This is a genomic window from Paenibacillus sp. NPDC058071 (genome assembly GCF_042885235.1).
Taxonomy (GTDB): domain Bacteria; phylum Bacillota; class Bacilli; order Paenibacillales; family Paenibacillaceae; genus Pristimantibacillus.
On the sequence record NZ_JBHVSK010000002.1, the window covers coordinates 125764 to 183434 of the forward strand.

40 protein-coding genes (2 of these 40 only partly in view) are annotated in these 57671 nt (G+C 45.9%); 8 read left to right on the forward strand and 32 right to left on the reverse strand.

Going from position 1 to position 57671, the window contains the following annotated elements; all coding sequences use genetic code 11:
• Positions 1-908, reverse strand: the 5' portion of a protein-coding gene (locus ACFVTB_RS03495; RefSeq protein ID WP_387745240.1) for an MFS transporter. 370 nt of this gene lie to the left of the window's left edge; only the first 908 of its 1278 coding nucleotides appear in the window; the start codon lies at positions 906-908; the stop codon falls past the left edge of the window.
• A gap of 254 nt (positions 909-1162) precedes the next feature.
• On the reverse strand, positions 1163-1789 hold the full coding sequence (locus tag ACFVTB_RS03500) for a type 1 glutamine amidotransferase family protein (protein ID WP_387745242.1): 627 nt from the start codon (positions 1787-1789) through the stop codon (positions 1163-1165).
• A 305-nt stretch (positions 1790-2094) separates the two neighbouring features.
• Between ACFVTB_RS03500 and ACFVTB_RS03505 the strand changes: the two genes are divergently transcribed.
• Positions 2095-2457, forward strand: coding sequence for a cupin domain-containing protein (locus ACFVTB_RS03505; protein WP_387745245.1), 363 nt, complete (start codon positions 2095-2097; stop codon positions 2455-2457).
• A 97-nt stretch (positions 2458-2554) separates the two neighbouring features.
• On the opposite strand, the gene ACFVTB_RS03510 is transcribed toward ACFVTB_RS03505, so the two are convergent.
• Both ACFVTB_RS03510 and ACFVTB_RS03515 read right to left on the reverse strand, forming a co-directional pair.
• Positions 2555-3343 carry a nucleotidyltransferase domain-containing protein gene (locus tag ACFVTB_RS03510; protein WP_387745247.1) on the reverse strand — a complete coding sequence of 263 codons (789 nt, stop codon included), beginning with the start codon at positions 3341-3343 and terminating at the stop codon, positions 2555-2557.
• 14 nt (positions 3344-3357) lie between these two features.
• On the reverse strand, positions 3358-4479 hold the full coding sequence (locus tag ACFVTB_RS03515; protein WP_387745250.1) for a slipin family protein: 1122 nt from the start codon (positions 4477-4479) through the stop codon (positions 3358-3360).
• Between the two features lie 625 nt (positions 4480-5104).
• Between ACFVTB_RS03515 and ACFVTB_RS03520 the strand changes: the two genes are divergently transcribed.
• The 3 genes from ACFVTB_RS03520 to ACFVTB_RS03530 are packed head-to-tail and all read left to right on the forward strand — an operon-like array spanning position 5105 to position 7698.
• A complete protein-coding gene (locus tag ACFVTB_RS03520) occupies positions 5105-6415 on the forward strand; it encodes a helix-turn-helix transcriptional regulator (protein WP_387745253.1) in 1311 nt (436 codons plus the stop codon).
• A complete protein-coding gene (locus ACFVTB_RS03525; RefSeq protein WP_387745256.1) occupies positions 6402-7214 on the forward strand; it encodes a WYL domain-containing protein in 813 nt (270 codons plus the stop codon). Before ACFVTB_RS03520 ends, ACFVTB_RS03525 begins: the two co-directional genes overlap by 14 nt.
• A 28-nt stretch (positions 7215-7242) precedes the next feature.
• A complete protein-coding gene (locus tag ACFVTB_RS03530) occupies positions 7243-7698 on the forward strand; it encodes a CDI toxin immunity protein (RefSeq protein WP_387745259.1) in 456 nt (151 codons plus the stop codon).
• A 97-nt stretch (positions 7699-7795) separates the two neighbouring features.
• On the opposite strand, the gene ACFVTB_RS03535 is transcribed toward ACFVTB_RS03530, so the two are convergent.
• The 7 genes from ACFVTB_RS03535 to ACFVTB_RS03565 all read right to left on the reverse strand — a co-directional run bounded on the left by ACFVTB_RS03535 (position 7796) and on the right by ACFVTB_RS03565 (position 18445).
• The gene (locus tag ACFVTB_RS03535; RefSeq protein ID WP_387745262.1) at positions 7796-8356 is read right to left on the reverse strand and encodes an RNA 2'-phosphotransferase; all 561 of its coding nucleotides are present in this window, start codon (positions 8354-8356) and stop codon (positions 7796-7798) included.
• A 33-nt stretch (positions 8357-8389) separates the two neighbouring features.
• Positions 8390-10975, reverse strand: a complete 2586-nt coding sequence (locus ACFVTB_RS03540) for a metallophosphoesterase (protein WP_387745265.1) — start codon at positions 10973-10975, stop codon at positions 8390-8392.
• A gap of 3 nt (positions 10976-10978) precedes the next feature.
• On the reverse strand, positions 10979-12244 hold the full coding sequence (locus ACFVTB_RS03545) for a class I SAM-dependent methyltransferase (protein ID WP_387745268.1): 1266 nt from the start codon (positions 12242-12244) through the stop codon (positions 10979-10981).
• A gap of 383 nt (positions 12245-12627) precedes the next feature.
• Positions 12628-14682, reverse strand: coding sequence for an alpha-galactosidase (locus ACFVTB_RS03550; protein ID WP_387745271.1), 2055 nt, complete (start codon positions 14680-14682; stop codon positions 12628-12630).
• A gap of 121 nt (positions 14683-14803) precedes the next feature.
• Complete coding sequence (locus ACFVTB_RS03555; RefSeq protein ID WP_387745274.1) at positions 14804-16435, reverse strand: ABC transporter substrate-binding protein; 1632 nt, start codon at positions 16433-16435, stop codon at positions 14804-14806.
• Positions 16436-16547: 112 nt separating this feature from the next.
• Positions 16548-17435, reverse strand: a complete 888-nt coding sequence (locus ACFVTB_RS03560) for a carbohydrate ABC transporter permease (protein WP_387745277.1) — start codon at positions 17433-17435, stop codon at positions 16548-16550.
• Between the two features lie 26 nt (positions 17436-17461).
• Positions 17462-18445, reverse strand: coding sequence for an ABC transporter permease (locus tag ACFVTB_RS03565; RefSeq protein ID WP_387746175.1), 984 nt, complete (start codon positions 18443-18445; stop codon positions 17462-17464).
• A 211-nt stretch (positions 18446-18656) separates the two neighbouring features.
• Here ACFVTB_RS03565 and ACFVTB_RS03570 point away from each other — a divergent pair, with 211 nt between their 5' ends.
• On the forward strand, positions 18657-20249 hold the full coding sequence (locus ACFVTB_RS03570) for a response regulator (protein WP_387745280.1): 1593 nt from the start codon (positions 18657-18659) through the stop codon (positions 20247-20249).
• 17 nt (positions 20250-20266) lie between these two features.
• Positions 20267-22012 carry a sensor histidine kinase gene (locus tag ACFVTB_RS03575; protein ID WP_387745283.1) on the forward strand — a complete coding sequence of 582 codons (1746 nt, stop codon included), beginning with the start codon at positions 20267-20269 and terminating at the stop codon, positions 22010-22012.
• A gap of 139 nt (positions 22013-22151) precedes the next feature.
• Here ACFVTB_RS03575 and ACFVTB_RS03580 read toward each other — a convergent pair whose 3' ends face one another.
• A complete protein-coding gene (locus ACFVTB_RS03580; RefSeq protein ID WP_387745286.1) occupies positions 22152-25217 on the reverse strand; it encodes a carbohydrate-binding protein in 3066 nt (1021 codons plus the stop codon).
• Positions 25218-25400: 183 nt separating this feature from the next.
• Complete coding sequence (locus ACFVTB_RS03585) at positions 25401-27719, reverse strand: glycoside hydrolase family 95 protein (protein WP_387745289.1); 2319 nt, start codon at positions 27717-27719, stop codon at positions 25401-25403.
• Between the two features lie 195 nt (positions 27720-27914).
• On the opposite strand from ACFVTB_RS03585, the gene ACFVTB_RS03590 reads away from it, so the two are divergent.
• Entirely contained in the window at positions 27915-28781 is an 867-nt protein-coding gene (locus ACFVTB_RS03590) for a helix-turn-helix domain-containing protein (RefSeq protein ID WP_387745292.1), read from the forward strand.
• A 140-nt stretch (positions 28782-28921) separates the two neighbouring features.
• Here the strand turns inward: ACFVTB_RS03590 and ACFVTB_RS03595 are convergent, their stop codons facing one another.
• The 9 genes from ACFVTB_RS03595 to ACFVTB_RS03635 all read right to left on the reverse strand — a co-directional run bounded on the left by ACFVTB_RS03595 (position 28922) and on the right by ACFVTB_RS03635 (position 38310).
• Positions 28922-31738 carry an S-layer homology domain-containing protein gene (locus ACFVTB_RS03595; RefSeq protein ID WP_387745295.1) on the reverse strand — a complete coding sequence of 939 codons (2817 nt, stop codon included), beginning with the start codon at positions 31736-31738 and terminating at the stop codon, positions 28922-28924.
• A 384-nt stretch (positions 31739-32122) separates the two neighbouring features.
• Positions 32123-32389, reverse strand: a complete 267-nt coding sequence (locus ACFVTB_RS03600) for a hypothetical protein (protein ID WP_387745298.1) — start codon at positions 32387-32389, stop codon at positions 32123-32125.
• Between the two features lie 35 nt (positions 32390-32424).
• On the reverse strand, positions 32425-32994 hold the full coding sequence (locus ACFVTB_RS03605; protein ID WP_387745301.1) for an SF0329 family protein: 570 nt from the start codon (positions 32992-32994) through the stop codon (positions 32425-32427).
• A 198-nt stretch (positions 32995-33192) separates the two neighbouring features.
• A complete protein-coding gene (locus ACFVTB_RS03610; RefSeq protein WP_387745303.1) occupies positions 33193-34386 on the reverse strand; it encodes a glycosyltransferase in 1194 nt (397 codons plus the stop codon).
• 7 nt (positions 34387-34393) lie between these two features.
• A complete protein-coding gene (locus ACFVTB_RS03615; RefSeq protein ID WP_387745306.1) occupies positions 34394-34990 on the reverse strand; it encodes an SIS domain-containing protein in 597 nt (198 codons plus the stop codon).
• Positions 34974-35546 (reverse strand): D-glycero-beta-D-manno-heptose 1,7-bisphosphate 7-phosphatase, encoded by a 573-nt coding sequence (gmhB, locus tag ACFVTB_RS03620; RefSeq protein WP_387745309.1) that lies wholly within the window; start codon positions 35544-35546, stop codon positions 34974-34976. The genes ACFVTB_RS03615 and gmhB overlap by 17 nt, the downstream gene beginning before the upstream one ends.
• Before the next feature lie 9 nt (positions 35547-35555).
• Positions 35556-36527 (reverse strand): GHMP family kinase ATP-binding protein, encoded by a 972-nt coding sequence (locus tag ACFVTB_RS03625; protein ID WP_387745312.1) that lies wholly within the window; start codon positions 36525-36527, stop codon positions 35556-35558.
• Positions 36496-37215 (reverse strand): nucleotidyltransferase family protein, encoded by a 720-nt coding sequence (locus tag ACFVTB_RS03630; RefSeq protein ID WP_387745315.1) that lies wholly within the window; start codon positions 37213-37215, stop codon positions 36496-36498. Before ACFVTB_RS03630 ends, ACFVTB_RS03625 begins: the two co-directional genes overlap by 32 nt.
• An 18-nt stretch (positions 37216-37233) precedes the next feature.
• Positions 37234-38310, reverse strand: coding sequence for a hypothetical protein (locus tag ACFVTB_RS03635; protein WP_387745318.1), 1077 nt, complete (start codon positions 38308-38310; stop codon positions 37234-37236).
• A gap of 365 nt (positions 38311-38675) precedes the next feature.
• Between ACFVTB_RS03635 and ACFVTB_RS03640 the strand changes: the two genes are divergently transcribed.
• Positions 38676-40028 (forward strand): DUF6138 family protein, encoded by a 1353-nt coding sequence (locus ACFVTB_RS03640; RefSeq protein ID WP_387745321.1) that lies wholly within the window; start codon positions 38676-38678, stop codon positions 40026-40028.
• Between the two features lie 843 nt (positions 40029-40871).
• Here the strand turns inward: ACFVTB_RS03640 and ACFVTB_RS03645 are convergent.
• The 10 genes from ACFVTB_RS03645 to ACFVTB_RS03690 form a co-directional block, all read right to left on the reverse strand.
• Complete coding sequence (locus ACFVTB_RS03645; RefSeq protein WP_387745324.1) at positions 40872-42155, reverse strand: McrC family protein; 1284 nt, start codon at positions 42153-42155, stop codon at positions 40872-40874.
• Complete coding sequence (locus tag ACFVTB_RS03650; protein WP_387745327.1) at positions 42152-42526, reverse strand: hypothetical protein; 375 nt, start codon at positions 42524-42526, stop codon at positions 42152-42154. The genes ACFVTB_RS03645 and ACFVTB_RS03650 overlap by 4 nt, the downstream gene beginning before the upstream one ends.
• Positions 42527-42585: 59 nt before the next feature.
• On the reverse strand, positions 42586-43458 hold the full coding sequence (locus ACFVTB_RS03655; RefSeq protein WP_387745330.1) for a hypothetical protein: 873 nt from the start codon (positions 43456-43458) through the stop codon (positions 42586-42588).
• Positions 43445-44506: a hypothetical protein gene (locus ACFVTB_RS03660; RefSeq protein ID WP_387745333.1), complete on the reverse strand. Its 1062-nt coding sequence runs from the start codon at positions 44504-44506 to the stop codon at positions 43445-43447. Before ACFVTB_RS03660 ends, ACFVTB_RS03655 begins: the two co-directional genes overlap by 14 nt.
• Before the next feature lie 170 nt (positions 44507-44676).
• Positions 44677-48987, reverse strand: a complete 4311-nt coding sequence (locus tag ACFVTB_RS03665; RefSeq protein WP_387745336.1) for a sigma-70 family RNA polymerase sigma factor — start codon at positions 48985-48987, stop codon at positions 44677-44679.
• 40 nt (positions 48988-49027) lie between these two features.
• Entirely contained in the window at positions 49028-52249 is a 3222-nt protein-coding gene (locus ACFVTB_RS03670) for a type I restriction enzyme subunit R domain-containing protein (RefSeq protein ID WP_387745339.1), read from the reverse strand.
• Positions 52246-53613: a restriction endonuclease subunit S gene (locus tag ACFVTB_RS03675; RefSeq protein WP_387745342.1), complete on the reverse strand. Its 1368-nt coding sequence runs from the start codon at positions 53611-53613 to the stop codon at positions 52246-52248. Before ACFVTB_RS03675 ends, ACFVTB_RS03670 begins: the two co-directional genes overlap by 4 nt.
• Positions 53610-55652, reverse strand: coding sequence for an HsdM family class I SAM-dependent methyltransferase (locus ACFVTB_RS03680; protein WP_387745345.1), 2043 nt, complete (start codon positions 55650-55652; stop codon positions 53610-53612). The genes ACFVTB_RS03675 and ACFVTB_RS03680 overlap by 4 nt, the downstream gene beginning before the upstream one ends.
• Positions 55653-55836: 184 nt before the next feature.
• On the reverse strand, positions 55837-57621 hold the full coding sequence (locus ACFVTB_RS03685) for a restriction endonuclease subunit S (protein ID WP_387745348.1): 1785 nt from the start codon (positions 57619-57621) through the stop codon (positions 55837-55839).
• Positions 57618-57671, reverse strand: partial view of an HsdM family class I SAM-dependent methyltransferase gene (locus tag ACFVTB_RS03690; protein WP_387745351.1) — the 3' end only. 1368 nt of this gene lie beyond the right edge of the window; only the last 54 of its 1422 coding nucleotides appear in the window; its start codon lies off the right edge, out of view — the gene reads right to left on this strand; it ends in the stop codon at positions 57618-57620. The genes ACFVTB_RS03685 and ACFVTB_RS03690 overlap by 4 nt, the downstream gene beginning before the upstream one ends.

Below are 57671 nucleotides of genomic sequence, written 5' to 3' on the forward strand. Positions count from 1 at the left end.
CCGACGCTAATAATGATCGCTGCTGCGCGCTTGCGGCCGATTCGATCCATCAGCTTGCCGTTCATTGCAATGACCAGCATTCCGGTTACCGTTTGAGTTAGCAGCCCGATGCTCACCATCGTAGGCGTCCAGTTCAATTCATCGACGGCTCGCAGCGTAAAGAAATTCAACGTACCTTTAATGCCAAAATAGAGAAACACCCAAACAAGGGACATGATAACGGTGTATAGAAGAAATGGTTTTTTCCATGGTGCGAAGAACGCTTCTTTCGGAAGCTGCTGTTTGCCGAGCTTTCGCTCCTCCTGCAGCCGAAGAAAAGCTTCTGTTTCTGGGAGTCTGTTACGTAATAGAAATACGGGGATAAGCGGAAAGGCGCCGACGACATAAAGCACTCTCCAGCTAAGGCCGAGTTTTGTAATAACCGGGAGCAGGATGCCGATCAACAACGCGCCGAACACCGCAGTGAGCTGAAACCGTCCGACGGCGCTGCCTCGATGTTCGGGATCAAATTCCTCGCAGAGGATGATATACCCGACAGACCAACTGCTGATCAAGAAAATTCGTGCGGCAAATTGCAGAAAAATAAAAACATCAATGTTGGGGGCGAAAGCAGTAAGCAAGCTGAGCACCGAATACGAATAGACGCTTGCCAGATAGACGTTGCGGCGTCCGACCTTGTCCGCCATTCGGGATACGAAGAAGGCAACCATTGTTCCAATGGCGACGATGGACAGCGCATATCCCGACATCTGGGTTGAGATATTATAGTCGTCAACAATATAAGGCAACGCTATACTCAGAACCGCGTCGTCGAAGCCTTCGAAAAAAGCTCCCAAAATGAGAATAGGCCAAAGCATTTTTTGGCGTGAATTCATCGTAAACTTCGTTTTAATAGACCATCCCTCCAAGGTTTGAGAGGCCTCCAATGGCATGGTCGGTCCTTCGGTATTCAGCTCAATCGAAACATACAATCATTTCATTTAAATGAACTAAAAGGATCATATCATACCCCTTTTTTTAAAAGCAATGATTTTTTCCTCCTTTACCTACCTGTTTAATAAGAATTTTATAAGTAAAAAATACTCCCTCATTTCTGGTGTAGAAATGAAGGAGCGCGAGCGAAACAGGCACATGACTAGAAGTGCTATTTATACTTTTATTTTCACTGTATAGAGTGCATCAGTTCATAGAAATATCGGGGCTCCTGCGTCTTATTTAAATGATACCAGGCATCTAATGTTTCCGGATTGAATACATCCAGAGCCTCCAAAACGTGGACCGTAAAATCTAACGGAGCTACCCCGGATGCTGTGATCAGCTTCCCGTCGGTTACAGCAGGCTCTTGTTGGTAATCCGCTTCTCCCGTATAGGCGGGACAGGTCATTTTAAGATAACCCAGATCATTGCTTGTATGTTTGTATGCATTCAGCAATCCTCGCTGCGCAAGTCCTATTGTAGCTCCGCAAATCGCTGCTACCCACACTTCTTCCTTCAAACACCTTTCTGCGACGTCTAGAATGGGCTGATGAACGGACTCCGTCCATGTCTCGCCGCCAGGCAAAATCAATAGATCTCCGCTTTTCATGCTGCACTCGTCCAGTGTGATCTCCGGCAATATTTTTAATCCGCCCATTGTCGTTACAGGAGACTTTTCTCTTGCTACAGTGACTACTTTCGATGGGGCAGACCCCTTTTTATAAAATCTTCCCGAGTTCAGTTCGGCAGTTATGTACCCTATTTCCCAGTCAGCCATCGTGTCGAATACGTAAAGATATGCTGTATGATTCACTTTCAATCTCTCCTTGTTTTGCAATTCATCAAGCGATACCAACCCTAACGATCGACTGGCTATCCGTGATTATCCTCATTATAAAAAAACTTCACTGACATCTTGCTGTCAGTGAAGTTTTTGCATTGCAAAAAAATTTCATTAACTGTTCTTCAAGCACGGATTTCGGTTTTGAGCCGAAATATAGCAACTCTTTTATGACAGCAATATGATATAATGAATAGACTTTTATACCTCAGTATAAACATCGGTATAGTAAGATAAAACATTAATATAAATATTTACGGAAGGAGGTGAAATAACATATGGCAAAGGAAGTCATGCAGAAGAAAAATCTAGACACACCTGATAGGGTCGATGTCTTTGGTTTGATCAAGAAAGAAAATGTGTTTCTTGACGGCCTCGAGGTTCACCGCGTCACCTTCGAGAAAGGTGCAAAATGGTCCAACGATCTGAAGCCGCACGCTGGCACGAATAGCTGCACACTCCCTCACGTTGCTTACGTGCAATCGGGTCGTCTGAAGGTCGTCATGGACGACGGCGCTGAGGAGGAGTTCGGCCCTGGCGACATCATGATGTTGCCGGCTGGTCACGATGCGTGGGCGGTTGGCGACGAGGCTTGCGTATTCATCGAGTTCTCCGTTGGCACGAACTACTACACAGACTAACCCTATAGCCCGACTCACAAAATACGGGTAATGGGACTTCCACTTCGGCATGGAGAAGGCAATGTCTTGATCTAAGACGGCTTCTCCGGCGGAGTGGTCACTTCTTCCCCCATACAGCCTTCAACACAGACCGGAATAAATCATCAAGCTGCTGATCCTGGTCCCCGCTGGACTTTTGCATAACTGCTGCCATCCGCTCGTAATACTCGATTCTTTCCTCCAAAAACGCGTTGATCGGATTGATCCTCGGCTCGTAATCCAATTCTTCGCCCGCTTTCTTACGAACAAGCAAATCGCCGATAACCGCTTTAAGCTCACTTTCTCTCGGCACGACAGCATCAACCAGTCTTTCAAATTCGATAGGCGGCATCGTATTGTACTTTTCGATCCATTCGCATGCTAGAATCGGACGGAGAACATAAAAGTACTTTTTGATTCTCACATGCTCGCCTTGCAGGTATTCCCGGTAGTTCCCCCTCGCCATATGCAAATAGTGATGCACGCAGGATCTTGGGGAGAACGTTAATGGAGAAAGCCGGCGAATCTCCTCCGCTATCGGATGATTTTCCATATATACAATCGGCGATTGAAGCCACTCGAGCAGCGGCGGGTTCGACTTGCGGAACAAATTCAACGCTTTTCGCAAATCCCAGCCGTTGATGTCCAGCATGTCGCTGATCGGACGCTCGATCACATCCCGCTTTTCAAAAATCGATAGGTACCATTCTTCCGGTCTCACATAAAGAAATCTGACGTCGTAGTCGCTGTCTTTTGATGGAAATCCCCATGCACGGCTGCCGGATTCGCAAGCGTACAAGATTCGGATGTTCTCCTCGCGCTCGATATGCTCAAGCGCGGATAAGATGGGTTTATGGTAACCGCTCATTTTTCAATCCTCCCTTAGCGTTCCTTGCCTGCCGCTCTGTTCTCGCCAAGCAAAGAGCTCAAACGTTCCAGTAAATCGCCTCCGCCCGTTAAAGAGATGGACCCGACTTTCTCACATATTTTTTCGAGAAATTCCAGCTCTTTCAGACGGAACAGCGTTTGGTTCTCATCCATCAGCTTAGCGGTATTGAGCAGACTGCGGGTAGAGGCTGTTTCTTCACGACGCGTGATTAGATTCGCCTGTGCCTTTTTCTCCGCAAGCAGAACGGTATTTAAAATATCTCTCATTTCTCCCGGCAATATAACATCCTTCACGCCTGCGTGCAGGAATTGGACGCCGAACTCTTCTCCTTGCTCGCGCAAACGGGAGAGTACGAACGTCGCCGCGTCCTCTTTCCGTTTCAACAGATCGTCCAGCCTAAGCGTTCCAACATACTCCCTAAGCGCGAGCTGGAGCTGAATATGAATCTGCTCGTCGAATGATTTCATTTCCAAGGCGCGCAACGGGTTTACGATCTTGTATTGGCACACGAAGTTCAATCGCAGCGTAACTTTGTCTTCCGTCATCATTTCTTGACCGATAAGATCCATTTGCTGCTGTCTTAAATCGACCGTCTTGATCATCGTTGAAACTGGACCCTTCCAGTACGTGTACTTCCCTGGAGCAAGCTCTCGTTGGAAAACGTGGTCGTAGAACAAAAATCCCGTTTCGTGATTCGCGATTTCGCAGGATTGCGTGTAAGCGGTCAGCTTCGACAAAATCGAACGGTCTATCTCGGCAGACAGCTCGGGCTGTCTGCTGTCGGCGTGCAGGAACGCATGTTTTTTCAGCACGTTCCAATACGCATAGACGCCTGGTTTAAGCAGTTGCATGAACTGACCGTCCTCGTAACGCAGAACATATTCATGATCTTGTACCCGTACGACATCGAGCTCTCCCACAAGGGCATCGTCATGAAGGAACAACTGCAGGTCTTTGCCTTCTACAACGAATGGTTTCGCAACATTCAATACGACTACTTCGGCTTGCGACCACAGCAAATAGCGATAAGTTCCCGGATTGAGCTTCTTCACATAGCTTCCTTTATGAAAGAGCAGACCGCGCTGGTCGGCTTGAATTGTCACTTTTTTAAACATGTTAGTTCCTCCTTAATAGTTCGACCATCGGATGAGAATCCCGCTGCGGTTCCGGCGGAATTTCGTTTGAGATGGAGAGTCTGACGCCGATGAATGTTCAGGGAGTGTTGGGTTAAGGAAGCGGCAATTGCTTCAGCCTCCGCCTTTTCTCATCCTCCTATGAAAAATCTCTCGAAGCCGGTCTCCATCGGTATCCACGAATTACAAGGCCTTCCGCAGCGCGCTCAAACTAGCCGCTAGGGATTCTCTGTCCTTGGTCTTTTGCACATTTTTCGCTCGATTGAAAGTCGAGTATTCTACCAGAATCGCACCCTAAGCGATTGGGGAATTGAACCCCAAATAATTAGTGGTTTCCTTACCGGTCCGGTCGTACAGGATACCGAAGCCCATCGGGCACGGCACTGCGGGATAAACGTATATCCTCGCCTCGTTACGCCTTGCGAATAAGAAACAATGATAAGAAGAAACGCAGTGCGCGTTGCCGTCTTACAGGTTCTATAATCGCTCATTTCTCCGTAGAGGAACATGGCGAAAGTATTACGACCGGCCATAAAGTTTTCCATATCACCCCAATCCCTCCCCTGCTACAATAGAAGAAGATGCTTTGTTCGAACGGAGGGTACCTTTGGCTAAGGAAAGCTTTGATAAAGAAATTCAATTCCTGCGCATGCTGGCGCTCACTAGCGGGGCGTTCAGCAGGCAGCAGTTTGCAGAAAGATTGGGCATTTCCGTCCATACCTTTGACAAGACCATTCGGCGGCTCAAAGATGTCGCAGGCTCCATGCAGCCGCATTTGCCGCAGGAGCAGGTGAAGGAGCTGGCTGATGCCGTTCGCTTCAGCTACTATGACTCCGCCGATCCACTGCTCTTATTTCTCTTTCGCGCAAAATCCGTCAAAGAGTCGGAAAGCCAACGGATTTCGCTTCTGTTAGCTTCGATGAACGGTCAGGCGCTGACTGCGATGGAGCTGCTGGATATGTGCTGCAACAGTATGCCTGCCCATCTTTCGCTCCCTGACGAGAAAACCATCCGGTCGGATCTTAAGTATTTAGAGGAGGTCGGCGTCATCAAACGGGAAGCGGGGCCACGCCCCTACCGGTATCGCATCCAAGACGACATGGTTCGGAGCTTATCGGATGAAGAGCTTCTCGATTTGTATGATTTTGTAGATGTCATGGCGAACACGCAGGTTCCATCCGTACAAGGCTACCTGCTGCGAGATGGACTCAAGAAGCAGCTGTCTGGCAATGCGTTGGGGCAAAATGCTTTAGAACCCTTTTTATATAAATATCACTATTACTCGCGTATTTTGGACGAGGCGCATCTGTTCACGCTCCTTCATGCCATACGCCATCGCCGAAAGGTTCGTTTTCTGTACTTCTCGCCAAAGTCTGAGAAAAGCTACGCCTCGAAAAATACGAATCCTTTGTTTGCACGGGACTCCGAGGGACAAACCGAAAAGACGCTCCCGCTTAAAATTGTCTATGATCATCAATACGGCAGGTGGTATCTGCTTTCCCACGGACGAGAAGGGATTCGAAAATATCGGATGGAAGGCATGACGCAAATCGAAGAAGATGAAGCCGTCGACGAGGTCTGGCATGAGGAAAAGCGGAATCAGCTCGCCGAAAAGCTGCAATACAGCTGGCTCATTGATACGGGCCGGCCTGTCACGGTGCGCGCCAGATTTTACAATCCCGAAGGTCTTGAACCGAATTTTATTAAAGAACGCGTACGGTCTCAGGGACAATGGGGACAGATTACGTTCGAAGATGAGCATTCGTTTATCTATGAAATAACGGTAAACGGTACGACCGAAATTAGGCCGTGGCTGCGCAGCTTTGGTTCCAGCTGCGAGGTTCTTGAGCCCGCTTCGCTGCGCCGTGAAATGATTGCCGAATGGAAGGAGATTCAGTCCTGCTATGAATCTGTTTGAGAAAATATTCAATCATCAGATCATGTCCCGCCTGGAGGACTCCGGCACTTTCATGGCGACCTCGCATGAGCGGGCATGGCTGAAAACGATGCTTGCGCATCCCGCCGCAGCCGATGCTTTCACGGCTGACACGTTGGACAAGCTGCGGTCCGCTCTTGAAACCGATCCGGTTATGGATACATCTGACCACTTGATTGAAAAAGCCCAGACGACGGAAAAGCATGTCTACCACCCGCTTCTGCGCCCTCTTCGTCGGTATATTATGAATAAAACGGGGATTCGCATGACTTATGAGATTAAAAGAGGCCGGGTGAATACTGACCATTCAGGGGTTCCATATAAACTGGAATACTCGATGGTCAAACGAGAATGGTATTTGCTCTGGTATAACAACCGGCATCACGCCTTCATGAGCACCCGGGTGAAGAAGATTCATGCTCTCGACCCTGAGTCTATCGAACCTCTGACAGCAGATCGCATTCTTCATAAAATTGAAAAAACGATCGAAGCCCGTAAGAGTGAAGTCGTCATTGAAATTATTCCTATATATAACGCGGAATTGTCCCGTATTCTGTATGCCTTCTCCAGCTTTGAAAAAAAGGTGGAGTACGATGCGGAGAACGATACCTATCGAGTTGCCGTTTCTCTGCTCAAGGATGAGATGGAGTATTTGCTATCCAAGCTCCGCTTTCTCGGCAAGCGGGTGCGGGTGGTCGAAGGCGATTATTTGAAGAGGCGCATGCTTGAGGCTTCGACGAAGGCTTTGGAGCGGTATGGGGTTGCGAGGGATGGGGAGTGAATCTCTTAAGTAGCATGGAGAATGATTGATGGAAGACAGGAACGCTCGTAGATTTAGAATGGAGCAGCTTAAGAGAAATATTATAAGAGACATATCCTATGGTGAATTATTTAACGAGTGTATCGCCGTTTTAGATCCGTCCGCCCGTGTATATAGTCAAGAAAGATCACAAGAAATCGCGGACAAATTGACGAGTGAATTTCCATTTACCAACTGGGGGAGAGTAGATTGGGATTCACTGCCCAATATAATTAAGCTAAAAGATGCCTTCGATTTAAAAAGGTATACCACTGATTCTAACCAGAATTTTTATATTATCTGGGATGAGTATAACCTGCCGGTAGTAGAAACAACACTCGGCGATGTTATTAATCATTTTAAAGAAATTACTGCTGTAGGCTTTGATACCTGGTTTGTTAATTTTGATGAAAGTATATTGATTGAAAATCATCACGAAGGAGAAATAACGGTAGTTAGGAAGTAAACGGATTAATGACTCTGGAAGAAAATAAGCTTAAGCGCCAGTCAGTGAAGCCCGGTGCTTAAGCTTTTTGTCATTTCATTAAATTTACTCCGGTAAGTCACTCGAGGGTCTCTTTTATCGAAAAGCTTTCAAACGGCACAAAATCAGCTAACCACACCTCATTACCGGCATAATAAAAATTGGTTCCGAGTCGCTTTGCGTTTAATGTATCAATTTCAAGAATGACTAACTCTCCTCTGCGGCTTCCAGCGAGCGTCGCAAAATGAGTGCCTTCCGACAAATGAACATACTGCCTGCCCATTGGCTTTAAACCTTCTTTCAAGATCAATGGGAGAGCCTTGCTATTCGTACCGTGATAGACAGTAGCTGGCGGATCGCCCGGAACATATTGAATCCTATCATGACTGTGACCGTACCTTGCTCTTATGCAGCCGCCTTCAATTTCAAAACGCTGCTTATCCGAATTGCGGACCACCTGTTCGATATCCTCTTGCTCCACCCACGCCCATTGGGGTTGAGCCTGAATGACCTGCAAAAAAGCACTTAGCGGGCACGAACCGTCCGTAGAATCCAAGGTAACGCCAAAATCATCAGGCGTGTGCCGAAGGATTTTTGTCATCAATTTACTTAAGCTTTTTTCCATTGCATGATTTATCATATTGCTTTCACTTCCTATTAGCTCTATTTGCTCTTATAGCCGCGGATCAATCTCCCGTTCCTGAGCCACCTCAAATAGCAGATTAGCCGCAATTTCTTTGTATGCTGTATTCTCCGGCTCTATCTCATTAAATGGTATCGCCAACATCCGCATGCCAAGCTGGTACTCATTTAGCGAGGTACGAAGCTTTTTACCTACATTCTTTTGCTTAAGCAGCTTGCGGTATTTATGTGGGAACTTGTAGTCATATCCGTAAATGATGGATAAATATTCGGGATTCCGCACCTTCATATAAGGCACCGTTTTTTCACTCCATCTCTCCGGCTTAATGACAATGCCCTCCATATGCTTATCCGTCGTAAGCTCAGAGAAATAACTCTCCGCTTTTTCCAAGAAGCCAGGCTCAGACAAATCCAGCGTAATCGCTTCATCCTCCGATAGAAAACCGTACATCTCGGACGTCCCCCACTCCGGAATTTGTTCCTTCCCATCTTCATAAACGAATTTCAGAATAGCAAAAGGCTTATATTCCATCGTTTCGTCTTCAGCATACAGCTCCAACTGTTTTTTGTACGTTTGATAAGCTTCCATATGTTCAGACAAAGGAACATATACATCCCGAATCTCACTAATGTACTTATAGCTTTGATATACACTCGAACCATACTTATCGCTTAAAGCTGATTTCGCCGTATGATGCTGATCTTTCTCAAAACCGCTCGTCTCAAATTCAGCAATGAGCTTATTGTAAGCTTCTTCAAAACCGTTTTGCTGCAAAAATGCAAGCTCTGTCTCCAGTGCCTTTTCAATAGGCTTGAACTGCCTTTCAATTAATCCTACGCCAAGCGCCTTCCACGGGAGAAGCTCACCATCCAAGATCAGCATAGCCATTTTCTGCTCTTCCATGTAGCCACCAAACTTCTGAAGCAGCTTGCCGTAAATCTCTGTTAATTCCACTTGCTTGATCTTGTAGCCGTTGCGGCTGACTGCAAAACATTGCTCCAGATCCTTGTGCAAATAAACGTTGCATCTCGAACCCATGTATTTGGGCTGCAGTACAACTTTCTGAATACCTCGCTCATTAAAATACGCTAGACCGCGCTGAAGAGACTCGAGCTCATTCGTCTCCTCGTTTTTATCGGCCGGCGACATCGTACCGGAGATGAAGTTGATTTTATTTCGCGAGCAATAGCGGAGTCTGCGAATGTCATCCTCTCCAAGGTCTTTGATGGACACCGTTCTTTCTGCCTTGAATAAGGTCTGCAGTTCCTCGGCAATCACTGCTTCGCGAGACTTTCTGGACTTTATAAAAGGCTTATACGAGATGCTGACGGAGGTCAACATGTTGCCATGCACGCTTCCCGTGTCGATATGGATTTTATTTCCGATTCGGAAGGACTGCTTAGCGGCAACGTGTCCGAATACATGAAACGGATGATTTTTAACCGATTCCTCTTGTAGAAAACCAAGTTGTTCTTCAAGCTGCGCTTCACGGTCGATTCGGAAATTCCTCTGATGCCGGACAGAATTCGTATCGAGTTTTCCAATATATCTATTCCGGCAAGGAGCATGAGTAACATAGAAGGACGCCCCCTTAGTTCCGATATATCGATAAAATGGTTTCGAAGTCGCGACCAACTGTTGAAACTTCTCCAGCAGCTCCGGGTCGTTCAATAATAGCTGCGTCGAGTCAAAATACGTATGGAGCAGTTCCTGCTCTACACCTTTAATTTCGCCCTTAATATACTTGTCGACGAAATTTTCATGATTGCCAAGAACGAAGTAGAAGTACTCCCGATTATCATAAAGAAACTGAACAATTTCTTTCGTTTGCTTTCCCTTATCGATCCAGTCGCCAACCAATATCACCTTGGTTTGCTTCAACTTATCTGTCGCAATCAGCTTATCTGCTTCAATCTTAAAACCGTAATCCTTCAATAGCCCTTTTAAATCCTCTACACATTCGTGTACGTCCCCGATAATGATATACTGATGATCCTGCGGGAGAACGGTCGCCAAGTAAACTTCCAGATCGTCTATGATCATTTTGTACGCAGGATTCGCTTTCTGCTGGTCGACCATATAAAAGTCTTTTGCACGCACTTTATGGATTTTCCCGTAGTCTTCACGCGGCAGAGCGCCGAGAACATCTCTTTTCAATCGATTGATATGATTTGTGATCAGCTTCTTTGAACGGTCCGATGCATAGTAATCTTCCCGCTTCCGATAATCAAAAACAATGACTTCAAGGTTATAGTTGTTCTGATACGCAACTTCCTTCACCTTTGCCCGAAAGTCCTCCGATAACCCGGTAGTATCTACAACCACAAACTCCGCATTAATCGGAAAAGACGTTGCCATCTTCAATCTTTCAAACAGCAAGTGAAACGCTTGTTCACTAGATTCGAGCATCACCTGATCATATTTGTCGTATTCATAGCCAAGAACCTCTTGGCGAATCTGATCGGACGATAAATATTGGACATTTGCTCTCACATTCCGGTTGGCATCTTCAAAGCGAAGCCCAGGAATCAGCACTTCCTTGGCAAAAGTCGTTTTGCCGCATTCGGTAGACCCGACCAGCATAAAAATGGTGTGAACTCTCGATTGAATATGCACTCGTTAGGCCTCCTTTTTCTTAAGAATGACGCCCTGCGTCGTTTTGATATTATTCACACCGTCTCCGATAGCGACAAATTCGGCGTTCAAGTTCATGTCTTTAATGACATCGGTCAGCCACTCTTGAAAGGATTTCTCTCCCATTTCCCATTTGTGCTCTTCATGCCGGAAATCGCTCAACTCGTAGTACCGGTTGAAGTCGGCGTTTGGCGTCGTCAGAATGAAGTTGTCGAAATCGACATGCGCACAAATTTGATGGATCAGCTGCTTAGCTTCGTCCTGACTCATATGTTCAATAACCTCGGTCAAAATCACATCAACCTGCTCTCCGTTGTAGCTTTCCAGAAACAGATCGATCGATCCGAAGGTGACAATATTGTCGATTTCTTTAGCATCTGCTATACGCTTTACCTTCTCTAACAGCTCTGCATTAATGTCTACTGCATAGTAGCTGCCCTCTATTTTTCGGGAAAAAGGAAACGCATAAAATCCCTCTCCGCATCCTACATCCAAGATCGACTTGTCGAAAGCCAATACACTTTTGATATAATTTCTCCGCTGGAGAGCAGTCCCCCCATAGGCAAATTGAATATCGTAGCGTTCCGTTTTCTCAAGCTCCGTTTTATATTTTTGAAATCGATCTCTGGTAGACAAGAAATTGCGTACAAAAAGGCTGCGAATATAGAACGGCGCATCGATCACATTCATACTCTTGATGTACTTATCAAGGATGCTGTCCGAAATATCAATGTATTCATTACCGAACATCGAAAGAAATAAGCAAAGTACGCTTACCGCATGAAGCAGTTGATACAGACTTTTATTCGTCTTAACGGTAAGAGAGTAACTCTTATGTGCTTGATGGGTAATCTCGAAAGAGAAATCCTTCAGATGCTTTTCGAAAAACGCAATGTAACGAACCAGTTCAATATGGATCATATTGATGAAAAAGGTATGTTCATAGCCATCAATGTCTCGTTCATCCTGTGCTTTGAGCGGAGCGGAGAAAAATTCATTAATCACATTCAGCGGAAGTAACGGTGTGTTGTATCTGGATACATTCAAATATTCGAAGGTTTCCTGCTCATGCTGTTTGTACGAAATCTCGTTGTCCGCATCCTTAAAATAAACGTTATAGCTTTGCTGATCGGTATACCATCCATGAGCCATTCCCTTGCGAATCGAACGAAGCATCATCCCGGAACTCGGATTTTTCTTGATTAGAAACGAGAAGTGCGGATTAGTGGATCTAATTTGGACAATTGCCATATGCATGAACTCCTACTCTTTATTTGATCCCATCTTAGCTAAGTTTGATGCAAACGAACACGGTAAAAGTATTACGAGCGTCCACCCTTTGGCTCATTATTTGCAACTTTATCCTGCCAGCCTCGTCATTCTAGGTGTTTACCACAACTACTAGCAACAAGACTCTGCCTTTAGATCCTCGTCCCCGCCGGACGTTTGCATGGGGAAGATTCTTTAGAAGAAAAAAAGCACAAGCGCCGGTCAGGGAAGCCTGGCGCTTGTGCTTTTCTTCATGTAATAGAACTAGATTTCAAATGGATGGGTAATCGCTTACGGTTCCTTCCTTCCGGCTATTGCCGACAGGAAGGAACCGTCTCTTCGTATGAATATAAATGTCTAATGTACTAGACGTAAAATAGCAGTTTCGATTCGGCTGGCTCCAGCGCCAGAACATGCTCCGCTGTGCCCGGCTGCAGGCTGTAGGACTCGCCGCTCCACAGATCGCGAACCGTCAGTCCCTTCGATCCGTCGATACCGATACGGGACAAGTCGATCGCCTTCGACTTTTCATTCCCTTCGTCGAAGTTGAAGACCGCAACGTAGGTGCCGCCGTCGCCAGCCAGCGAGTAAAGATCCTCACCGCCTGTGCCGCTGCGCCCTTCCGCCGGACGGAACGTCTCGCCGCGCTTTGCCAGCGCCATAGCCTCTTTGTTAGTCATCCATGCCTTCGCACGGCTGGCTGCTTCCTCCATCCGATAGTCGTCGCCGAGCAGCAGCGACGTGCCGGAAATAACGCCCGAGTTCAAGCGACTGCGCCCTTCATGCTCGGAGATTGTCCGTTGATTGTCGCTCTTATACAGCACGATGTGATCCGGATCGTTGAAGCGGTACAGATTGTCGCTGATCCACCAGCCGTATGTGAGCGCGTTCAGCATATATTCCGTATCGGCGATTGTGCCAAACGCATCGCAGGAGACGCGTCTGCTATGCGCATAGCCGTGCGGGAACAGCGGTGCGATCGATAGATTGATCAGGAACGGACGGCCTAGGCGATCTGGGCTGAGCGCTTTCGCAATTGCCGACATGCCGTAGTTATAGGCTTGAATGCCGGTGCTGATAGACGGATCATAATGCACGCCTTCCATCGCGCCATGCGCCAGAAAATCCATTTTCAAATACTCAAAGCCGATTGAAGTGACTTCATCCAGTTGACGCATAATGCGCGCGATCGCTTCCGGATGTGACGGATCGATCGGGAATGCGCCGTCCAGCTTCGGCAGCGGTTTGCCGGCCGCGTCCTTGAGCAAAATTTCCCGGTACAGTACAGTTCCATCCGTTCCTTCCACCGGCGTATCCGGGTCGCTTCCCCAGAACGCAAACGGTGTATAGTACGTTCCCGGCTTCTGGCCATTTGCCTTCACGCGGCGAACAGCATCCTCAAGCTCGCCTTCCTTCAAATTGTCCGAGAACGCATCGAAGTTGACATACAAGCTGCCTTCAAAATCAGCGAAGCCGTCGGCTTGAATCTCTTGGGCAAAAAAATCAGATGTATAGGTATATACTTCATAATCGAGCTTCGCCATAACGGCCGACCAGCTGTTCCAGCCAACAGGAACGCCTCCAGACCACGTCAGCGCAGGCTGAATGATTGCATTGGCCCCACCGTAAGCTTCCATGCCTTCACGATAATCAGCGTACGCGCCTACAAAGATCGTCGGCGATACAATGGATGTACCGCGCAGCGAGCCATGCGGTACGGTATCGCGAGTTTGCAAATCGGCTGCACCAGCAAATACTCGGAGGCGGCCGATCGCTTCGGAGAAGGTGCCTTCCACGTCAATCGCCGTTTTCCACGTGTCATGCGTAATCGAACCAATTACGAAGCCACGACGGGATTCCGCTCGGTAAATAGCCGTTACTTCATAGCTGCGCAAGCTGCCGGGATTAGACTGTGAACCAAACCGGACCCATTTGTCATTGTCGTATGGAATAAACAGCGAACGGATCTCTTCTTTGGAGCCGTCTCCGAAATCAAGCAAGCCATCGTCATTCAGATAGGAGGCGAGCGGAGTGAGTTCATTCGTCTCCCATTCCTGCTCGCTCTCTGCTTCCAGTTCAATCAATGCGTAAGGCAGGTCTTTATACAAACGGATCAGCTGCCGCAGCACCGGCTTGCCCGGTTCCGCATGCTCGAAGCTGAACTGGAGCCCTTCTCCAAAGCCGTCCTCAATCGCCTGCACGGAAGCTTCCGGTACGGTATGCGAGCCATAGTAGGAAGAACGGACGATTTCTGTCCCCACACGGGCTTCCGCATAGAGACCTGCCATCGTTTGCCCGTCTTTCCAGGCAAGCGTCAGCGTACCCTCTTCCGTATTCGCCGTTACTTTCAGCAGGCCATTGTCTGCCGCAAACTTCCCGAATGCTTGCTCCAGCTTGAATTGTCCAATAACGGTCGTCATGATTTCATCCGCTCCCATTCTCCTATTGGTTCACATTGATATTTTACCGGCTCTATTATCCTATGAAACGAAAAGGCCAGCTCAGCTGGCCTCCCTATTCCCCGGCAAACCGGTTTTGCCATTATTTCCATAGCTCCTTGCGTGCTGCATAGTTGCTAGAGTAGACCGCTTCAACTTTCTCGTCGCCTGCAGCTTTCATATCGGTAAGCATTTTGTCGAAAATCGAGCTTGCCTCATCAGCGGAAGGAGCCATGATTGCCTTAGTCAGCGCCTGTCTCATGATGTCGTTGATTTTTTGCTCGTTCAACGCTTCCGGCGTTCCGCCTTGCGGGTTCAGGCCATCAAAGATGGCTGTGTCATATATCGTGTCCGACAAGTTTTTGATCGCCATTTGGTCGATTGGCGAACGCTCGTAACGGCCTGGAAGATCGTATGGCGTACCGTCTGAGCCTGGTCCATTTTTAATAAACCAAGTCCATTTGCGAATGCCCGTTTCTTTCGTATAAGCAGTCCAGTCGTCTTTGAACGCTTGGAGCGTCTCCGGACGCGGCACGTGCTTGCCGTCCTTCATATCCCAGTGCGTGCCTTCAATGCCCCACATGAGCAGGTATTGGCCTTCTTCGCTTGCCAGGAAGTTAATGAGTTGCATCGTGCGTTCCGGATTTTTGTTCTTCTTCGTAATCGCAATAGCATCCCAGCCCAGGGAGCTGCGGCCGCCGAATGTCGTTTTCGCAGGGTCAACGCCGTCTGCCACTACTTTATAAGCGAACAGCTGCGATTCCTCGCCTTTGTCTTTCTTAAGGATCGTGTTGGAGTTGCCCATATCCCAGTATGCGCCTGTCGACGAGAAGATTGTGCCCGTCGCGATTTTTTGTTCCCATACTTGGCGTTTGTTGATCGCCCACTCTTTGTCCATCAGGTCCGAGCGGTACAGATCGTTCATGAACAGAATCATATCCCTATATTTCGGCTCTTTCACATCATATTGGAGCTTGCCGTCATGCTCATAGTAGCTCGATAGGCCGAACATGCCTTTGAAAGTACCCATCGTGCCGCCCCAGTTCTCGCCGTCCATCGTCAAGGCTATAGAGTTTTTGCCGTCGATTTGCGGATATTTCGCTTTGAAATCAACGAGCAGCTGCTTGAACTCGCTTTGCGTGAATGGAACGCCGCCCTCTGCTTTGTCTGGTGCGAGCTCCTTCACGATATCCTTGCGCATATTGAAGCCGAATACCGGCTCATGCTCAAGGCCATACCAGTTGGAGAGATAGTAGTTGTTGCCGTCTTTGTAACGCGTTTTGTTCAATACATCGCCATACATAGACGTTACGTCCGGACCGTATTGGCTGATCAGATCATTCAATGGAATAATAGCTTTCGCTTCAATGTATTTCGCAACCAGATCGCTGGAGCGGTCAAACATAATCATATCGGGCAAATCCTCGCTCGCCAGCATCAGGTTCAGCTTCTCCGTCGGATTGCCTGTCGGCTGCTGAATTTCAATCGTTACGCCAGTACGTTTTGTAATTTCTTTCGCGATGGCGTTATCGAATTTATCTCCTGTGTTTTTATCGAAAAACGTAATCTTGATCGGGTCCGTGCTTGGCTCTTTCGTGCCGCCCTCCGTACCGCTATTTGGCTTTTCCGTACCCTTGTTGTTTGGTTTATTCGATGAATTCGAAGCACAAGCAGACAATAAGGAAATCAACATTACGGCTGTCAGCAAGGACAGTATCCATTTTTTTGCGTTCATCCTAAAATCCCCCTTATTCATAATCGTATGCTTATCGAAAAAACGGTTCAGCATTCATCTGGCCGACTGCAACACCCCCCGCAAGTAATTTGGAAGCTTGCTGGGCGGCAGATTAGCTCTTAACCGCGCCCAGCGTCATGCCTTTTACGAAATATTTTTGCAGGAACGGATACACCATAATGATTGGCAACGTCGCAACCATCGTCGCAGCCATACGGATCGTATCCGGCGATACGGCCATGCGTTTGGCTGAGTTTGCCATGGCTTGCGCATCGCCGACCATGGAGCCCGTCTGGTACTGGTTCAAAATTTTGACGAGTACGGCTTGCAGCGTTTTCAAATCCGGATTGTAAGTGAATACGTACGAATCGAACCAGGAATTCCAATGGCTGATTGCCGTAAACAATCCGATCGTCGCCAGCACCGGCGTCGTCAGCGGCAGGATGATGCGGAAGAAGATTTGGATGTAGTTCGCTCCGTCCATCTTCGCCGACTCATCGAGCTCCTGCGGCAGTCCTTGCATAAAGGTCCGAACGATAATCATATAGAACACGTTCATCAAGCCTGGTACGATGAAAACCATGAAGTTGTCGATCAGATGATAGCTTTTGAGCACCATGTAGTAAGGAATCAGTCCGCCGCCGAAGTACATCGTGAAAACAAAGTACAGTGTCCAGAAACGGCCTGCGAGAAGCTCTTTTTTACTAAGTGCAAACGATAGCATGCTGATTGTAATGACGGCAAGCGGCGTGCCGATAACCGTCCGAAGCAGCGTGACCCGAATAGCCATCCATATCTCGCTATCCGATAAAATTTGCTTGTAGCTCGCCAAACTGAACTCTCTCGGCCACAAATATAAATTTCCCCGCAGCGTATCCTCCGCGCTGTTCAAAGAAATAATGAATATATTCCAGAACGGATAGAACGTAACTATAAATATCGCAGTGATAAATCCGTAAACGACGGTCATAAAGAGAAAATCTTTTTTGTCTTTCACCATGGCGTCTTCTCCTCTTAAGTTTTGTGCTAGAACAGCGACTGTTCTTCCATTTTTTTAGCCATCTGGTTAACGCTGATGACGAGTATGAACGCCACTAACGATTTGAACAAACCGACGGCAGCACCGTACGAGAACATGCCGTTTTGCAGACCGTATTTGTACGTGTACGTATCGATGACTTCTGAGTATTGCATAACCGTATTGTTCTGAAGCAGGTACTGCTGGTCGAAGCCCGCATTCAGAATACCGCCAACGGCAAGAATAGCCAGGATGATAATCGTCGGTCTAATGGATGGCAGCGTAATGTGCAGCATTTGCTTCAAGCGGCTGGCGCCGTCGACCTTGGCCACCTCGTATAGCTCCGGGTTGATCGCCGAAATAGCGGCCAGATACATAATCGCGTTGAAGCCCATGTCCTTCCAGGCATTCGATATGGCGATAATCCACCAGAAGAGCGGCCCTTTCTGCATGAACTGGATTGGCTCGTCGATAATATGCAGTCCGATCAGGATGTTGTTGATAACCCCGCCTGACGAGAGCATCGTAATGATGATATTCGCCGCGATAACCCACGAGATGAAGTGCGGCATATACGATACGGTCTGGAACGTCTTCTTGAACCAGCCGTTTCTCATTTCATTGATCATAAGCGCAAGAATGATCGGCATTGGGAATCCGAATAGCAGCGACAGGAAGCTTTGTGCCAGCGTGTTGCGCATGATTCTTACAAAATCGCCGTTAGTGAAGAAGTACTCGAACCATTGCAGCCCTACAAAGTCCGCCGTGAAAAATTGCTCGAAAAACGTTCCGCCGCCTGGTTGATAATTAATGAACGCCATATATAGCCCGAACATCGGTACATAGGAGAACATCAAGGTCAGGATGATCGCGGGCAGCATCAGTACGTAAAGCAGCCGCTGCTCTTTCAATCTGTCCAGCAGTCCGCCTCTTTTCCGCTTGACGACCAGCGTCCCGCTTCCGTGAGGTTGCGCTTTAAGTTGCATGTTCATCATGTTGCCTCCCGTTAAATGATTGCGTTTTCATTTGCTTCGTGTTCTCATTATAGGTCTGGCGAAATACCCGTTCTATAATAAGATCTAACGATTCATATTCGAATCGCACACACTTACTTTTGCTCCATTGTTGAATAGCGGCATTACCGTTAAACTAAGAAAAAGACATCCTAGAGTAATACTTCTTCTAGAAAAGGCGGGTGCCGATATGTACACTGTACTGCTGGTAGATGATGAAGCCATCGAGCTTGAGATGATGGAACAATATGTCCCTTGGGAGCGGGTCGGCTTTCGGGTCGTCGGGACGGCCCGAAACGGCAAGGAAGCGCTGGGCAAGCTTACGGAACTGAAACCGGATATTGTCATTACAGATGTGCGCATGCCGATTATGGACGGACTGGAGTTTGGACGGCGGGCGAAGCAAATCGACAAGAGCGTCATCATCGTTTACTTGAGCGGACATAACGAATTTCAATATATCAAGTCCGCACTCAATATCGAAGCGGCAGGTTATCTGCTGAAGCCCATTGATATGGAAGAGATGCTTGTCCTGTTGGAAAAAGTGAAAAAGAAATGCGAGGAGGAACAGCTTGCCAGCACAGGCGGCGGTTGGCGGCTGGAGAAGCTGCTGCAGCGCATCGTCCGCGAGCCTGTAGAGGAGCGCCGGATGGAATGGATTAGCCAATGGGAAAAAAGCGCATCCAACTTCTCTGCCCAGCAATTTTTTGGATCCGCTTACATGACGTTTGAACCCCCTGCTTTGACAGGCAAGCCTGAGGAAGAGAGAGGCGCGCTGCCCGAGCCGTCAGGAGCGTTGGTCTCTGATGCAGCTGAAGCTGTACGCGACTTGCTCAGACAGCGGCTGGATGCTGCAATTGTGTTGGAAACCGGGATCAATACGTTGTTTGTCCTGTTTCAAGGCAAACCGCAGCAATGGGATCCTGCCTATTGGGAGCTGCTTCGGGAAGAACTGCTGACGATTACAGTGGAAGGCGAATCTTTCGTGACTATTGGCCTATCCGGCCCATACAAAGGATTCCATCTGCTGAGGGAAGCGTTCGAGCAGTCTCAGCGCTGTAATGATGAAAAGCTGTATCGGCAGGCAGGCTCCGTTATTATGCCGGGCAGCCAAGAATCGATGAAACAGACCGACATTCCTGTGGAACAAGCCGCAGCTAAGCTGATCGCCGCCATTCAGGGTACTGACGCCGAGCGTGCCAGGCTAACACTGGACGATTGGTTTGCAACCATGCGGCAAGAGCGGGTCAAGCGCAACTTCGCCGTTCGAGCGGTCATTCAACTGCTTACGACGCTCGAGCAGAATTTCACTTCATTGATGGCCGGCTCGCTTCGCGACCAGCTGCTCGCCGATCATTGGAAAGAACTGTCGCTGCTGCCGTCGATCGCCCACTATAATGCGTATGTGCAGCGCTTCTGCACCGTACTGCTGGAGGCTGCGGGAACTCGTGATGCAGACCGCTATCAGTCGGTAGCTTGCCAGATTACGAAGCTGATAGCCGAGCGTTATCACCTTCCAATTACAGTGGAGGATATTGCGAAAGAGGTCTACTTGTCACCCAATTATGTACGGACTATCTTCAAGGAAAAAACAGGCGAGACCATACTCGATTATTTGACCCGCGTCCGCATGAATCATGCATCGGATCTGCTCAAAAACCGTACGCTAAAGGTGCGCGAAATCGCCCATCAGGTCGGCTATGAGAACGTCTCCTATTTCTGTTCGGTTTTTCAGAAGCATAAAGGGAGTACGCCAAACGAATATCGTAAAATGCTACTTTAGGCTGGGGTGATCAACGTATGGGAAAACGGTCCGCTTGGTTTATCAACCCTTTAAACAACTGGAGGCTCCGGGAGAAGCTGTTCGTCATGTTCCTGCTTGGGGGCATTCTCCCGCTGCTCTTCTTCGCCTTATATTCCTATACGACGATTCGCGGCGAGCTGTCCGCCCAGATGATAGCGAATACAGGCTCTTCCGTGGCCCAAATCAACTCCAACCTGGAAAACAAGCTGGATACGTACACGAAGCTATCCGCGACGCTATATCTCGATTCGACGATGCGAGCCTATTTGACGAATGATTACTCGGTGGACCCGACGCTATTCGTCGATGCTTACAAATATATCAACAACGTCTTCATCAACATGCTGACGACGAATCCGGACATTCATTCTATGACGATCTTCATCAACAATAAAACGCTGCCTCCAGACGGCATGTATATTAAGAAAATGGGAGAGAATTTCCGCAATTCCTTGGCATACAAGTCCATGCAGGGCAGCTATGGCGACGTACGCTTCGTGACGACGCCGCCGGAGTCTGATCTGCCGCCGATGTTCACCCTCTCCCGCATGCTGAACATCAGCAGCATGAACAATCCGTATGGCGTACTGACGATTAACATTCTGGAATCGGATATTTTTCGGTTGATGGAGAAAGAGCCTGAGGATAAAACAGTACTGATTATTAATGAGGAAGGCATCGTGATGTCCGCGAGAGATAAGACGCTATTGAACAAGCCTATTGATTTGCCGGACAAGTTCCCAGAAGAGGAGAACGGCCATTTCGACAGCACGTATAACGGGGAAATGGTGCTCGTAGTCTACAATACGACCAAGTACGGCTGGAAGAGCGTCTCGCTCATCCCGTACAGCAGCTTCCTCTCTAAGGCAAACCTAACCGCCAAACGGATTCTGGTCTATGCGGTAGCCAGCCTTGCTGTCATGGCGATTCTAATCTATGTCACTGCGAGGCTGTTCACGAAGCGGGTGGAGAAGCTCGTCGGCATGATGCGGCGCATTGAGAAAGAGGAGTTCGAGCTGGCCGACATTCGGCCGCTTGGGCGCGACGAAATCGGCCAAATCGGCAATGCGCTGCGAAGGATGGGCCAGCGTCTCAGCTCCCTGATCTCCGATGTGTACATGAAGGAAATCGACAAGCGGGAGGCGGAGCTGAACCTTCTGCAAGCCCAGATCAACCCGCATTTTCTGTATAATTCGCTCGCTTCAATCTCTTCGCTGGCTATTCGGAACGCCGATCCGCGAATGAACAAGATGGTGACCGATCTGGCGAAATTTTACCGCATTTCGCTCAATAAAGGCAAAAACACGCTTTCGTTGCATGAGGAGATCCAACTCACCCGCTACTATGTATCGATCCAGCAGGTGCGATTCGCCAATCTGCTGCGGGTCCATTATGATATCGATGAATCCGTACTGCCTTTCCCGATCGTGAAGCTCACGCTGCAGCCCTTTGTGGAAAATTGCATTAACCATGCGATCTGGGATCATGAACATGGCATCAATATTATTATCCGGGCCTGCCGCGACGGACAGGACATTCTGCTAAAAGTAATTGACGACGGCATGGGCATGCGGATGCCGAACGGACGCGATCTGCCGCTAAGCGAGGACACCTTGTCCGGGTACGGCGTCCGGAACGTCGACAACCGGATCAAGCTGCTATTCGGCGACTCCTACGGCGTCTCGATCTACAGCCGTCTAGGCATCGGGACGGCCGTTACGATTCGCATTCCGGGGAAATAAAACAACACATACGAATAAGCGAGTAGGAGGAGGCCTTGTTCGTCAGCCCCCGTTCGGGATAAGAGATGACGCCCATGCCGGGCGAACCAAGAAAAGCCAGCAAACCGATTTTTCGGTCTGCTGGCTTTCTCCTTACATGCTATTTTTTCACCTTTACCTTATAAAGCTTCGACTGCGCGCCTTCAAGATTCACTTGGAGATTGTCCTTCGCTTCAACCTTCGCATCCGTCCACACGTCCGTCAGCTCAACCTTCGCCGTAGCAGATACGCCTAGCGTCCGCTTCAGGTCGATCGTTTTCGCCGCTGCTTCATTCGTGTAGTTAAATACCGCGAGGTAGTAGTCCTTTTTGTTCTGCAGGACGAATACGTCAGCTGCGGCTGTTCCTGTGTTGCCTTCAACCGGACGGAACGCTTCGCCGATCAGCGCGATTTCATTCACGTTTTTATTCGTCAGCAGCAACTTCATCAGTTCCTGCGTCTCCACATCGCTAACGTCATCGGAGTTCATGTACACCGTGCCGGAAATGGCGGCGGCGTTGACCCGCGTCTGCGCTGCATTGTACGAGCCGCCCTTGGCCAGCGTCATATAATCAGGATCGGTATACGCATATATCGTTCCGTTTTGCCACCAGCCGTAAGTCAGGTTGTTAAGCTGGTATTCCGTGCGGCCAAGCGTGCCGTCGATGTCGCAGGAAATGCGTCTCGCATGCGCATATTGGCTCGGGAACATCGGCGCGATCGAGGCGCTGATGAACATTTTGCCCCCCAGCGTCTTATTGATATGCGCCATCCCTTGGTTATAGGCTTGAATACCCGTCTGCACCTTCGGATCATAATGCTTGCCTTCGAACGAGCCGTGCGTCAGGAAGTCGATTTTAATATATTCAAAGCCATAGTCCAGAAAATTCTTGAACACGTATTCTACACGCTGTTGCGCGCCAGGATGTGTCGGATCGATCGCATAGGCGCCGTCCACCTTCGGCAAAAGGTTGCCCGCCGCATCTCGAAGCACGATGTCTCCGTACGTATACTTGCCGTTTGTGCCTTCTACCGGCTGCGACATATTATCGCCCCAATATACGAATGGGCCATAGTAGATGCCGGCTTTTTGCCCGTTTTTACGAATAACCTTCACCGCATCACGAAGCTGCTGCTCGGACAGGTTGTCCCAATACGAGTCCATGTTAATATATACGGTGCCATCGTTCGTAAACGACTTTTGCAGATTGGCTTTAAAGAAATTGGATACTTCTACAACTTTATCGTAGCTGAGCGAGCTTTCGTACGCGCCCCAGCTGTTCCAGCCAACCGGTACGTCGGAAGGTACGCCTTTCTCGAACTTGAGCGGCGGAGCAACTGCTGCATTCGCTTCGCCATAATTCTCCAAACCGTCACGGTAATCGGCATAGTAACCGACCGCAATTTGCGGAGATGTAATCGTCTGGCCCGACACTTTGCCGTGATCGATCGTGTCATGGGTCGAAGTGAGCGACGTAAAGCCGCCGTATACTTTCAACTTATTCAATTTGTCGTTCGAGCCGCTCCAGTAGATGCCGGTTTTCCACACATCATGCGTAACCGAGCCGATAACAAGCCCGCCGCGGCTGGTGTTGTCATAGATCGCCGTCATCTCCGAGCTGATGTAGTTGTTGTTGTTCAGCGAAGTATTGATCGTACGGGCCTGATAACGCGACCACATATCGTTGTCGAACGGCGTAATCAGCACGCGATTGTCTCCGCCTGTGCCGATATCGACGCCGCCGCTAGCGCTAACGACGAGCGGAGCCATATCGTTGGAGCTCACCGCTGCGCCGCTGCTGACAACCTGCTGGGATACGAGGAAGTAAGGCTGATCCTCGTATAGCTGGTAGATTTGCTTCATCACAGGCAAGCCTTCGCTGCGGTTCTCGACCGTAATGCGGACGCCCTTGCCGTGCCCGTCCTTAATCTTCTCTACATTGTTCAGCTTGAAACTGTGCTCGCTGTATTGACGGCTGTCCAGCAGCTTGTCTTCAAGCTGAGCGCTAGCATACGCGCCCTTCACAATCGTCTTGCCATTCCAAGCATAGGCAGCCAGACCGGACTCCGTATTGAACGTAATGCTGTAGGAGCGGGAGTCGAAAGTTGCTCCCTTCTCATACTCCGTTACTTTAATGGAGCCGTACTTGTCCGAACCGAGCGCCTTGCCGATTGCACCGATGTTATCGACCGGACCCGGATCTTCGCCCCCGCCTCCAGCAGCGGCGATCTCCAGCTTGTCGATATCCGGCGACCAGCCTCCGTCATCGTTGAATGTAATCGAGTTCGTTCCTGCTTTCAATTCGATCTCCAGCGTAAATACGCCAAGCGTGTCCCAGTTTTCCGTTTTTGGCAGCGCATAGTTTTCCGATGCGCCGTCATTGACAGAGATCGATACCGGGCGAGGATCTCCGGAAATATAGTAGATGTTAAGCTTGTACACGCCGGCTTTCTCCGCCATAATATCACGGAACTGCAGTGTAGAGCCGCCCCACAAATTGCCTACCTTGCGGCCGCCCGAGCAGCCGGTCACAGTCGAGCAATCGCTTACCGCGGCATTGCCTGTCAGCACGTTGACGGAAGCTTCCGCCTCATAGACAGCACCTGCAACAGGACCGCCAGGACCGCCGTTATCAGATAAGCGGAGGTCGATCCGGTCGATGTCCGGCGAGTAGCCGCCCTCATCGTCCAAGCGAATCGTATTCGCTCCCGCTTTCAGTTCCACTTCAAGTTCATAAACGCCAAGCGTATCCCAGTCCGCCGTCTTCGGCAGATCGTAGTGATCCTTCGTGCCGCCATTGACGCTAACGCCAAACGACCTCGGGTCGCCCGAAATATAGTGTACCGTCAGCGTATATACGCCGGCTGCTTCCACAGTAATATCATTGAATGTCAACGATGAACCGCCCCATAGCCCGCCGACGACACGGCCGCCGGAGCAACCGGTTGCTTCTCCGCATGATTTAATCTCCGCTTTGCCTGACAACGTGTTCGCCGCCGCTTCAGCTTCATACGAATAGCTTCCGGCCGCCGCCTCCGCCGCTATCGTCGCCTCCGTGTCTGCGCTTGCCGCATGGATTTTACTCCCGGCTTGCCCAGAAGCGAAAAATACCGTCTGGACAAGCAGCACTGCCGTCAGCAAGAGGAACAAGCCTTTGCCGGACAATCCCCAATGTTTCCTTCTCATTACATCATGCCTCCTGTTCGCCATTTAAAGTGTTAAGCGCTTACAAAGTGCATTTCCAATGTAAAACAGAGAATGGGTCGGAACAATCCCAATATTTAACGAACGATACGACAAACCGCCAAAGTTTGTGCTTAGCACCCTCTGATTCTGGTGCAGCTCTCCCTTTGGCGGCTGGAATACTTGTTATGCAGCTTCAACCTTAACCAGCTGTAATTGACTGTCTAACCAATAGCGTTTGCCTGCTTCCAGTTGCAGACGGATCTGGCTGCCGCCGTATTTCACGACCGTCTCCAGATCGGAGTGCGCCGTGATGATCGCTTCCATCAAGCAACCGCCGTTCCATACAACCGACACTTCCGCATTCCCTTTTGCCCGCAAGCCTTCATATGACCCGTTGGACCAGTCTGCTGGCAAAGCAGACAGCAGATGAATAGAGCCAGCATGGCTTTGCAGAAGCATATCAGCAATCGCTGCCGTTCCGCCGAAGTTACCGTCAATGACGAAAATATTCGTCTCTGCGCCGGCTACGCCCGGCTTGGAATAGGACAGCAAATTGTCGAAGCACAGCTCGCCGATTAGATGACGGATATGCTTCACCGCCTGGTTGCCGTCATGCAGCCTGGAGAAGCCCAGCGCGAACAAAGCTGCGGTAAACTCAATGTCCTCCAATTCGTCGACTAGCATGCGTCCAAGCAACGTCTGCCTCATTGCGGCGCTCAGCTCCGGCGTATGCTCCGGCGTAATCTGATTGCCCGGATAGAGGCCGTACATATGGGAGAAGTGACGATGCTGCTGCTGCGCCTCCTCATAGTCCTCCAGCCATTCCTGCAGTTGGCCGCGCTTGCCGACTTGAAGCGGCGGCAGCTGTTCAATCGCCGCCTTAAGCCGCGCTTGCAGCTCTGGATCGGCTTGCAGCAGCTCCGCCGACTTCAGACAGAAGACGAACAAATCGCGCACCAGCATTTGATCCATCGTCGAGCCCATGGAAAGCTGCTGCTCCCCTTGCTCTGACGGACCTGGATAGAAGCTGTTCTCCGGGGAGTTCGACGGCCCCGTTACAAGCCAGCCGTATTTCGGATGGATTACCATATAATCAAGGAAGAACAGCGCCGCTTCCTTCATAACCGGATAGGCCTGTCGGGATAAAAAGTCGCGGTCCTTGCTGTATTCGTAATGCTCCTTCAGATGAGTCGCGATCCAGAGGCCGCCCGTTACGTTCATCCCCCAAGACCTTCCCCAGCCCGGCGACACAAACCCCCACGCATTAGAGAATACATGCGCAACCCAACCCTCGCAGCCGTAGAAGTCTTCCGCGGCAGACCGGCCCGCCGCAGCCAGCTTCTCGATATAATTCATAAGCGGTATGTGGCATTCCGCCAAATTGCTTATTTCAGTCGGGTAATAGTTCATCTCCGTATTGACGTCAAGATGATAGTCGCAGCTCCACGCCATCGCATTGGCTTCGCCGTCATTCCATATGCCTTGCAAGTGCAGCGGCAATCTGGAATCGACCCTCGACCCGGCAATGGTCAGATAACGCCCATACTGGTAGAACAATGCGATGAGTCCAGTGTCGCGAGCATCGCCCGCCCGCAGGCGGCGTACACGTTCATCCGTCGGAAGAGCAGCGAATTCATCCGTCTCTCCAAGATCAAGATTGACGCGTCCATAGAGTACTTGATAGTCCGTTAAATGATCCTCTAGGAGCCGATCGAAACCTTTAACTCGGGCAGCATTGAGCCGCTCCGTGCTTTCGGCTTTCCAGCTATCGTCCTTGCGGTCGTAATCGGTGGCAACGGCGAAATAAATGACGACCTCGTCCGCTTCCTCGATACGGATCTCTCCATTCGTCCCTTGCAGCCTTCCGCCTGTGACGGCAAACGCAACTCCGCCTTCGCTCCAGACTCCGCAAGTTCCGTCGCTATGAATGTCCTCCGTCGCTTGTGTACGGAAAACCAGTTTGTTTTCTTCTTCTAACCAAGCATCGAATGTATTCGTTCTTCCTTGTAGGCGCAGCTTCAACGATACGCCTCCCGGGCGGTCGCCCTTGACGCGGGATACAAAAACTTCATCCGCATGCGTTGCGAACGATTCCCGCCGAATGGTCGCTCCGGTGTTGCTCCGATACGATACCGTTGCGACGGCTCGCTCTAGATCCAACTCGCGAACCAGTTCGCTGCCCTCGTCCCCATAGCTAATTAGAATGTCACATAACGACAGGTTTGTGCCAAAGTTGCCCTTCCTCGGCTCCAAATACTGCTCTGCCAGCTTGTCTCCTTTGACATAATCTCCGCTAAAGAACGCCTCCCGCATCTCTGCCAGTCTCTCTCTTGCATTCGGCGATCCGCCGAAACGCTCCGGCTTGCCTGACCAGAAGGTCACCTCGGTCATATTCCATGTCTCGTTGTCGATGCCGCCGTGCTGAACCGCTCCAAGCTGTCCGTTGCCGAGCGGAAGCCCTTGCTTCCAGCCGCTTGCCGGCTGCGTATATGTCATTTTCATCGAAATCATCCTCTCCGGTGTCGGCTCCTCAGTTCACCCTGACCATGAAAGCCCTTTTGCAAATTTGCCATTATTGTAACATTGATCAGAAAAGACGTATTTGTTCGCTAGTCCAATTAGTTGACGATTAGTCCGATAAACTTTTTCAAATCATTCACCTCATGGTCAAGCGAAGCAAAGGCAGGGAAACGGAAGATGAAACCACTCAATGAATTAAAGCCCTACGTCGGCGATTCCATGCGTTATCTTTATGAAGGCCGCGAGAACGAGAAGCTGCGTGTCTGCAATGTCTATGCGTTCCATCTATTCGTGGATGGACCCGGTGAAATGGAAGTGAATGGGAATCTCTACCCGATCGACCGCGGGACGCTTATCTTTCTGCGCCCGGGCGAGCCTCATGCTTTTCATATTGAGAAAGGACAACCCTTGTCCTCCTATAACCTTTATTGCGATATGTGGGAAGGCGCTCCGAGCCCGGTATCGCTCAACCGGATGTTTATTCATGCGCCGGAGCCGTTTGCGTTCGACACCCGCTCCGTTACAGAGCCATGCCCAGAGCTGGATTCACTGCCCAGTCGCTTCTCGCTGCAGCCGTATCCCTGGCTATTCGATTCCTTCGTTACGCTCGCCAAGCAATTTGACGATGCGTGCCATTATCGCGAAGAGCTCATCAACAGCCTGCTGTACGCTTGGATGCTGAGCTGGTACAACGTCATTCATACCCATCAGCCTAGCGACTTCCGCATTGTTAAGCTGCTGGCGCAACTGAACGAGCATCCCGAGACGCGAACCTCGGTAGAAGAGTGGTCGGCAATGTGCGGCTTGAAGCGCTCTTACTTCCACACGCTGTTTTTGCGGGAAACTGGATTTACGCCAAACGCTTACCGCCACAGGCTTCTGATGAAACGCGCAGCCCATCTGCTTGTGGAAACGAATCTCTCGGTGACCGCCATTTCCGAAAGGCTGGGATACACCTCTATCCATCCGTTCACCCGCCAATTCAGCGCCTTCCACGGCGCCAGCCCCCGCGCTTACCGGCTTCAACCGTCATCAGACAAGTAGAGACTTCTTGTCTTAGCGCTTGTGCTGACACCGGTCAACGCAAAGAGAGCCTGCGGGATAACCCGCGGCTCTCTTTGCTTATACAACCTTCATATTTTCCGCACGTGTTTCTGGATAAGAATATCATTTGATTCGAATTTTCATTCCTTATCGATGTACCCAAGAACAACCAGCGTTCGAATCAAAACTGCCGCCGCTTGGGCTCTCGTCACTTTTCCTTGCGGCTCAAACAGACCGGAGCCAGTTCCCTCCATGATTCGAAGAGCGATGATCTGTTCGACTTGCTTGGCGTACGCTGGATCGACTGCCCCTATATCGCGGAACGCTTTTGTTATCCCGCTTCCATTGTTCGCAGCAGCACTGCCGCCTATCGCATCCGCCAGCATGCCGGCGAGTTGCTCCCGAGTCAATTCTTCCTTGAAAGATATATCCTTCGTTGGAGCCTCGCTTCCAACCGCACACATCAGCATCGTTGCGAATTCAGAGCGCGTGATGGTACGATTCGGCGCGAAACGCCCTTCTCCAATGCCGATTACAAGCCCCTTGGCCGCCGCTTGCCTAATCACGCCTTCTCCCCAATGGCCCGTCGTATCTAGGAACGAAACCGGATTCTCGACCACGACGTATATGCCGCTCTTTACCGATACGACTCCTGCCGCGCCGCCGCCTTCGGACTTGATAAGCCGCGCGGGTACGAACTCGAAGCGGCTTGTCTCCTCATCGTATCGATATGCCCCCCATTCAGTAGGTGCGTTTGAGCGATTTATTGGAATCGTAAGATGATTCGTCGCTCCACCTTCGCCTTGGAGGCGGTTCACCGACTGAACGGGCAGTCCAGTCTTCAAGCTGACGACTTCAAGCTTAAGACTGACGATAGAACTTAGAAGAGTGCTTTGAGGCAGATCAGTCTTCAGCTTCTTGGACAGGTCCGTTCTCTTCGTCTCGTCAGTCAGGAGCAACCGGAAGCCGACATCTTGTACGGTCAATGATTTTGCGTCCAGCAGCTCTTGCAAACCAGGAACGATCGATGCAATCCTAACCGGGATTCGATAACTTCCGAACGGCGCTTTAATCTCCAAATAGAACGCTTCATTCTTTTTCGCCGTATCCGTAATCCATTTTCCCGGAATCTGCGCATAGACCACGCCATCCTTCGGCTCGGCGACCAGGAGCGCCGAAGGCTTGGTTACATCAATCGTCGATGGATCGATTAGCCTACCGTTCAGATCAATCATCGGCCCCGAGTTTACCGTCGTCCAACTACCACTACTACCGCCACCGCTACCACCGCCACTGCTGCTCGCAGGCTCCTTCCGCGTCACCGTTACTTCGTACGTCTTCGTCGTTCCACTCGCCGCGGTCACGACGATCGTGATCGTATTCGAACCAACCGTCAACGGAATCGTTTCACTAGAAGAACCGCTCGCGACCGGCGTTCCGTTTACCGTCAGCGTCGACGCCATGTTCGCCGTCGTCGGCGTCACCTTTACATCGCTCACTTCATACTCAACGTTTGCCGTATACGACGTCGTACCAGCCGCGAAGTCCGGGCTGAGCGCCCCGTTGGACAGCGTTAGTCCGCTCAGATTCGCATTGTCCGAAACGGGCGTCACGCTTAACTCGTTGGACGCCGCGCTCGTTCGGTTTGAATAAACGGCTTTGACCGTATAATAGTAAGTTTCGCCGTTGCTTAATCCTGTCACGGTATGCTGATACACCGATGAACTGACGCTAGCCGCTAACGAAGCGCCGGTTCCCGTATCCTGACGCTCATAAATGGCATACCCTGAAGCGCTATGGACAGGCTCCCAGCTCAAGGCAGCTTGCCCGTCCCCAGCGACGGCGGAGCTAAGTTCCGGAATGCTGGAAATTCGAATGATATTCATGGTATTAGAAGGAACCAGCCAAACATTCGCTCCGTCGTAGATGCCTCCGTTATACGACTGATTGCTCCCGGATACCCCCGTCGGCCAATTGTTATATCCCGTTATGGAACCTGTTGCGGTATCGATTCTCAGAATTCGCTCGTCTTTAGAAGGCTTTGTCCAGATGCTCCGTCCGTCGAACACCCCGCCGTTAAATAAGTTCTGGCTCTTATCGAAACCGTCGGGCCAATCGTCATAGCCAGTCATCTCCCCAGTAGCCGTATTCAACTTCACGAATTGGTTGGAGCTGTACGGGATCATCCAGACATCATGTCCATCGTAGATCCCTCCGTTAAAGCTATAGCCTACTTTTGCAAAATCACTCGGCCAATCAGAGTAACCTTTCATTTCGCCCGTTTCTGGGTTCAACCGAATCACATGGCTCGCTGTGGAAGGAATCAGCCAGATGTACGTTCCGTCGAAAACTCCCCCACTGAAAGCATAGTTGGATTTCGTAAACCCATTGGGCCAATCGTCATAACCAGTCATCTCTTCGGTAACCGGATCGATTCTTACAAGCTTGTTCGCACTCGATGGAATCAACCAGACGTATTTGCCGTCGAACACACCGCCGTTGAAAGCGGAGGTGCCTTTGACGAATCCGCTCGGCCAATCGTTATAACCGGTCATATTGCCCGTCGCAGGATCTACCTTAATGACCCGATCGGCTAGCGACGGGACCATCCAAATATTGCTTCCGTCAAACACCCCGCTATTGAAGGCGCCGTTTCTTTTGACAAATCCGCTCGGCCAATCGCTATACCCAGTCGTCTCTCCCGTCACCGTGTTCAGCTTAACCACTTGATTGGTCTCTGCCGGAACCATCCATAGGTTCAAGCCATCAAAGACGCCTCCTCCAAACAAGGAATACGACTTAGACAAGGAGTCCGGCCAATCGTTAAAGCTCGTCAATTCGATTCCCGGCCCGAGAGGTGCACGTGGGCTCTCTGCTCTCGTTGTCGCAGGAGACAAGCTGAGGGTAGCCAACAACACGCTAAGGATCATTGCATACCTTACAGTAAGTTTTATCATCAATATGTTATACCTCCATCGGACACTAAACTTGTATTTTTTAGCAAAAATCATCCCTTGATAGACATAATAATAGACCATTCGCCAAAAAATGTGAATAAAAACATGATCCCTGCTCAGGTGATAGAACAATTGAAAAACCGCGCGGTATCTTCGATATGATGACTTAATCTCCATAATATAGGGGGGATTTAACTCCGAACACAAAGAAGCCTTAAGAGAGACGTTGAATGCTGCAAAGGCCACAACATTGGCGTTGGGCAAGTATTGAAGCAAATCCCTCAAAGGCTTATTCAATCAATCGAAGTATTTATTAGTTAATATTTGCTTTATATAGATTATCATTAACTTTTATTGCTACTGCCTCTTCTATATTGATATCCTTTATTTAAAAATTTCACTCAGACTTGTATAAGGATTTTGTTCTTCTGAGTAAGACACAATTGCATGAATTTGAGTAATTTTGGCTATTTGCTCTTCAACCTTGTTAGCAGGTAAAACTTCATCGGTCATTAGATAGGTAAAGTTGTTTATTTTAATTACGGCTAGTGTAAGGTTAGTAAATTCAGCACTGCTTAATTTGTTCGTCGTACTACATCCTGAAAACAAAATCGAAACAAATATCAAGCCTAATGTCAGTGCCTTTTTCATGCATTTACTCCGTTCTTCACCCTTTGAGACAACTATCAAACCGTACTTAACCGTAGCTCATAAAAATACTGCACAGCCGGATGCTTTAACTTCATCTTCTCGGACATATTTAAAATTCGTTTTTTTCCTACTCGTTTGTCCACCAGAGCTAGAATATTCAATAAGATATCATTGCTCTCTAAGCTTTCCTCAATAGATGTGGATAAAAACTTATTAGCCACAACGCCAAAATTTGATTTACTTAGCGATGACTGTGCCAATAAAAGCGCCTTTGCCAACTCGGATATTTTTCTGCCTCTTGCTATTACTTTTAGACGATCCTCTGGAACTGTCCCCTTGGTATCTTTTCTGACGGCTTCAATTTCTTCATTGCTGATAGGAATTTGGATACCTGAATCATTCTTAATTTCCTGCTCACTCTGATACCATCTGATTAAGTTAGTTGTATCACTCATATTAAGTACGTTCTTTTTATCTACTGAAATATAACAAAGCCCTGCTTTATCGGGTAAATAACGATAGCTCGTTGCACGGTATTCGACCCTTCCAAGTAACGCAGGACATAAAAAACTCTCCAGATTTTGTTTCAATTTGCTCCAGCTCATGTAATACTCCTTGTTCTATAGTAATTACTACCGATTGACGTAGTTGTTCTACTATCCATCATACAATAACCAACACCAATCCTCTATGTTAGAATGTCCACCGCTGAGGGAAAGCAGACAAATGAAACGAATGGTTAAGCTAATAGTATAAAAGCAGCCTACCCTCGGATGAGGATGAGCTGCTTTTTTCGTGCTTCTTCATGTATTCAATGATTCGCTGCCTGCAAAAATTTCAAAATAAGAAATAAGCGCATTAGGGTCTATTTTAGAAAGATAATTATCCGATGCATTCTTCGCTTCGTTGGAGACCGCTTTGTAATGCTCTCTGTCCGAAACAAGTCTTTCTACCGCAGCAAACCATGGAGTTAAATCTTGCTCGGGAATGACCGGGATCGGAATGAGCCGTTCATCCCATTCAGACTTATAGGCAACGATCGGATTGACTGGTATCAAATAATCGGTTTGCAGCTTTGCTTCGGAAGTGCCTCCGACATGGCTGGCAAGGACCGGTATTCCTCTAAGCATGCCGTCGACGATAATCGCACCGAATGCTTCTCCCCATAAAGAAGGAACAATCAATATTCGGGTTTTTTTTAGTATTTCATCAATATCGTTTACTCTAGGCAGCAGCGTAACGTTAGGCAAAGCTTCTAATTGTCTTATGTTTTCGGAAGTCGTCGCCCATGTCGGAACGGCGGCAAACGGAAGATTCGGAAAACGTTTGGCTAATTCCAAAAAAATCGGAAGTCCCTTTATATCCGAAGGATTGATCATCGTTATAAAGCCATTTTCGAAGTTGTCGTAATGATGAAACGGGCCGCGTCCATGGACCGGGAATGGAAAGGGAATGGATTCGAGCGATCCCCATTTCAAAAGATAATCTTTTACATAGCTGCTCGAGGCGATAATGCCTGCCGTCTGCTTCAGCAGGTCAGCATGCTCCGGGTTTTCTTCATAACATTCGGGCCCAAAAGGCAAAGCGACCTGGCTATGGGCAAGCTCCACGACCCGGTCAGGAGCGGCCTCGAGGCCGAGGCGCAGCAGTTCAGGAACCCGGTCTTCCGTTACCAGAACCCAGTCCGGGGCGAACTTCTTAGCAATTTCGAGTACATAAGTATCGAGCTTTGAAAAATTATGAATCGAATGAACTTCGACGCCATTGGACTCATAAACTTCGGAAACCTCACCTGAATGAATATGCTTGATCTCTCCTGAATCCAACAGTTCCTGGAACATAGCCGCGTCGCTTAACCCGTTATCATTCGGAGCTACCGTAATCACCCGACATTCATGTCCGCAACCGGACAAGTCCTCCATTAGAAAACGGTTCGCCTTGCAGGCCCCGCTATATGAAATAAAGTATCCCATCGCTTGCAGCAGCAAAATTTTCATACGATGTTCAGACTCCCCTTTCCATTGCGGCTTGCGGTTGAAATTGATCCAACAACGAGCACACCTCAAGCGCGATCCCATGGCATAGCAGCGAATGGCTGTCCTCAATCACTTGCATATTATCGCTGAAGGTAATAAGCGGATAGTAAGAAATCCGGCCGGCTTGTCCGCCTTTAAATCCGCTGAGGGCAGCAGTTTTAGCGCCGAGCGAATTTGCGTAATCGAGTGCCTTCACGATATTTTTCGAATTTCCGCTTGCCGAGATGGCAATGACCAAATCCTTGCTCCCAAGGAACGGAATCAATTGCTCGACGAAAATGTTTTCGTAATGCGTATCGTTAGCCCAAGCCGTAATAATAGGCATGTTATCTGTAAGCGCCATGACCTTGAGCCGTTTTCTAAAACCAGATACCGTTAATTTACTGAGATCGCAAGCAAAGTGAGATGCCGTCGACGCGCTCCCGCCATTTCCCATAATATAAATCGTGCCTTCTTGCTCCCAGACGCGATAGATCTCTTCAGACAACCTGCTGACGGTTTTCGACTCAATGGTTTGAATAGAGGAAACAACGGACTGAAAATACGAATCAATGAAATGTCTCACTGGGCAACACACTCTCTTTCCGTAAAATAGTCTGGACAGCCTCTACAACGCCGTTGCAATAATAATCGGCCAGCCCCAATCGTTTCGTATCATTCTCATACCGTTCTCCAAGTCCCGTTCTTACCAGTACAGTTGTGCATCCGACGGAATGGGCTGCCATCATATCAGTTATCGAATCGCCAATGAAATAACAACTGCTTAAATTCAAGCGATGTTCTTCGGCTGCCCGCAGAAGCATGCCCGGTTTCGGCTTGCGACAATCGCAATTGTCTTCCGGCTTGTGGGGGCAAACGTAAAATTGATTAATTTTCGCTCCATACTTTAGCAGCTCTTCTTGCATGCGATCATGTATTTCTGACAGCTCATTCATGTTGACGATGCCTTTCCCAATGCATGCTTGGTTCGTAACGATAAAGACATTCCAGCCTTGCTCACAAAGAATCGAAATACTCTCCACCGATCCAGGCAGCCATCTGAAACGATCCCAAGAGGTTACATAACCGTTTTCAATATTTTGATTGATTACGCCGTCACGATCCAAAAACACCGTTGGCATTCCTTCACCTCAATCGAGATTCAATACGATCGCAGAGCCTTGATTTTCAAATTGAAAAGACAATTCCTGCAAAGGAAGCGATTGCCGGACGGCTTGGTGGAATTCCTCCTCTGCATAGATCAGCAAAAAACCGCCCCCGCCTGCTCCTGCGATTTTCCCGCCCTCTGCACCGGCGTTCAATGCATTTTCATACCATGTGTCAATGTGCGAATTTGAAATTTCGATTGTAAGACTCTTTTTGATCCTCCAACCGTCGGCCAGCAGGCCGCCTAGATAGGCGTGGTTGCCCCTTTCAAATTGCTTTTTCAATTCCAAGCTTTGATCCTTTAAATTCTGGAGCATCGCCATGTTTTGCCCCATCTTTTTCACCTGCTGAGATAAAATCGCGGAAGCGGATCGATTTATGCCTGTGTAAAACAGCAGCAGTCTGTTATCCATCTCTTGTTTCTGATTATCCGATAAATTGATGGATTCTGAATGGACTTTCCCGTCTGGATGGAATTGAAAATGCCTCAAACCGCCTAACGCAGCAGCGTATTGATCCTGCTTGCCTATCGGGTTTTTAAGGATGTCGATTTCGATCTCGCAAGCCTGCTTGGCTAGCTCCATAGCGCTGACATCGCTGCCTTGAATGGTATAAAGCGCGTTCAACAGACCGACAGTCAATGAGCTCGATGAGCCCAAGCCTGTGCCTTGCGACGGAATATCGGCCATAATGCATATATCAACGCCTGTTTGTATTTCTGCTTTTTTCAAAGCTTCACGCACTAGATCATGACGAATTTGTTCGACATGGTCGACTTCCTCATTTACAGATCCACGCAGATGAATTCTATCGATAAAGTTCCGTTTTACGATGACGTAGATATACTTGTCAATGGTCGTGCTTACGACCGATCCCCCGTTCCTGCCGTAAAAATCTTGAATATCGGTGCCTCCTCCTGCAAAGCTAATGCGAAGAGGCGTTCTGCTTATAATCATAGCTCCATCTCCCGTTTGCCGCTTTCAATGACTCAATCGTCCCAATGTCCATAAAAAAGCCTGGAATCTGGTACCCAGACATTCGTCCGGTTAAGCGCGGCAACAAATCGTACCCGATATCTCTAGGAGGGCTCGCCGAATCAACAAATTCCCATACCGAGTCTCTAAACATATAAATGCCGGCGTTTGAAAGATTACCCTTCGGTTTTGCAGGCTTTTCTTCAAAGTCTACAACTATGTTATTGGCCCCTAAGCCAACAATTCCGCAAGATTTTGGACGATCACTCCTAAACAACCCCATTGTCGCAGTTAAATCGTGTTGGTTATGGCAGCTGATGAATTCATCCAAGGAAATATCCGTTAAGTTGTCCGCGTACACGACTAGAAAAGAGCTTTCATTGCTGAAAAAATGTCGATTTGCACTTAAAGTGCCTAAGCTTCCTAACAGCTGTTCTTCATATACGAGATGAACCTTAAGGCCCCATTCCTCCGAATTTACGTAATCGGCAACGGCGCGGGGCAAATAATGCATATTGATAAGAACCTCTTCGATGCCGGCATTCTTTAATTTCTGAAGCCACCATCCGAGAAGCGGAACTCCTTTAATCCTTACCATGCATTTAGGCAAATAAGTTGTAATCGGCCGCAGCCTATTGCCGAGTCCAGCTGCCATAACAATAGCTTTCATCACAAATCCCCTCGACTATTAAGCCTTTTTCGACAAATCTTCATAGATCGCATTCAAGACGGCTTCTTCGGCCGCTGCCATCTGCTTCAATACGGAGGTCATTTTGCCGGCAATCTGCCTATCCTCCGAAATAACAAATTTGACAGACAGGTTGCGAAGAACTTCCGATAGCTTTTGGATTTCTCCAAGTTTCGCTAAATATTGTTCCAAGGGACCTAATGACGGTTGGGCGGCGGATAAATACTTGAACCGGAGTGACATGCATTTTTTATGCTCAAATAGAATGTGAAAAGACCGTTTGTCCATAAAGCTGGATTCTCCGGAGAAGGCCTCTTCCGTATGGGTAATCAAATAATCATAAGTCTGTAAGCCGTAAATGGCTTCCGAAGCATTTTCAAATACGGTATATTTCCTGGATGTGTTGGATGATTGCAGGTAGTCTCCCATTAAATCAGTAATATTCTCTAAATCTAATTGGTAAGGCTCCTTCTTGTGGAGGTGCGATCGCGGTTTATAACGGAGCAGTTCAATCTCGCCGAGATGAAAGTTCAAATTTGTACTTCTGTTTGGATTAAAACCGAATGCTCCATCATTTTGGATGTCCACCGACTTATAGGCCATTTCGAACTCGGCAAATGGAATTTCACGAAACTCATATTTTCCAAAATTAAAAAAGTCCGCTGCGTAAAGAATTTCTAGCTCAGCGTTATAACCAAAAATCAATATCTCATGGAATCTATGAAAGCTATTATAAAAATTAAGATAACTAGAGATGTAGTAGCTATTTACGGTCGCATGAAAAAACAAGTCGTCATCCACGCATTTCATCACAAAACCGACAATATCCGGAAACCATTTCTCCAACGATCTTCTCGTTAATGCTTGATATTCCAGCAGCGGGCAAACTCTTTGAATATTGTCGGGGTAAATCAACAGATGCAGTTGGTCAACCAAGGGACTGCATTTCAATTGAATCATATTGCTGTGAAACCAGGGATAAAACTCTTCATGAGGGGAGGTGATCGAAATAACGTTTGTTTGCTGGGGATAAGTAGTTATGATAGGGAACTGGATTTGCAATTTTTTTTCGGTCATTTGCAACTCCCTTAAATTCATTTTTTTAGATCGCTATTCATAAACACCCTATAATTGTAAATGATGTTAGCAAAATTACATATACTCAATTCTATTTTATGTATGTGCGTATCTACGATTTTCATATATATCGTCATTTATACGAATTTCGTATATTGAAAAGAATATTGCAATAAGCTCTAATATTGATTTGTAGCTGTAAGAATTAAGAAATGTGAGCGCTTGGGGAAGGTTTGAGTGGAAGACGCATAGGCTTCGTTCTCATCATTCAGTCTTTTATTGGGAAGTATACAAGATTAAATAAAACTAACCGATTAATGAATGTAGAATCTATGAATTCGAGTATGTATGTTGAGAGAGAGGTTATGGTAAACTTGCGGGACTATCACGTTAAAGCTGACACACAGGAAAAGAAAAAACTTTTTGACCAGTGTATTGAAGAAGTTAAGAATGGCACTTGCAGCACCTCATCTGAATATCCAGAGCCATTGCGATTGACAAGTGGTGAAACCATTCTGACTTCTAGTTTGATCGAATACTTCTTGGATAAGTTAGAGCAAGAAGGCTTCACTTATGAGAAGGCAGCAGGCTTTTGTGAAAAGATACGTAAGATTACGACTAAGGATATATCCTACACTTTGGATTTATGGATTAAACGTACGATTCAGGAGCCCTACTTCGATTCCTATAAAAAAAATGGCTATGACCATTATAAAGTAAAATCAGATATAGACTATACCTCTGTCAATCAAGAATATATTCGTTTTGTTTGCTACATAGCCATATGGCATATTAAATATGGGATGAGCTTTGAATTTGTTACTGCTAATCGTTTTTTTCAGTTTGTGACTGACTTGGGTTCAGACGAGGTCGCTCGACTTAAAAAATACGGTACTGGTAACTTGCCCTTAGAAATGACCGATTACAAGGACAGTTCGATCACCCTCAAAGCAAATGATGTTTTTGCCACAATCAAGATTTCCGTCGCCGAGGAAAATGAAGCAAGCTATCGGACAATACTTAATTTAATAAATAATCTATTACAATCTGATTTCCCCAAAAGCTATTCTATTGAATTTAAGAGCAAGGAGAAAAACTATATTCCAATTAAAGGCTTGCCGAAAAAGGGCGTCAATCAGTTATTTGCGAATGCTGTTAAATATCCCAGCCTGCACCCGCTTATCGAGCAATATGCGAAGCTTGCGATGTGTAAATATGAACAGTACAACAATATGAGTGATGAAAATTGCGCTATGCCCTCTACGTTTGCCATTTTTGCTCTAGGATTAGAGGGTGAGCAGTACTTTGAATTAGTACAACAATATATGGAGTTGTGCGATGAAGAGCATTCCTCTGTTCAGTCCAAATTCACCCCTGCTTTCATTGAAAAGTATGGATGTACCAAAACAACATTTCCTGTATTCATCAGTTGCATTCTCGCCGTACAAGAACATAAGTCTTCTAAAATTTATGCGAGCAGTGTAGCCAATGAACAAGGTCTGAACTTGCTCCTTGATTGTAAGGCTAATATTCCGAATTATGTGAGTGAATCCATGAAAGAAGACTGGAGTGGAGATAGCGAAGAAGAAATGCGTACATATCTCTGGCAAAGTATAGGTTATACGATCTGGGGTGTTGATATTTATAAAGAAGCGAATAAGGTAATCAAATCAGCTCCAAGAGAATTGAAATCCATGTATGAGCAACTATTGAGTTGATCCAAACCCAAATGAAAGCAAAATGCAGCGAATAAAAGAGAGCAGTACGGATCTCATATGAGTTCTATACTGCTCTTCTTAATTACACGTCTCGCCATGATAGTCAGCTATACCCAGAATAATGCTACCTTTGACATTCACATTTACCCTTTCGAAATTAAAGATACTCCTTGCCGAATAAAGCGCTGAAAACTAAAAGAATAAAAAATGCGCCTTCCTCCAAAATTGAACTCTCCCGGTCTCTGTATCGATTCGATATGATAGACTAGGCTGTTAGTTCTGCATTTGTTATCCCGTTTAATGTTTGAATAGACCTCCATTTTGACGAATCGTTATACCATAACCGCGCAATTTTAGTGAGTGTATCTCCAGGTTTAAGTGTATACGTGCTAGGTCTAACTCGTTCATCAGGTCGCTCCGGTGGGTCATTTACAATTTTATTCGTCCCGTCTGGCTTAGTCACAACCCTTGATTTTCTTGGGTAATGGAACACATACTCGCGGAGTTTCAACGAGTAGAAAATATCCCCCGGTGAACCGCCTGCTTCCCAATGTTCGAAGGACTCAGTGCTAACAGCCATGTTAATGTCCAAACTATGTTTTCCGGAACGATTACTGTAAGCATCACTGCCTACAAATACAAATCGTATAGGACGTTTAGATGCCATCCATCGGTTGATATAATCAACATACTGGCGAGGTTCCAACAATGCATTTCTATTGATAGATACATAGGGGGCAATTGATGCCGGAAAAAAGCTCTCGAAGCTTATTTCAGCTAATTCCCGAGATAGTACTCACCTGGCTCTTTACATTTTGCCAAATTAGTACACGTCTTTAGTGTTTATTTCTCGATTAAAACAATTCCTTCGCTTAAAGCATGAACTAACTCACTTTTCGCAGAAATTAAATCTTCTTGTGAAATATCAATATGAAATGCGCTGATATGAATGCTCTGGCTCCCGTTCTGAATAACATAAGTAGCTAGAGGATTTTTCAATGCTTTATTATTAAGGAACATAGGATAAACCAGACACAGCCGGTCGCATTGATATCTCACAGCATAAGCGAGCATTTGATAAACATCCGACTCCGACAAGTCAACCTTTGAATCACTCACTGGATTTTTATACTTAGCATCCACGATCATGTGCACATTAGATTCTGACTGGATCGTTATATCTGGCTTTAACAAGAACACATCGTTTTGAGAATCTAAGAAGCGCTGAGGTTTCTGATATTTAACTTCTAGTCCTTCTGGAGATAGTCCTTCATGAATCCATTGGTATAAAGTGTACTCAAAAAGCTGGTTCAACGGAACGAGAAATGTAAACGTTCGCTCATCTCCCGAATGGATACCAGGTTGCCGATTATGATAAAACATCTTAGCTAATTGAAATAAGGCTCGATAAGATTCATTCAATCGATTGAATCTGACTTGGCTAAACAATGACTCACTCAATCGTACAAATTGAATATTCTCAAGCAACATAATTGCCATATTTAAATTCTTCTTGTTTTCATCACTTTTAGTTAAAACGCGAAGGGAATTTATGGTCGTTTTGAAAATTTGATTCAACAAGTTATTTTCCGTGAATTCCTGATAGTTAACATAATGCTTATGCTTAAAAAATCCATTCCGAAGCAATTGTTGTTGAAACAAAATCCTGCCTTTGATCGTTACCATGTTTTGTTCTCGCTCTTCATACTGCCGATGAATCTGTTTGTGAAATAAGTCCAAAAACTTTTTTGTGAAAATGCTAATAAATATCTCTAGTAAATCCCCATTCATCACCGCAATTTGTTGAGGATTCGGAATATCTTTAATCGAAAGGAATCCGCTAGACGACAGTAAACGAAAAAGCATTCGGACAGACAATAGCTTTTCTTTTTCGGCATCCTCCGCGGACACCGAGTCCTCAAATAGTTTAGGCAAAATTTGGATCTGAAGTGATGGCGTTGCTATGAATCCAACATATTTACGTAAAAGCAGCCGATCATCCGCTCTGAGAATGAGGTTCTGCTTACCCCATAGCGACTCTAAAGATAATAATTCTTTTTTCTGAACATCTGTCAATTGTTTCCGGGAATACCTGTCCTCAAATACTGTCAAGGTTTTCTTTGTCATGCTTCTGATCCTTTGTAGAGGGCTACAAGGGCTTTTTCAAACTCTGATATCGTTTCAGAAATCGAAGGTAAGGTGCTCAGAAATCGAATACTTCCGGATTTTTCAAAGAACTTTGTCCCAACTACAGATTGAATAGCAGTAACATCGTTATAAAAGTACTCGGCAATTAGAGGCAATACTTTATAATACCAACTCTTGTAAAGGTCATCGATCGTAAGAATATCCATTAAGTAGGCATGACCGATGCGATGATCGCGGTCAATTTTTTCCGAAATCTTCTCGTTAATACTCTTCAAAAGGGATGCCAATTCAACATAACCAACCTTCGCATTGTTTTGATCAAACAACGCATAATCAGGCTCAACTTCCACAAATACAAATCGGCTTCTTAATGCTGTATCCAACATTGCGATCGAACGATCTGACGTATTCATCGTTCCGATAATGTACAAATTTCTTGGTAGTGTAAACGGCTTTTTCGAATAAGGAAAATTGTACTAATGGTTTGTCGCTTATCCTTCTCAACCAAAGTCATGAGCTCACCGAATATTTTAGAAATGTTGCCACGATTAATTTCGTCGATAATTAAATAATAAGGTAACTGCTGCACTTGCTGAGACTTAGAGATTGTTGAATTAGAATTATCATAGTTACCAATTAGCTTCTGTACATCGGACATTTGAATGCGAGGTAGCTCATAAATCGTTTTTAAAGTAAGACGAATGCCGCCATTCATTTCGGAAATATCAATCGGCTGCGAAAATTCCTTTAGCCATGTAACCGACCTAACATGAGGAGATGGTCTACCTTTCATGAACGTATAGTCGCCCGTAATTACTCCAATATCCCGTATCGTCCACGGCCCATCGTAAATAAATACGATATCACCCTTATTCATTTGATTTATCAAGGTGTCTAATGTATTGGCGTCCATCGTCGGATTTTTTGCATCATCGTCTCGTTCATTTTTTAATAAAGCGAATATCTCTTCATAAGTCTTGTCAGATAGATCAAGATCATCGAGCCAGTCCACTGCGATATGCTTCTCTCTCTTGCATCGATTGTAGGATTGGTCGTCATTGCGACGACCAAGAGAAACTTTCCACACCTTTGAATTGGGGCGAATTAATTCTGCTCCTGTAATTCCGGATTGTCGCGATTCTGCTTTAATAATTTGAGTAGATGCTGCTTCAACCATTTGTTTGAGAACACCCGACTCAACTTTATAGCGTATTTCGCCACCATCTGTTTTTTGCTCCGAGGCATCGTCTAATTGAGGTCGTATCCCTTCAATAAACTTCATAAGAGTATGACTGATGAAATGTTATAAAACGAACCCGTTCTTCCTTCTCAACAGTTGTAAAAGGAACATAACGTTTTTGTTGTCTATATTCAAACGCTTCAATGATGTTTTTCGTCGCGAACGTCTTGCCCGTTCCAGGAGGGCCATATAGAATTAGGTTAGGATTAAACTCCAGAAGTTCAGCGTAGTTCCGGTATTGTTCAAAGTACTCAGGCCATTCTTCTTCTTCAACTAATGGTTCAGGTGAAACTGTGGATGGTTTAATAATGCCATCCGAATTAGGTTTGGGAATCGGAGTTTTTCGTCGACCAACCAAAATATTATCGTAAAGCTTTGCAGGGTTGCTCACCATAAAATATCCTTGTTTTTCAAGCTCACTCAATGCACTTTTTAAGTAATTTCGCTTAAATGGAGCTTCCTCTTCAGCAAATTCAAGCAATTCATGTAGGGTATAACGCTCATTAACCGTATTTTTATCCTCATACAGTTTACGAAGGCCAAGATAAGGCTGTGATTTCCCGTCCTTCCATTCCAAAAATTCAATCATTCGAGCTTCTTGAAGATTATTAATGACTACCATTACATCATTCTCTGCAAGTGGTGGTAGTTGAGTGCTTAAAGTGACGAAGAAATGCCTTTCCGACTCAAATGATAATTGATTCCATTGCTCCATTGGAAACATCGAAGTTGTTTCAATAGGGAAGAATCCGTAACCAAAAGTCGATTTGGATATCTTGTTTAACAGATTAATGTCCACATTAAAATATGGACTCTTAATAAATTTCGACACTGGTGTTGCTTGTGCGAGTTGTTTAACCTCATCGAAAAACACAACCCCTGTATCCGCTGGATTAATTGGATTCATTTTATTACCGTAATCTCTAACTTTCCAAAGAGAAATAACGGTTGAATCCGTTACAACAAAAACGTAATCCGCAGGTTCAATTCCTCCATACCACGAACTACCTTTGGCTCCTGCGGCATAATATCTTTCCTGAATTTGAATCGGTCTCTTGCTATCGAATTTCCCAAAATAAATTTTGCTCATCTCTTTTTAATCCCCTAACATTCTAATATGATTTGCTATCTAATCTTAATTGTTGGGAACGACAGCATCTTGTCAGAGATCTATATTCCATTGTTTCACACCATATAAATAATCCCGCCATAGTTCGCATTATTAAGAGGCGTGGCGGGAAAATCAATAATTATTGCTACTTAAGTCAACTGCTTTAGATCAACTAAAATTACATCATCATCTACCATCAGGAATGGTGCACTTCCGTTTTCAAGTTTTGTCACTGTTTCATACAAAAACTTGCCATCCTTAGAGTACTTGAGTTCAGCAAGTCTTCGCTGCCAATTCGCTCGTGAAGCTCGTCCACTATACTCGGAGCGAAGCAAGTAAGTCAACCAATCGGTCTCACAAGTTATTGCAGGATGGTTTTTCCATACGACGATATGATCATAGGAGCCGAGCAACTGAAAGTTCCCACTTTTCCTTAAACAATCTGTGAGCAGATCTTCTGTCCAAGCTAGATTATTATCCAACTCAGGCAACTGAGGCCGATTCATTATTTGTGTAATAGTTATGTACGGAAATCCCAGTAACTCCATATGTTCCAACTCACTATTCACCAATTCAACAAGGTTACTCTCTTTCTCGTCCGTCCAGCCGAAGCGCTTACGATGAATATATTCACCGAACTGACCATTTTGGTAGAAGAAGATATCTGTACTTGCCGCAAGTACAGAGTCGAGCGTCTCAGCTCTTGCTCCCACTTCCTCCGTCACCCAATGATAGACCACCTCGCGAGCAACCTCAGCCTCTTGCTCTTCAAGATACTGCTCGACAAGCGTTTGAAGTGTCAATTCCCCTGCTGGATGATCAGCCGATAAGATGAGTGGATAACGAATCATTCGGAACCTTGATCCATCCGTTCCTTTCAACAAATCATATAGAAGATAAGAAGAACCGATTCCAAGGGATACGCAAGAAGCTAACACCTGTTCGAACAAACGATTAACATGAATCGCAGCTGTCTCCGCCAGTAGCTCTTGAAGCTTCTCCGTTATTTGAGCTAAGTCACTACTGGTATAAGGATAGAATTCCCTTAAACCCACGACACCCAAGTCTGTACTTACAAAGTCCGAATCAGTCTGTATGGAAAATTCAAGCGTGAACCTCTTCCAACCTCGTTTACCTACAAATTCATCTCGCAAATGTTCCACTGTAATTGGTTCATGAAACTCCCGGATGTACATTTTAATTTGTTCCGCATTGCTGAGTTGGAAGGCATCGTCGCTATGCCAGATGTGTGGGAATTTATTAAGTGCAAGCTTGCTCGAACCTAATTTACGTAACATCGTATAGAGCGCATACTCTGTAGGGATGCCGCCTTCATGGAGTCGCTGTTCGTAAAGTGGGAAAAGTCTATTAACCGAAATTGGACTTCGCTTCTCCAGTAATTCCAGCGCTTTTTCCGATATCTCATGAACGAGTGATTCATCCACCTGAACATATTCATGATGTATGAACATTCCTCTTCCCCACAAGTAGGCAATATCAAGAAATTCATCCCGAACAAATACGGAAGCGAAGTCACGCTCTTTGACGTACTCACCTGGCTTGATGATATTGGCAAGTGCCATCAATTCCTCTTCACGCTTATATATTTCAACACCCTCAGGGAACTGTCGGAGAACCATTTCAACAACTTCCCATTTCTTCGAGTTTGCTAAATAGTAATTACCTTCCGTCGTCATAGCCAAGTCAGAAGCAATCATCTTCCAGGCAAGTTCTGATGGAAGACCGTCATTTTGTAAGGCCTCGTCAATAATTCCTCGTAGCGTCCCTTCATCCCAAACGCGCCCACGTAACTGGGTATTCAAGTGTTGACGCAGAAACTCCTCTGTCCTCTCAACTTCCTCTTGCGTCCTCGTCGTCCACCATCCATACCTCTCCAAGTAGACAAGCCCTTCGAATTCTTCGACGACTTGCTCAATCAATCCGTGTAAGAAGTCATCATTTACTTGCATCGGATACTCGAAGAAAGAATTACGAGACATGCAGGCTTCCTTAAGCACTCGCTCAAGATCCAATACATCCGGGTGAAACGAACGAAGTACTTTCGGTATAATCTGACGGACCCGTTCTCTCGTCAACACGAATTTCTGACCCAACCATTCTAACGTGGCCTTCCTGCCTTCTCTTTTTTCGAGCCAGCGGCTATGTAAAATCTGTAAATTACGATTACCTTGAATCTCCTCCTCCGATAGTTTCAGAGCCAACTTGTTTTCTGCTCTGCGTAAGGAATATTCTATTCGTTCGGATAGAGACATCGCCTCGAACTGCTCCAGCATCCTAGACTTTAACCGGTGTTCCTCCAGCCTCACTAACAGCTGAGATACAAACTTCTCGATGGATGTTTTACCAACACTTTCTCCTTTAGACAGTTGATCCAGCATAGTCGGAAGCAATCCGACGCTCGTTATGCATTCTTCATCAAAATATCTTGTAATTCGTTTGACTGACGGGTATTCCGCTGCAGTAATTGGCATCACAAGATCACTTTCACTTAGTTCTATGACCTGATCTTCCCAAATCAATTTCATACTTTCTTTGGCTGATTGGCCAACAAGTGGAGTGCCCGACACTTCTACTGTAACGACTTGTTCCGAGTCGCCATAAGTGGATAAAAATGAGATTAGCTGTTTGGCCATCTTCTCGAGCGCACCTGAGCCCGCTCCCTTGATGTTCGGTAGAAGACTTCTAAGATCATGTGGCAACTCTCCAAGTAGAGTAACATTGCAGTTCTGGATAATACCGCTCAAAAGTGCCGAACATCCGTTGATGGGCAAGTCTTTTATGGGAAACGCTAAGAGTTGCTCTGGAATCTTGATTTCGTGTTCTGCCGATCGGACAGTATGAGCCGATAGCTCAAGCTCAGTTTGAGCAACCGAGTCTCTTACTTCTTCAGCGGCATCAAGAACGTACGGCTGTAGCGCCGCTTTTACTGCCTCATACCGATTGCGAAGTAGCCATTGAAGTGAATATTCCGGTAATCCTAAAAGCTGATCCGTCGTTCGAATTCCGAACCGCTCCAACTGACGAACTACATCGAGAGTGAGTATGTCTTCAAGTGGCAGACCTGTTGTCAACGAAGGCATAGCCGTCCATGAGTCTGGTCGCTCAAGCTTGATGAATCGACTTAGCTCACCCTCGAATTCGAATCCGTAGAACCACAATTGTACGAGTGTGTCGTGAAGAAGCTTCGGTTGATGTCGATATAGCTCTCGTAGCCGATCTTCGGACCAATCGTTAAAGTAGATAACGCCTAGACTATCAGCAATTTCGCTCATGCGACTCGGCTTGTAGGAAGCAACCTTTTCCCATTGCAGGTAGGATGGAACCATAACTGATGCTTCTGTAACTGACTCAGCCTCTGCCTTCTCTATGCAATCGGATTGTGCATCATTATCCCAGTCCTGTTTAGAGGTTGCTTGTTCCGTTGTTGTTGTTTCTATTTCTACAGCCTCTTCCTCTTCGAGTCCCACATCAGCCACTTCAACCACAATCACTGAAGTCATAGCAATCGACACATATCGTCTCTCTGTTGGATCCTTCCCGGTCAGGAACCACGCCGGCTTACGCTTGGTAGATTGACTTCCGTTGCGGGCGAATCGGAAATAGAAGCCTTGGCCCTTAAGTGCAAATAAGACATCCTTCAGTTCCCATCCTCCGACAATCCATAACGCGCCGCCGTTGTCTCGCTTGTCAATAATAGACAGTGATTTTTCTGTCAAATAATCTGCAATTTCAATTCCCTGTATATCTTCTTGCCGAGCAGATAACTCCTCAACTGACTCCGTGTTTTCCACTAAGCGATCAGAATCAGAATCCTTGCTGATAGAAGAAGTTGAATGCTCCGTACCCTTTTGCGCCCACGCGTCCATCTGTCCCGCGAACTTAACAAGTAATTCGTTCATCTCTCGGAATCGCTCATCGATAGAGGGCAGTAGTTTGTCCGCAAGTTGATCTTTTAGCAGTTGCTCTAGATGCTCGCTTAGTTCTTCCTGGCTCGGTTTATCTGCTTCTTGCATTGTTCCTGAGCTAGATGGCATTGGCATTCGATACTCGGGGATGACAACATCCAAAGGTCCATATGCTTCCACATACCAGGCCGACAAAATATACACATGACGATGTGCAGTAAGCGCAAGATCCGATGGTACTTCCTTAACATCGTGCGCAGCTGCATTACCATTCATCCGGAGCCACTCGAAACTTCCACGAATATCCTCCGAAATGATATCCCTACGGGCCAGTAGATGAAGCCGTTCTACTTGTTTGATCGCATAGACTGGCTCTACTTTCTCTGTCTGGGATACGATCGCCGCTAACTGTTCTCCGAACAGTCGACCCTGAATTAGCGTCGTTCTCGGATTTGTCCACACCGCTTGCTCAACCTGGTCCATCAGTTGGGCTATATTCTGGTTGACGAGACGTAGAAATTCGAATGATGACAAATTGGTTGCTCCTTTCTCCTCTATTCAATATTGACTTTGATCAAGTATTATCCTTAGACAGCTGCTTCTCAAAGTCATCACACAGTTTATTTACCAAATCATCCATTTCTTTGAAGAAAAAATCCCCTACTTTTTGGCGGTTCAGCGCTCTATATCGGCGATAGATCACAGCAAAGTCGTGATAGATTTCTTCCTCAGAAACGTGAGAATGGATTTTCACAATTAACCGCATACCTTCATTAGCACTTCTCACATATTGGAAAAAATCCTCTATCTTTGATTCAAAATCTTGAATGAGAGAACCCTTCTTAGCCTCTAACTCATTACGTGCCTCAATGATAGCCAAAATATCAAATTGGTGGGGGCCATAACCTTCTTTTGCTTCAGCTACTTTGGTTGGCTTATTTTTCTTTTCCTTTGGTGCTTCTGTCTCAACTTCGATAATGCCGATTTGATTGTCAAAATAAACTTCTATCGGATCTTTAACATCCTCACTACGATGCATCATGTTGTAAAGTGTATTGAATTTACGCCAAAACAACAAGAAACTTGGCTCGCTATATTTAGCATCCAGATCAATTACATATTCAATTCGATTTAGAATTGTAAAATACTGCGCTGCCTTAGCCTTAGTATCAGCTGTACGTTGAGGATTAGCGTCAATATACTTCTTTAAGCTGCTTTCCAAATCCAGATAACTCTCAGGATCATCCCTTTTTGATTGATCTTTATAGATCGAAGTGAACGCCGTAAAGAACTTGTCGTAGGTATCTGACTTTTTAAGCTCGACAAGCAAAATATCTAGTATTTTCTTGTCGCCGAACGGGTCAAAATCACTAACCACCACATCCGAAAAATGCTCAAATGCATCTTTAATATTCTGCACATTAACATTGTTATAGGAGAAGTCAACGATTTTGCAGTCATTCTTATATTTGGCGGTCCGGTTAACGCGGGAGATCGTCTGAATTGCACTTATGCCTTTAATCTCTTTATCCAAGAATAGCGTATGTAGCTTCTTCTCATCGAACCCCGTTTGCAGCTTAGCCACTACGATCATCAGACCATTCTTTTTCAGAGCAAAACTTTCCAATACCTTTTCTTCACTTAAGCCTCCATTAAGACCCGATGCGCTTTGTTCATCCTGATTGTTAGAATAGACTACGTGAATCGGAGCTTCGGCATACTTCTTATATTTGTCTTCTTGAACCAAGGCATTATAATAATGGTTCACAGCTTGCTGATATGCAATTGCAGCTTTAATGGAATGCACCGCTAACATAGCCTTGCCTGTTCCTCGAATCTGACGATATACATCTTTAACGAGCAGATCAGCAATATATTTAGCAATTGCATCAATTCGTTCACGATTTTCATAAACTTGTTTTTTCTGGGCGTCTTTATATTCTTTCGCGGTAAAACCTTCTAGCTGGTTACTTGGCAGATCAAATAACATCTTGGAAGCTACTGGCACAATATTCTTAAGCGGATTGAGAATGAATCCATCCTCAATCGCTTCCTTCATCGTATAGGAGTCAAACGGTCGCCACAGTTTCTCGCTTTCAGCATAACCACTGAATTCTCCAAAACGCGCAAGCGTATGATCATCTGGTGTAGCTGTAAACCCGATGATCAAATTTTTCTTTTTAGTTGCCCCGGCAACCTGCACATGATTATCGAAAGGTGATTGTAATTCATCAAATATACTTACCATTTCTTCATGCTGGTCGCCGCTATTGGATCGATGAATCTCATCAATTAAGAATACAATACGCATATGGGCAAGCTTATTTACAACCTCAGTATCGAGCATCTCACGTACAGAACCAAACTTCTGCAAATTCACAATGACTAGGCGAGTATCGGAAGCCAGTGCCTCTAGAAAAGTTTTTTTGTTATTTGCTTCCATGTACATCCGATTATCGATGTTCATGTTTAGCATCTTAGAATCAATTTGCCCACGAAGCTGTAAGCGATCCACCACAATCATGATTTTGTCATATACATATTGTCCATCTCTGCGCAAGTCCTTCAGCTGTAAAGCTGACCATCCAATAATATTGGATTTACCGAATCCAGCAGCATACTGCATCAGCAGGGAGTATACATTTTTATTGTTAGAGTAAGCTTTTCGTTTCTCAAGTAACTCTTTCTTCTTGGCTTCTGATACGCCGACAAGCTGCTTCTCTAACAACTTTTCAAAATATTGATCTTCCTGCTCATGTGACAGAAACTCATCAATCTTGGCCACAATCTTATCTGTTCCGAATTTCTGCTTGGGCCGTGGAGAAATCAGCACCCCTTGTTCGTTCTTTAGCTCTTTGCCATTATTCGTAACGTAGACATCTCGCTCGATAAAGTTGTAGTAGAGAATTTCTTTTTCAATAAATACCTTCCCGTAGAGAGCAGTAAACAACTCTTTCAATTTCTCTTTCTTTTCTGCATCGGGATTCAGAAGTGGATACGGCTTAAACACGCTTTTGGCTTTCTTCTCAATCTCTTCACGGTCAAATTTACCTTCGCGGCAAGTCGCAAGAATCTCTTCAAAATAGTCAGAAAGCGTACGTATAACGAATGTTTCTCCAATATCTGTCGTGGTGATATGAATGGCTTTTTCGAAGATTTTCAAAAAGTCCTTACGGAAAGACTCTTTCTCCTTATCACTTAACATATAACTACTATCAATATGCTGATGATAAATCTTAACCGCTTCGAAATAGTCTTTAATTACCTTGCCACGACCGTTTTTGCTAGCGCTCTGGTTCGTGTAATTAGACTTCAGTTCGCTGTAGCCCAGATATATCCCGTTCACAAACAGCACAAGATCTGGACGGAAGGAAAATACCTGAGTCCCTTCATAATGAAATTTATATGGCAGTTCTTGAACTACGGAAAAAATATTCTCATCAAACAGCGTATTATTATGGATTACACTATCTCCTGTATAGAATAGGTGTAACTTTATACCCTGTAAAGTAATCGATTTATTCGCGTTGATAAATAACGCCATATTACGGCTACTGCCGCTGCGCTCTTTGATGAGTTCAATCAAATCTTTGAGTAACCTACTCTTGTCACCCTTGTATTTTCTTAGTAAAGCTTCATAGGGTTTCTTATTTAACTCAGTTTGAGAAATAAACTCTTGTAAATCTTCTTCGATAACTAGCTCATTTGTCACCGTATTTGCCTTCACTTCGCGGTAGCTAAGGTCTTCTCGGAAGAAGGGCAATAGAAATTTATCTTGCAAATGTAGTTCGTTCATTCAGTCGCCCCTTCCTTTGTAGCCCTGATTTTGCCCGTAACTAAATCGTTTATAAGGGTTTTACGAAGTTCTTTGAGCTTGTCAATCTGAATGTTGATGGTCTCGAAGATACGGTCTATACGCGCTGTTTTTTCGTCTAGAAAATCGGCGATGGCTGTTTGTTCAGGGAGTGGCGGGATCATTAACAATAAATCATTTATTTTCTCGATTTTTAAGTTAATACGGGTAAAGCCTTTGCCTTCAACAGAAAGATGATTCCGACATTTAACAGAAGCCAGTAGATAGTTGATGAACTTTGGTTTTATTCCTTTTTTTTCAAATCGAAACCCTCTGCAAAAGCTATTAAGATAGGTGTCTACTATATCGACTTCTAAAAGTGCGGATTTACCAATATCATCGTGATTTTCAGAACTCATAAGAAAAAACAGATCATTTTTTCTTACCTTGTTTTGTTTTTCATTTGGGTAGACAATCACTTTGTTCATCTCAGTAGGAGAAATATACTGATTATTAGCAACATTTACAAAAGGAATAAAGTTACTACTAAATTCATGTTCATCGGTAAAATCCTCACCCTTCTTACCTGACAATCCACTATATAGAACGCCTAATTCTTTCAGTCGCTTCACATCCCAATGCTCAGGCACTTCCCCGATCCATTCAACCCCACTGTTTTTTATCGCAACGGATTTATCTAATCCACGGGTAACAGTCTCGTTAATGAGAGAATGTTTGAGTTTTCCATATTGAATCGCTTTTTGGGTGAGCAGTTCAATCTTCCTGTCAATATGAGAGGTCTCACTGTCCAGATAATCTGCAATCGCTTTTTGTTCTGATAATGGAGGAATCGTGACCCATAGTCTTTTTATAGCTTCCTGATTTATATTGGGATCTTTTCTTGCACTATCTGCAAACATCTCCCAATGGGGACGGAAATATTGCATGTAATACCATAAATAAATTGAATCAAATTTCTTTTTCTGAGGTAATACTGCACAAACAGATTGGTTAATAGTGACCGTTTCTTCAAGAATTGAATTTTTTCCAATCGTACCCATTCCACCATACATCGCTAGCAAAACGCTTTTAGGTGGTATTAATTTCAAACCACAATGTTTAATTGCTAGATCAGTTATCTTAAATTCTGAAGTATATAACCGATTGTTATTTAAATCTGTTGTTCTTACCCAAAAAAATGTTCCATCATCATAATAGTCACTAGTACCACTTTGAGGCGTAGTCCCCGACTGGGTTTTTGTTAAGCTTTTTACCCGTTCCAATCGCCAATGATGAGGAATTTTATTAAGCCAACTTAGCTCGCAGATTTGATAATTATCATATTCCTTAATAGCTCGTATCGTCATAGTACTAGCCCCGATTCCAGCGCTTTCAACTCATTTTCAATCGCATCAATCTCTGCTAAGATATCTCCAACTTCTCGCAGTTTCTCTGGCTTGTAAAAGATTTTATTGAAGTTCAATTCAACGCCTATAACATTTTCTAAGTAAGTAAAAGGCTTTGTAATATATTGGGACATAAAGGCCGCAATTGCTTTATTGTTGGTGATTTCGTCTCTATGGAACGGGATAATTTCATAATCCTTCTGGTAATCCGGTGTGAGCTCCACACTAATTTCAATACGCTCTGACTGTGTTTTATTAGCATTCTTATAAGCAGACTTTACAATGATTTTACCACGGCCTAGTATCTCTTGTTTGTCATTAACTTCTTTGACTAAGGTTTCTCGCTCGGAATCAAACCAATATTTTGCAGACGTAGTGCTAATCACCAATGGCTGTTCCTTATAATCTATGGAAGTTATAAAGGGCTTGATATCTTGCTCAAAGGCATCTGCTAATGAGGTAAATTGTTTATCATCAAAGGTAGTAATCACAAACTCGGTGAGTTCACGTTCTCCATAATTAATTTTCGTCGGAATAAGCTTTTCACTCTTCTTACCTTCTTTAAGCTTCTTTTCAAAGCCATTTCCGTATTCATCTACGTTGGTGAGTATAATCGCTTGTTTGTTGAAATAAAAAAACTCCTTGTCGAACACTTTAGCGTAATCGGTATCTTGGTATTGCGTTAATGTGTAAATAATTTCTATTCGGCTTGCTTCATCCACCTCTTTGCGTTTAGAGCCTTTGCTCTTCTTCAATGGTTTGAATTTATCACTAGCATTAATCAACATTACTTTGTCTTTGTGTAGCGGCTTTTTATTTTTATTCAATACCCACAGATATGTGTAAATGCCAGTATTAAAAAACTCGTCCGTTGGCAATTGAATGACGGCTTCCACAATGTCGCTATCGAGCATCCATTTGCGAATATTGCTTTCAGCTGAACCAGCGTCGCCACTAAACAAGGTTGAGCCATTATGTACCACAACACCCATACCGAAGGAATCCAGTTTGGAAACTAGATGCTGCATGAACAACAATTGCCCATCGGATATAGAAGGCAGAAATTTAAATCTATCCGTTTTATCATTTTCAATATCCTTTTGATAACCCTTCCAGCTCACACCATAGGGAGGATTGGCAATGACAACATCAAATTCTTCATTATAGAACTTATCTTCCACTAAAGTGTTACCATGCTCAATCTTTGAATCGGGTCGAAAACGGCTTTCTATCTTAGCAAGAGCATAAAGTGCGTCATTCCAATCTTGCCCATAAGTTTGTGTTAGTCGTTTAGATTTGGCATTTATGCGGTCTTCCACCCCGAACAGCAGGTTCCCACCGCCGCAGGTACAATCGTATATCTTCAGAAGTTTGTCGGATTCTTCGATTTTGGAGGCAATAATTTCGGCAATAAGCGCAATCACATCGTCAGGAGTGTATTGCTCCCCTGCTGTTTCCGCCGAAATATCTGCCCATTTCCGCTTGATATGCTCTTCTAGTGTAGTTATTTCGGAGTTATTAAACGGTTTAAGGTCGATTTCACTCCATAACTTGGTATAACCAAGCAGTACTTTCTTGGCTTTAAGCTTAGAAATAACACCTTTTATATCGAGGAACTTTTCTCCTTCTGTTGCATCTACCCCCAACAAATCCTTAGTTTCTCCATCAAAGCCGTGCAAATAAGCATCAAAATCAATTTCGAAGGATTTGTCGTTCTTACAAATATCCGTGAGGGTTTGATTCTTCTCAAAGATATAGATGTTATAGCCTTGGCCCTTATCTTTAATCAGATCGTATAGATCGTCTTTATGAATATTAGCAAATGCTTCTTCACCGATTTCAGCTTTTAAATCATCAAACATCCTAACAAGTCGACTTTCAATCATTGTAAGTGCAAAAAAAGGCATCATATAGGACGGCCACTCTGATTCTTTGATCCCACTTCCTCGAAGTAGATCGGCAGTAGCCCAAATTTTAGATTCATATTGTAGAATGTTCATTTTGTGTTTTCTCTCTTTTCTCTTTGGAATTTACCAATCTAGGTGATAGTTAATTAAACCTTTAGACCTAATTATACTACGTTCTTCGACAAGATAAGTGTATATTCCTACTTTTCCAAGAATATGGAACGACATCGTATACTTGGAGTTATTTTCACTTCAACATCGAATTATCCAAATTCATTTATATTCGGATACTCGACGCAAACGTATAATCGGGCACTGCCACTAAATTCCCCTCTTGACCGTTAAATCCGACTGGAGTAAACGTGAGGTAGATTTTGTTCTTGTCGTTCAATAGCTCTAAGTCCGGTAGTCTAGACTTATTCACATTATGAAGCACGACGAGATCTGTGCCATGATCAAGAGCCGACTGCAGTTGCTGTACCGATCTCGCCCTAAAGCCTCGTTCAATCAAGACTCTTAGTTTTCCGGAAAACAGGTCGCTCGCTGTTTGTCGCATCATCTCATCAATTTGCTCAGCAAGTAAAGCACGATCCGTGACATATAGTACCTTCAGGACAGCCTTCCTGATTAGTAAACTTCCGATAATCGCAGCCGCGATCTTCGAAGAGCCGACGCCTGTGGGAAGTTCAACGCGCAGCTTACGATTGCCATTCGTTATTGCTTCCGTAACTTTCTGCACGCACTCTAACTGAAAAGGCATCAACTTGAAAGCGTCTAACACGTCAGATTCCTGGTCTCCGTTTATTTCACTTTTTACACGTTGAATAATTTCATCCTGAACTTCGAGCGACGGACAGGGGATCGTCAGATTTTGAACCGCCGAAAGCTGCAGGAAGGATTGCGCCGCACCAACAGTAATACCGGCAAGCTGTTCTCTTCCCCATCGGCTTTTGAAGTACATAGCCACGAATTCCGGCCTTGCGTGCGTTAAACGAATGCGAAGTATATGTTGGTTAATCGCCGCGCCATCGAGTGCTTCAGTTACGACCGTGCACTTGCCAGATAAGCCCCCAACACGAGTCATGAGCAAATCACCTTCCGCCACAGTAAACTTTACTTTGGTAGGAGCTACATAAACCAGGTTCCGCTGAGAAACAAATAGCTCCTCGTGGGAAAGATCTTGCACGCGAATGAAAGGTATTCCTCTGTCTTGCAAATCGTCTACCTGGACCTGTTGTCCAATTCGAATATCCTCAGACAAATCCTTCAGTCTCACAACTGGATCTCGCCAACTCTCCTGTGCCAGCAAAGGCATCAGATAAGCCACGTCGAATCGCTCGCTAATTTTCGCATACGGAACTAAGAATCCATTGGTATCTTGACCCTCTGAAGTATTCGTTGCTCGATTCGTTGCCTCTAAGCGTTCAGATAAAACTTCGTCTATAACATCAGCTAAGCTTTTCGGCTTAGACAGTTCCTCGGAGCGATTGCGTATCAATTTTCTAGCTTCGCTTTCGAATTCCAATGGTAATGAAGTAAATGGAAGCGAATAATTTTTAAGCTGTTTAATCGTGATTGCCGGAATCGTCGAGCCTTTCGCCATATCCCCCAGCTCCCTTAAAGTGCTTGGAGCTACTAGCAAAAAAAATAACAATTCAGGGCTTACTCGATTCGATCGAATGACTATAAATGCATTCGAAACGACGGCTCCGTCCAGATGTTCTGGCACTACCGCGCATACGCCTTTCTCTGGTCTCACGGCGGAGAGAAGTATGTCTCCTTTTGCTGCTCTCAACTTGGCTCTTGTTTTGCTTGCAAGTTCTTCCCAGCTCAACAATACTGGATTCTCGATCCTTCCTGTCAAATGTGAAACCGAACTCACTTCGATATAACTATACTTGGAAGCTGGATCGGACTTGGAAGCGTTCCAAGCATCGGGATTAAACGATGCGATATCAGAGAGCAAGATACGACCGGTCTGACCGACCGATTGTTCAAGCGTAGCAAACACCCAATCTTCCTTATGCAATGCTGTATAAGGTATGCTCCTTATAAAACTCATAGATTCCCTCCTTCAGCTCTCCATTTCAAGAAAGAAGTGACCGTCTGCTC

Excerpts from the sequence above, each read along its gene's own strand:
- ACFVTB_RS03510 (WP_387745247.1), bottom strand. The coding sequence starts at position 3,343 with ATGAGCGGTTACCATAAACCCATCTTATCCGCGCTTGAGCATATCGAG.
- ACFVTB_RS03670 (WP_387745339.1), bottom strand. The coding sequence starts at position 52,249 with ATGAACGAACTACATTTGCAAGATAAATTTCTATTGCCCTTCTTCCGA.
- ACFVTB_RS03550 (WP_387745271.1), bottom strand. The coding sequence starts at position 14,682 with ATGACGACCGTTATTGGACAATTCAAGCTGGAGCAAGCATTCGGGAAG.
- ACFVTB_RS03530 (WP_387745259.1), top strand. The coding sequence starts at position 7,243 with ATGGAAGACAGGAACGCTCGTAGATTTAGAATGGAGCAGCTTAAGAGA.
- ACFVTB_RS03505 (WP_387745245.1), top strand. The coding sequence starts at position 2,095 with ATGGCAAAGGAAGTCATGCAGAAGAAAAATCTAGACACACCTGATAGG.
- ACFVTB_RS03660 (WP_387745333.1), bottom strand. The coding sequence starts at position 44,506 with ATGAGCAAAATTTATTTTGGGAAATTCGATAGCAAGAGACCGATTCAA.
- ACFVTB_RS03565 (WP_387746175.1), bottom strand. The coding sequence starts at position 18,445 with ATGAACATGCAACTTAAAGCGCAACCTCACGGAAGCGGGACGCTGGTC.
- ACFVTB_RS03610 (WP_387745303.1), bottom strand. The coding sequence starts at position 34,386 with ATGAAAATTTTGCTGCTGCAAGCGATGGGATACTTTATTTCATATAGC.
- ACFVTB_RS03600 (WP_387745298.1), bottom strand. The coding sequence starts at position 32,389 with ATGAAAAAGGCACTGACATTAGGCTTGATATTTGTTTCGATTTTGTTT.
- ACFVTB_RS03625 (WP_387745312.1), bottom strand. The coding sequence starts at position 36,527 with ATGATTATAAGCAGAACGCCTCTTCGCATTAGCTTTGCAGGAGGAGGC.
- ACFVTB_RS03675 (WP_387745342.1), bottom strand. The coding sequence starts at position 53,613 with ATGACGATACGAGCTATTAAGGAATATGATAATTATCAAATCTGCGAG.
- ACFVTB_RS03545 (WP_387745268.1), bottom strand. The coding sequence starts at position 12,244 with ATGGCAATTGTCCAAATTAGATCCACTAATCCGCACTTCTCGTTTCTA.
- ACFVTB_RS03640 (WP_387745321.1), top strand. The coding sequence starts at position 38,676 with ATGGTAAACTTGCGGGACTATCACGTTAAAGCTGACACACAGGAAAAG.
- ACFVTB_RS03680 (WP_387745345.1), bottom strand. The coding sequence starts at position 55,652 with ATGAACATTCTACAATATGAATCTAAAATTTGGGCTACTGCCGATCTA.
- ACFVTB_RS03685 (WP_387745348.1), bottom strand. The coding sequence starts at position 57,621 with ATGAGTTTTATAAGGAGCATACCTTATACAGCATTGCATAAGGAAGAT.
- ACFVTB_RS03655 (WP_387745330.1), bottom strand. The coding sequence starts at position 43,458 with ATGAAGTTTATTGAAGGGATACGACCTCAATTAGACGATGCCTCGGAG.
- ACFVTB_RS03525 (WP_387745256.1), top strand. The coding sequence starts at position 6,402 with ATGAATCTGTTTGAGAAAATATTCAATCATCAGATCATGTCCCGCCTG.
- ACFVTB_RS03635 (WP_387745318.1), bottom strand. The coding sequence starts at position 38,310 with ATGACCGAAAAAAAATTGCAAATCCAGTTCCCTATCATAACTACTTAT.
- ACFVTB_RS03645 (WP_387745324.1), bottom strand. The coding sequence starts at position 42,155 with ATGACAAAGAAAACCTTGACAGTATTTGAGGACAGGTATTCCCGGAAA.
- ACFVTB_RS03605 (WP_387745301.1), bottom strand. The coding sequence starts at position 32,994 with ATGAGCTGGAGCAAATTGAAACAAAATCTGGAGAGTTTTTTATGTCCT.
- ACFVTB_RS03590 (WP_387745292.1), top strand. The coding sequence starts at position 27,915 with ATGAAACCACTCAATGAATTAAAGCCCTACGTCGGCGATTCCATGCGT.
- ACFVTB_RS03585 (WP_387745289.1), bottom strand. The coding sequence starts at position 27,719 with ATGAAAATGACATATACGCAGCCGGCAAGCGGCTGGAAGCAAGGGCTT.
- ACFVTB_RS03595 (WP_387745295.1), bottom strand. The coding sequence starts at position 31,738 with ATGATAAAACTTACTGTAAGGTATGCAATGATCCTTAGCGTGTTGTTG.
- ACFVTB_RS03560 (WP_387745277.1), bottom strand. The coding sequence starts at position 17,435 with ATGGTGAAAGACAAAAAAGATTTTCTCTTTATGACCGTCGTTTACGGA.
- ACFVTB_RS03555 (WP_387745274.1), bottom strand. The coding sequence starts at position 16,435 with ATGAACGCAAAAAAATGGATACTGTCCTTGCTGACAGCCGTAATGTTG.
- ACFVTB_RS03575 (WP_387745283.1), top strand. The coding sequence starts at position 20,267 with ATGGGAAAACGGTCCGCTTGGTTTATCAACCCTTTAAACAACTGGAGG.
- ACFVTB_RS03515 (WP_387745250.1), bottom strand. The coding sequence starts at position 4,479 with ATGTTTAAAAAAGTGACAATTCAAGCCGACCAGCGCGGTCTGCTCTTT.
- ACFVTB_RS03570 (WP_387745280.1), top strand. The coding sequence starts at position 18,657 with ATGTACACTGTACTGCTGGTAGATGATGAAGCCATCGAGCTTGAGATG.
- gmhB (WP_387745309.1), bottom strand. The coding sequence starts at position 35,546 with ATGCCAACGGTGTTTTTGGATCGTGACGGCGTAATCAATCAAAATATT.
- ACFVTB_RS03630 (WP_387745315.1), bottom strand. The coding sequence starts at position 37,215 with ATGAAAGCTATTGTTATGGCAGCTGGACTCGGCAATAGGCTGCGGCCG.
- ACFVTB_RS03535 (WP_387745262.1), bottom strand. The coding sequence starts at position 8,356 with ATGATAAATCATGCAATGGAAAAAAGCTTAAGTAAATTGATGACAAAA.
- ACFVTB_RS03580 (WP_387745286.1), bottom strand. The coding sequence starts at position 25,217 with ATGAGAAGGAAACATTGGGGATTGTCCGGCAAAGGCTTGTTCCTCTTG.